The sequence below is a fragment of the Paraburkholderia sp. J94 genome, assembly GCF_905220285.1.
Classification (GTDB): Bacteria; Pseudomonadota; Gammaproteobacteria; order Burkholderiales; family Burkholderiaceae; genus Paraburkholderia; species Paraburkholderia tropica_A.
In genome coordinates this window covers 111,001-167,528 of the sequence record NZ_CAJMZH010000018.1, presented here as the reverse complement: position 1 = coordinate 167,528, position 56,528 = coordinate 111,001, and the positions used below count along the sequence as shown (strand labels likewise).

The following is a 56,528-nucleotide window of genomic DNA, read 5'->3' as shown; positions in this document are numbered from 1 at the left end:
TTGCAGCGAACCGTCGCTGCCGCTGCCCGTGCCGCTGCTGAGCGAGCCCGAACCGCCGCAGGCGGTCAGGGAAAGCAGCGTGGCGATGGTGGCAGCGACGGCAGTCAGGCGTGCCGCGTTCGCGATGGAATGGTTCTTCATGGTGTGCCCTCGTCTCTCGTATGGTGTGCGCGGTGTATGCGCTGCTCTGTCTGTGTTTTGTCGTGCTGCGCGACATACACTGCAACAGCTGTGCCAATGCGAGCGCGCACGCGAAAACGGTCTTCGCGGCGCAGACGTGCGTATCGTCTGATCAAGACGGCATGGGACTTTGCGCGAAACTTTCTTCGCAGGAATCGATGTGTGGGAATGCGCGCGTTACTGTTCCCCGCGCGTTACGTCACGTAACGGCGCGCGGGCGATGTTACGAATGCCCGGGGTAACGTGACGAAGTGCTAATCGTTTTGCATATTTTCAATTCGATGAAGCATTCGAAACAGGATCAACGACAGCTTGAAATATCGCTTGATTCACCGCGCATGAATCGTTATTTACGCATCGAAAAGTGTTTCTAGTCCTGAGTAGTTCTCGTGCGTAACGCGGTGTGTGGAAGCGCCTACCGATCGGCTCGCGGACGTTATGGTTTGCCCTGAGTGAATAAAAAAACGCCGCGTGCCGATAATGATGTTACGTAGAAACAGTGGCGTAACGGGAGATTGCGTAACGCTCACGGTTACGCTATAAAAAGCGCACTGAATAAAAATCACATACAAGCAGAGCTGAACGTGGCATACCAGGTTTGATTGGAATGCTTACGATTTGGCCGCGATGTTGGCGGACTGACATGGCAGTCCGTGGACCAGATGCATCGGCGTCGTCATTTAAAAGAAATTGCAGAGACAGCCGATGCAATGCCGCGTGAGAGCGCGAGAAAAGAGAGAGGGCCGAAATGAACAAGCTGGTAAAGCTTTTTGCGCAGTCGGAGGAGGGGGTGACGGCGCTGGAATATGGGCTCATCGCCGGGCTCATTGCCGTCGTGATTGCCGCGAGCGCGTCGAGTCTGGGTACGCAGCTCAGCAGCGTATTCACCTACATCACGAATCAGTTGACCACTTCGGTGCCATCCACGAAGACCTGAAATAGCGCGTCGTCGCGTGGCGGCCTCGTGTCGCCGCGCCCGGTTATTCAGTTAAACGTAGCAATGGATTGTCACGCGCTGGCTTGCCAGCCCGCGTGACGTCTGTGCACGCCGATTCGCGATGAATGCATCCATCATTCCCAGCTGCGTATTCGCCGCGTGGGCGCTCGCGGTCGCGATTTGCGATCTGCGTTCGCGCCGCGTGCCGAACGCGCTCGTGATTGCCGGCCTTGTTGCCGCGCTGGTGGCCGCGTGCTGGCACGCGGGACCGGCGCATCTCGGCATTGGGCGCGCGTCGATTGCGGCGGCCATCGGGCTCGCCGCGCTCATGCCGTTCTTCGTGCTCGGCATGATGGGCGGCGCCGACGTCAAGGTGTTCGCCGCGCTCGGCGCATGGTGCGGGCTGCAGCCCTTGCTCTGGGTGTGGGTGGCCGCGAGCCTCGCCGCGCTCGTGCATGCGCTCGCGGTCATCGCGATGCGCGCGCGCTCGCATGCGTCGGCGTCGCGGCGCGTGCAGATCGTGAGCGTCGGCGCGCGGCGCGGCACGCCCTACGCGACGTGTCTGACCTTGCCTGCGCTCGCGTGGCTTGCGTTGCAGTGGATGCCGGGAGCGATGCAATGAGTGCGTGCGCAGCGAATCATGCAGCGTCGATGGCGCACGGCGCGAAGCGTACGGCGCGTTCGAAGGGATGGATGCGATCGAAACGCCAGCGCGGCGCCGCCGCCGTCGAATTCGCCATCGCGTTTCCGCTGTTCTTTCTCGTGCTCTACGCGATCGTCACGTACAGCCTGATCTTTCTCGTGCAGCACAGCCTGACCGCAGCGTCGGCGGACGGCGCGCGCGCCGCGCTCGTCTTCGTCAATGCGCAGGACACCGCTTCGGCGCTCAATGGCCGCGCGCAGGCCGCCTGCACGCGCGCGCTGCAAGGCGTGACGTGGCTCGCCACCGCGCCGACCTGCACGACCGTCGTGAGCGCCCAGCCCAGCGGCTGCACGAACAACGCGGCGATGGACTGCATTCAGGTCACGCTCAGCTACCCGTGGAGCAAGAGCCCGCTCGTACCCGCGCTGCCGATGTTCAGCGCGTTGCAGCCGTCCACGCTCGCGGGCCGCGCGACGGTGCAGATCGATCCGGTGAATCTGCAATGAGCCATCCGCAACCGACCCATCGCATTCAAGGCAGCCGCTCATGGCCAATCTGACCAAAATCGCCGCAGGCTTGCTGATCGCCGCTGCGCTCCTGCTCGGCCTGTTCGCGTTCATGCTGGCGCGCCGCGCGCCGCCTGCACCGGTCGCGCCGACGCAACCGGCCGCCTCGGTGACGCAACCGCTGACGCCCGTCGTCGTGGCCGCGCGCACGCTGCCCGCAGGCCAGCTGATTCCCGCCGACGCGCTGCGCGTGCAGCCGCTGCGCACGCAGCCCGCGGGGTCCGCGAGCGACGTGCAGGTGATCGCGGGCCGCGTGCCGCTCGCCGATATCGCCGCCGATACGCCGGTGCTCGAGACGCAACTGTCGTCGAGCCTGGCGTCGTCGCTGGCGGCGGGCGAGCGCGCGGTCGCGGTGCGCGTTGACGAGAACAACGCCGTGGGCAATCAGCTGCACGCGGGCAATTACGTCGACGTGTTCTTCACGCTGCGCCGCGACGGCGCGTCGGGCGGCACGGGCAGCGCCGAAATCGATCGCACCCAGGCGCGCCTGCTGATCTCGAAGGCCCGCGTGCTGGTATTTGGGAATCCTGCTGATTCGGTGAATGGCGGCGCGGGCGGTACGCAACGCACGAACGGCTTCGGCACGCAGAACGCCACGCCGCGCACGGCGGTGCTTGCCGTGCCGCTGACCGAGGTGAACGAACTCGCGCTCGCGCAGAGCCAGGGCCAGTTGATTCTCGCGCTGCGCAATCCCACGGACAACGACGCGCTCGATCCGAACGCATTCGGGCCGCAGCAAGGCGTCCTGCGCGTGGTCGCGCACGGCACGCCGGACAATTCGACGCGCGCGGCCGCAGGCGTCGCGCTCGATCAGCTCGCGGGCGCGCAGGCGCCGCGTCAGGCCGCGCCGGTCGCGCATCGCGCGGGTGCCGGCGGCAGCGCGCGCGCGTCAGGCGGCGGGCTGGAAGTGATACGGGGAGGGCGGGCCGAAACGGTCGCCTGGTAGAGGGGGGAGCGCGGGTAGCGCGCCGGGCAAGCGTGCGTATTCGAGCTTTTTCAAGCGCATTCAAGCGTATTCAATAGCAACGACAACACGATGACGATGAAGAGGACCTTTGCCGTGGCGCTGGCCGCATCCGTTTGCGCGGGCGGTTTCGCGCTCGCGATGTTGCCCGCGCGCGCGGCGCCGCCACTGCGCGCCAGTTCCGCCGACGCGCTGCCCGGCAGCGTCGACATCACCGTGGGCGAGCAGCGCACGCTGCCCGTCACGGGCTCGCTCACGCGCGTCGCCGTGGGCGATCCGTCGGTGGCCGACGTGCTGGTGGTGCGCGGCGACCGGCGCGGCGGCCTGCTGCTGGTCGGCAAGGGCGCGGGCACGACCAGTGTGATGCTGTGGGAAGGCGGCGTGCAGCGCAGCTTCACCGTGAACGTGACGACGCGCGCCGCGCGCGCGTTGCTCGGCGACGGCACGCCGGACGTGAAGGTGCTCGGCGGCACCGCGATCATCAGCGGCAGCGCGGCGACGATGGAGCAGCATCAGCGCGCGGTCGCGGCGGCGCAGGGCTCGCTCGGCAAAGGCGCGAAGGACGCCGACGTGCTCGACACATCGAGCATCGCGACGCGCTCGGTCGTGCAGGTCGACGTGCGCGTGATCGAATTCAGCCGCTCGGTGCTCAAGCAGATCGGCTTCAACTTCTTCCGCCAGAACAACGGCTTTTCGTTCGGCTCGTTCGCGCCGACGTCGCTCACGTCCGCGTCGAACTCGAACGGCGGGACCGATATCCAGGCCGTGTCGCCGATCTCGTCGGCGTTCAATCTCGTGTTCGCCTCGGCCACGCACGGCCTGTTCGCCAACCTGAGCCTGATGGAGTCGAACAATCTCGCGCGCGTGCTCGCGGAACCGACGCTCGTCGCGCTCTCGGGACAAAGCGCGAGTTTCCTCGCGGGCGGCGAGATTCCGGTGCCGGTGCCGCAGGCGCTCGGCACCAGCTCGATCGAATACAAGCCCTATGGCATCGGTCTTTCGCTCACGCCCACGGTGCTCTCGCCGCAGCGCATCGCGCTCAAGGTCGCGCCCGAGGCGAGCCAGCTCGACTTCGCCAACGCGGTGACCATCAGCGGCGTGTCGGTGCCCGCGATCACGACGCGGCGCGCGGAAACCACCGTCGAACTCGGCGATGGCGAGAGCTTCGTGATCGGCGGACTGATCGACCGCGAGACCGCTTCGAACGTGAACAAGGTGCCGCTGCTCGGCGATCTGCCCGTGATCGGCACCTTCTTCAAGCAGTTGAACTATCAGCAGAACGAACGGGAACTGGTGATCGTCGTGACGCCGCATCTGGTGTCGCCGCTCGCGAAGGACGCGAAGCTGCCCACCGCGCCCGGCGAACTGTCCGAGCAACGCAACGGCCACGTCTGGGGCGCGCTGCTCGGCGGCGCGGCCTCGCGCGATCCCGCACCGGGTTTTTCGCCATGAATACCGCCGCCGGCAGGGCTACGCCGCGCCGCGCGCGGATTGCGCTGCGCGAGCAGCACAAGGAGAGGGCACATGAACGCGAGAACGTACTTGACGACTGAACGCACGGTCGTGGACTCGTTCGTGTTCGCATCGTCGGACGAGGCGCACGCGCGCTGGCTCGCGCGCGCGCTCGGCACGGGCGGCAAGGTCGATGCGGTCGCGCTCGATCCGGCCGCCGTCGGCCAGCGTGTCGGCCAGCAGATGCCGTCGCTGCTGATGGTCGATTTTTCGCAGGGCCGCGCGGCCTGGGCGAGCGCCGTGGTGGCCGCTGCGCACGTGTCGTTTCCCGGCTTGCCGGTGATCGCCGTGGGCACGCTCGCCGAACCCGAAAGCGCGCTCGCGGCCTTGCGCGCGGGCGTGCGCGATTTCGTCGACGTGGCGGGCAGCACCGAGGACGCGCTGAACATCGTGCGCCAGGTGCTCGAAAACCGCGTCGAAGCGCCGAGCCGTCATGGCCGTCTCACGGTGATGCTCGGCGCGCGCGCGGGCATGGGCGTGACGACGCTGGCCGCGAATCTCGGCGCGCTGCTCGCGCGCAAGGGCGCGTCGCTCAATCGCCATGCCGCGCTGCTCGATCTCGGCTTGCCCGCGGGCGACGGCGCGATGATGCTCAACGCGGGCAACGGTTTCAGTTTCGTCGATGCCGTGCGCAATCTGCGCCGCTTCGATCAGACCTTCGTGCATACCGCGCTCGCGCGCCACGAAAGCGGTCTCGCGCTGACGACATTGCCCGCCGATCTCGCCGCGCTGCGCGAGGTCTCGTATCAGTCGGCGGTGGCGCTGCTCGCGCGTCTGCGCGCGTTCTTCGACCAGCAGCTCGTCGATCTCGGCGGCTTCACGAACGCGGAGTTCATCGCCCAGGTCGCGCAGTCGGCGGACGCGGTCTGGCTCGTATGCGACCAGAGCGTGGCGTCGATCGTCGCGGCCGCGCGCCAGATCGACGCGCTGCGCGAGGGCGGCATGGAGACCGCCACGCTGCGTCTCGTCATCAATCAGTACGAGGCCGAGATCGACCTGGGCGGCGCGCAGATCGCCGAGCGCCTGGGCGTCGAGCTCGCCGCCGTGCTGCCCGCGCGCCGCGTGGCGCTGTGCCAGGCCGCCAATCGCGGCCAGTTGCTGGTCGACAGCGCGCCGCGCGATCCGTATGTGCGCGCGCTCGAAGGGCTCGCCGCGCAGATGGACGGCATCGAATCGCGCGCGCCGAAAAAACTCGACGCGCTGCGCCGGCCGCTGCGCAACTTCTTCCCTCAATCACCGAAGCGTTCGTAGATCATGGCGGATAACATCGAATTTGCCGACGACGCGCCGCTGTTCGCGCACAGCCAGCAGTTCCAGGACATCAAGAACGCGGCGCACGAACATCTGCTCACGCGCATCGAGGAGCTGGGCGCGGAGTTCGGCCGCTGGTCGCGCCACGCGATCAACCAGTTCGTCGATCTGGAGATGGACAGCTTCGTGCGGCTGCGCCATATCCCGATCAACGAGAGCGAGGTGCGCGCGATTGCCGAGGCGCTCACGAAGGAGCTTGCGGGCTTCGGGCCGATCGAAGACCTGCTCGGCGATCCGGCCGTCGAAGACATCCTGATCAACGGCTACAGCGACGTGTACGTGTCGCGGCACGGCATCCTCGCGAGGATTCCGGTGCGCTTCTCCGATAACGCGCATCTGCTGCGTATCGTGCGCCGCATTCTCGCGCCGATCGGGCGGCGTCTCGACGAATCGAATCCGATGGTCGATGCGCGCCTGCCCGACGGCGGCCGTATCAACGTGGTGATCGAACCGCTTTCACTCGCGGGCCCGATCGTCTCGATCCGCAAGTTCCGCAAGGACCCGCTGCGTCCCGACGATCTGCTCGGCAACGGCACCTTCGGCACCGAGATCGGCGCACTGTTCGAGGCGGCGGTGCAGGCGCGCTGCAATATTCTCGTGTCGGGCGGCACGAGTTCGGGCAAGACCTCGCTGCTCAACGCGCTGGCGTTCTACATTCCCGATGTCGAGCGCGTGGTGACGATCGAGGACACCGCCGAACTCTCGCTCAATCACCCGCACGTGGTGCGGCTCGAAAGCCGTCCGGGCGGCTTCGACGGCGCGGGCGTGGTGACGATCCGCGACCTGTTGCGCAACACGCTGCGCATGCGGCCGGACCGCATCATCGTCGGCGAAGTGCGCGGCGGCGAAGTGCTCGAAATGCTTCAGGCGATGAACACGGGCCACGACGGCTCGATGGCGACGGTGCACGCGTCGAGCCCGCGCGAATGTCTGTATCGACTCGAAATGCTGGCCGGTTTCGCGGGGTTTCAGGGCACGGAAAACAGCTTGCGCCGCCAGATCGCCAACGCGGTCGACTTCATCGTGCAGATCGGGCGGCTCTCGAACGGCCGCCGCCGAATTCTTTCGGTTACCGAAGTAACGGGTCTCGCGGACAACATCATCGCGACGCAGGAACTCTATCGCTACGAACCGGTGACGACGCCCGACGGCGAGGAAATCGACCGCTGGGATTCGCTCGGCATTCATCCGCATTCGCCGAAGCTCGCGCGCTTCCGCCAGGCGGTGTCGGCGTCGGCGAATTTCGGTTTCGGCGGCGGGCAGGGCGGGGGCTTCAATGTCTAGCGTCGTGGCGCTCGCTGCGGCGCTTGCGCTGCTGTTCGCCGCCGCCGGACTGATGCTCTGGCAGCGCGCGCAGCAACGCACGGCGCGCGAGCGCGTGACGCGTTTCGTCGACAGCCGCGTCGCGGCGGCGGGTTATGCGAGCGGCGCGGCGATGCCGGGCGGCGCGGGCGTGGCAGGTGCAGCAGGCGTAGCCGGTGCAACAGGCGCGGCGCGCGCGGCGGGTGTGGCGCCGATACGCGTGACGTCGGCGACGGGCGCGGCGAATGGCGCGAACGCAGGCAATCCGGCGAACGCAGCGAATACCGCCAACGCAGCGAACGCGGCCTCGCCGCTGCGCCGCTGGCAGACGCGCATCGGGCTCGCATTCGAGCATGTCATGAGCCGCGCGGGTATCGCCGACGCGCGCAAGCCCGCCTTGCTGGCCGGTTGTGCGGCGTTCGCGCTCGCGCTGTGGGCCTACGTGACGGCCGGCGTGCCCGCGATGCTCGGCGCGCTGATGGTCGTCGCGGCGGGCTCGGCCTTCGTGCTGTCGGTGCGCATCGAACGGCGCCGCCGCAAGCTCGTCGGCCAGTTGCCGTCGTTTCTCGATGGCATCGTGCGTCTCATCGTGCTCGGCAATAGCGTGCCCGCGGCGTTTCAGGCCGCGCTCGTCACGACCGAGGCGCCGCTGCGCGAATGTCTCGATCACGTCTCGCGGATGCTGCGCTCGGGCGTCGAGATCGACCGCGCGCTTTACCAGGTCGCGCAGGTTTATCGGGCGCGCGAACTCGAATTCGTGGGCTCGGTGCTGCGGCTCTCGGTGCGTTACGGCGGCCGCGCCGACGTGATGCTCGAACGCATGTCCAATTTCATGCGCGATCTCGAACAGGCGCAGCGCGAGTTGATCGCGATGTCGGCGGAAACGCGGCTCTCTGCGTGGGTGCTGGGCCTTTTGCCGGTCGGCATCGCGGGCTTTCTCGTGCTGACGAATCCGCGCTATTTCGGCTCGCTCTGGAACGACGGTTCGGGGCGCACGCTGGTCTACGTCGCGCTCGGCTTGCAGGTGGTCGGCGGCTGGCTGCTGTACCGGCTCACGCGGCTGAAGGGCGGCCTATGAACGCACAGACACTCGGCACGCTCGCGCTGCTGCTTGGCGCGCTCGGCTGCGCGCTGCTTGCCGCGCTCGTGTGTCAGCGTTGGCTGGCGTCGCGGCGCAGCGCGCGCACGCTCGCGCAGGCCATTGCGAACATGAGCGCGCAGACGGCCGCGACGGCGTCCGAGGCGCGCGGCGCGGCCTCGCTCAATGCGATGAATTCGATGAATTCGACGAACGCGGCGGGCACGATGGGCGCGATGGGCGCGATGGGCGGGGTCGGCGCGATGCGAGGCGCGGGTTCGGTATCGGCGGCGCGGGCACCTGGCGGCGTACCAGGCGGCGCATCGATGAGCGGCGCGAGTGGAGCGAGCGCGGCGGGCTCGGCAGGCTCGGCGAACGCACCAGGTGCGGCAGGCGGCAACGCGCGCGCGCCGCGTCGCAAAGGTCTGCCCGGCGTCGTCGATGCGCTGGCGAACGCGGGCGCGCGCTGGCTCGACACGCCGCTCGGCAAGCTGATGGTCGCCGACGAAGACCGCCGCCTGCTCGATCAATGCGGCTACGCCGATGCGCGCGCACGCGGGCTCTTCATCGCCGCGCGCTTCGCTTGTGCGTTCGTGCTGGCCGCCGCAGCCGGTGGCTATGCGGCGATGAGCGGCCGCAACGCCGCGATATTCGCCGTCGGCGGTCTGCTCGCGGGCTTCCTGGTGCCGAAATTTCACCTGCGCCGCCGCGCGTCCGCGCGTCTCGAAGCCGTCGCCGACGAGTTGCCGATGTTCGTCGATCTGCTGCGACTGCTGCAGGGCGTCGGGCTCTCGCTCGACCAGAGTCTGCAGGTGCTCGTCAACGAATTCCGTCCGGTGCTGCCGGTGCTCGCGAGCGAAATGGAAATCGCCCAGCGCCAGTTCGTCACCGGACGCACGCGCGAACAGTCGCTGCAACGCATGGCGACGACGTACGACAACGAGGATCTGCGCTCCGTGATCCGCCTGCTCGTGCAGGTCGACAAGCACGGCGGCGCGGTGCAGGAACCGCTCAGGCAATTCGGCGATCGGCTGCGCGAAGTGCGCCGCGCGAGGCTGCGCGAGCGCATCGGCAAGCTCACGGTGCGCATGACCGGCGTGATGGTCGTCACGCTGTTGCCCGCGCTGCTGATCGTGGCGGCGGGGCCCGGCATGATCGCCGTGATGCACTCGCTGTCGTCGATCCATCGCTAGCGGGTGCGCCATGAAACCAGGCAGAACGAACATGAAGACTTCGATCGTGATACGCGCGGCGAATGTGGCGGTGAATATGGCTGCGCTCGCGCTGCTGGCGGCGTGCTCGTCGCCGCAAGGCTATGGCGTGGGGCCGCAGGCGCAGGCCGAGATGCAGATGCGCGCCGCGACCGCGCAGGAAAGCTCGCCCGACACGCCCGGCATGTATCTCGGGCTGATTTCGCGGATGCAGTCCGAAGGTCTGTATTACGCGTCGCTCGCGCATATCGACGCCTACGAGCGACAGTACGGCGCGAGCCCGAATTCGATCGTGCTGCGCGCCGACGCCTTGCGCGCGACCGGCCAGGCGACGGCGAGCGCATCGGCCTATACGCAGTTGCTCGATACGCCGTTCGCGGCGCGCGGCCATCGCGGGCTCGGCTTGCTCGCGGGCGCGTCGGGCGACTTCCGGCGCGCGGCCCAGGAACTCGACGAAGCGTCGATGCTCGCGCCGACCGATCCGGCGACGCTCTCCGATCTCGGCTACGCACTGCTGCGCGAGGGCGACGTGAACGGTGCGCGCGTGCCGCTGCTCAAGGCATTCGAACTCGATGCGCACAATCCGAAGATCGCCGCGAACGTGGCGTTGCTGCTGAGCGCGAGCGGCGCCGATAGCGACGCGCAGGCGCTGATGAACACGCAAGGTCTGCCCGCCGAGGCGCGCGCGGCTATCGCGCGCGACGCGCAGAAAGTGAAGGACGCGAGCCGCGCGCGCGACCTCGCCGAGCAGCGCGAATCGCTGGCCGTGACGGCGCACAGGCTCGCGCAGACCGCGGCCGTGCCGCAACCGCGCACGCTTGTCAGCAACCAGGGCAGCGCGGGCAGCGCGGGCAGCGCGGGCAGTGTGGCCAGCGCGGGCGGAAGCTGGCCCGGCAACGATGCGCAGTCGCGGCTCGTGCAGCGCCTCGCGCAATAGTGGGCATTCATGCGGCGCGATATCCATCCGGGGAGACAACAATGAGAACGAACGCCTACACCGTGGCCTTGACGCGCCGTCGCGCGCCGACGCTGGCCGAGATGCTCAAGCGCTTCGGCTGGCGCCTGGCCGTTGCGCTCGCGCTGACGTCGCTTGCCGTGCCGCATCGCGCGCATGCGCAGGAGGAAGTCCAGGCCGCGCAGGAAGCGGGCGCCACTGCGCCGATGAACAGCGAAATCGGCCACGCTACCGAGTCGTGGCTCGCGCTCCAGCGTAGCAACAGCGCCGCCGCGCCCGCGCAGCCGATGCTCGGCGCGGAGGCCGGTTACGCCTACAAGCGCTACCTCAAGTCGTTCGATACCGAGATTCCGGCGACCTTCGGCTCGTCGGTGAAATCGGGCGGCGTGACGAGCGGCGGCGAGGTGGGACAGGGCGGCGGCGCGTCGGGCGGCGCGTACTGAGATGAAACGGCGCATCGGTGAGCGGCATGCGCGCCCTCGCGCGGGCGCGCGGCGGCAACGCGGCTCGATCGCGATCATCGCGGCTTTCGCGGTGATTTTCGCGGTCGCCGCGCTCGGCGTGATCGACATCGCCAACGTCTATTTCCAGAAGCGCGCGTTGCAGAACGTCGCCGATTTCGCGGCGCTCGCCGCCGCGCAGCAGATGGACGACACGTGCAGCCAGCCGCAAGCCGTCGCGACCGCGAACGCGAGCAGCAACGGCTTCACGGCGCAAGGCTCGTCGAGCACGCTGTCGGTCGTCTGCGGGCGCTGGGACCAGACCGGTCAGCAGGCTAACGGCTCGGCATCCATGAGCTTCACGCCGAACGGCAGGACGCCGTACAACGGCGTCGCGGTGACGGTCACGCAGACCGTGCCGATCTTCTTCCTCGGCATGGTGTCGCGCCAGATCACCGCGACCGCGACGGCGCAGTCGACCATCGTCGGCTCGTTCGCGCTGGCGACGACGCTCGCGCAGGTCAATCTGCTCAACGGGCTGCTCGGTTCGCTGCTCGGCGGCGCGGCCGTCAACCTGAGCGTCGCGTCGTGGAACGGCATCGCCAACGCGAACGTCAAGCTCGCCGATATCGCGGCGGCCGCCAACGTCGGCACGGTCAAGGGCCTGCTCGACGCCCAGGCGAGCGTCGCGAGTCTCGCGAACGTGCTCGCGACCGCCGTGCAGCAGGATGGCGCGCTGACCGCCGATGTGAGCGCGGCCGTCGGCGGCCTCACCGCGTTCGCGAGCGCCGCCGCCACCTCCGCCACGAAGATCGCGATCGCCAGCAATTCCGGCGGCACTGCGCTGCTGTCGCTCGGGCTCGCGGACGCGCAGTCGGCCGCCAACGTCTCGGTCAACGCGCTGCAAATGCTGATCGTGGCCGCCGAAATCGCGCAGCAGGGCAAGCCGCCGGTCGAGGTGCAACTGAATCTGAACAGCCTGCCCGTGGTCAGCTCGGTGCTGCCGGCGACGGCTTCGCTGAAGGTCAACGTGCTGTCGCCGCCGTCGATCGCCGTCGGTCAGGCCGGTCCCAATCCGGGCAATCCGCCGCCGCCGTGGCGCACCCAGGCGCACAACGCGCAGGTGACGGTGGCGCTCAATCTCGGCTTCGGCAACCAGTCCATCGCGGGCCTCGTCAGCGGGATCACGGTGAATCTGCCGCTCTACGTGGAGGTCGCGCCGGCCACCGCCGGGCTCGCGTCCGCGCAATGCTCGACCACGAAGGCGGCGAGCCGCTTCGTCGTGGAAACGCAAACGGGCATCGCGAATCTGTGCGTGGGCAATGCGCCCACGACCGCCGCGCAGCTTCAGTCCGGCTCGTGCAGCGGGCAGCCCGCCGCGCTGATCGACGTCGCCAGTCTGATCACCGTGAAAGCGGGGCTGTCGGTCGGGCTCAACTCGCCGCAAGTCTGGGATCTGACCTTCGACGGCACCGGCAAGCCGTTGTCGAGCACGACGCCCAACACGAACCAGTTGGGCGGCTCGGTGGGCAACGCGCTGAGCAGTCTGTCGACGCAGTTGATGAACCCGAACAATCTGTCCGTGAGCCTCGTGGGCTTGAACCTCGGCCTCGGCGTCGTGGTCGGGCTGGTCACGAGCCTGCTCGCCGCGCTGCTCAATCCGCTGCTGAACGCGCTCGACACGGCGCTCATCGGGCCCTTGCTCCAGCTTCTCGGCGTGCAGGTCGGCGTGGCCAACGTCACCGGCTATCCGCTCACCTGCGGCGTCGCCACACTCGTCCAATAAGAAACCACGATGAGAACCACCACCCCGATCGAGGAACTCGATCTGTATGTCTGGGAAGGCAAAGCCGATATCGTCGAGCGCGTCGCGCGCTGCATGGCGAGTCTCGACGTCGAAGTGATCCGCGCCGACGACACGGCGATCTCGGCGCAGCGCATCGCCGCGCGCCCGTCGATCGCCGTGGTCAGCGTGAGCGTGATCGACACCGGCGCGCTGATGCTGCGCGACTGGCAAGCCACGCACGGCCTGCCGGTGATCTGGGTCGGCGCCGCGCCGCGCGACAACGATCCGGCCATGTATCCGAATGAGTATTCGCACGTGCTGCCGCTCGACTTCACCTGCGCCGAGCTGCGCGGTCTGATCTCGAAGCTGATGATCCAGATGCGCGCGCACTCCGCGCAGACGGCGGGCGCCGACGTGCTCGTCGCCGAATCGGAGACCATGCGCGCGCTGCTCAAGGAAGTCGACACCTTCGCCGATTGCGACACCACCGTGCTCGTGCATGGCGAAACCGGCGTGGGCAAGGAGCGCATCGCCGAGCTGCTGCACCGCAAGCACGGCCGCTACGGCGCGGGGCCGTTCGTCGCCGTGAACTGCGGCGCGATTCCCGACGGCCTGTTCGAGTCGCTGTTCTTCGGCCACGCGAAGGGTTCGTTCACGGGCGCGGCAGTCGCGCACAAGGGCTACTTCGAGCAGGCCGACGGCGGCACGCTGTTCCTCGACGAAATCGGCGACTTGCCGCTCTATCAGCAGGTCAAGCTGCTGCGCGTGCTCGAAGACGGCTCGGTCACGCGCATCGGCTCGGCCACGCCGCTGAAGGTGGATTTCCGGCTCGTCGCGGCGACCAACCGGCAGTTGCCGCAACTCGTCAAGGACGGCACGTTTCGCGCCGATCTTTACTATCGGCTTGCAGTGATCGAATTGATCGTGCCGTCGCTCGAAGATCGCGGCGCCGTCGACAAGATCGCGCTGTTCAAGGCCTTCGTCTCGACGGTGGTGGGCGAGGAGCGGCTCGAAACGCTGCCCGAACTGCCGTACTGGCTGGCCGATTCGGTGGCCGCGATGCGCTTCGCGGGCAACGTGCGCGAGCTGCGCAACCTGGCCGAACGGGTCGGCGTGACGGTGCGTCAGATGGGCGCATGGGACGCCTCGCGGCTGCGCCGTCTGCTGGCGGGCTCAGGCGGCGCGCAGCCGACGGCCATTGTGGAGCCGGCCGCGCCGGTCGTCGATCGCAGCAAGTGGGACATGGCCGAACGCGGCCGGCTGCTGGTGGCGCTCGACGCCAACGGCTGGCGCCGCAAGGACACGGCGCAGTACCTCGGCATCAGCCGCAAAGTGTTGTGGGAAAAGATTCGTAAGTACCAAATTTTCGACGAGGAGCCCGCAACCGGTGAAAGTGAGTAATAATTGTGCCGATTTGTAAAACCTAAAAATAGAACTGTTCAAAACAGGTACTTCATGGACTACAAGTGGAGAGTTCGGCAGGTTGCATTTGCCACTCTGATGTTGATCGGGGGTTTCGAAACCGGTTGCGCCCAGACGATGCCGCAGACCGCGGCAGCGCCGGTCGCTGCGTCGCAGGACGATTCGGCCATGGCCGTGCAGGCGCAGCCCGCTGCGGCCGCCCAGCCGTTGCCGGCCAGCCAGCCTGTCGCGCTGACGCCGGATGAGGCCCAGCAGAACGCAGCCGGTAATGTGGCGGAACTGCAGCGGATGATTCGCGGCTCCGAGCTGAACGAATTGCGCACGACCTACAACGGCACGTATGGCGCCAGCTTGCTGTTCTACGGCAAGGAAATGACGTACTACGTGGCGCTGTTCCAGAACAAGACGTTCTGGCGCGTGATCAAGACGAGCGACGAGCAGCGCGCGGAAGCGATCTATCGCGATTTCGCGGCGAAGACGATCCAGCTGTCGGACGTCGAACTGCGCCGCACGCGTCTCGAAGCGCAGAAGGCCTTCACGGCGCGCATGATCGCGCTGGCGCAGGACCACGCGAACCGTCTGCAGGCCGACCTCACGGTCGCGCGCCAGCAGCAGGCGATCGTTGCGGACCAGCAGAAGCAGACGCGCGACCAGGCCAATGTGTTGCAGGCCGAGAAGTCGCAGGCGCAGGATCAACTGCGTCAGATGCAGCGTCAGGTTCGCGAACTGCAGCGTCAGGTGGAAGGCGGTTTGCCGGTGCATTGATGCACACGCCCAGAGCGCTTGCTCAGCGGGCGCTTCGGCAAACGTGAATCCGCGAAGGGATCAAAGGCGGGCGCCTCGGGCGCACCGCCTTTTTGTCGTTGGCGCGTCAGTGTCAGTGCTTGCCGTGATGGCGCGGGCTGTCGTGCTTTTTGGCCTTGTCGGCGGGCTCGGGCTTCTCGCGCGGCGGGTCGATGGAAATCGGGTCGCTGGCGGGGAAGGTTTCCTCGAGCGCTTCGTCGAGCGGATCGGGCTGGGCGGGTGGGGAAGGCGGCTTGGTGGCGGGCATGGCGTACTCCGGGGCGAGGAGAGTCGCTGTCAGAATAACGCAAAGGGCAAAACCCTGAACGCAGGTGAGTTTTTGCCGTTTTCACGCCGCTTCCGGTGCCAATTCGCGTGCCAGCGCGCTTGCCAACGTCGTGCCCCGATGCCGATGCGCCGCCCAAAAAGCAAAACGCGCGCAGGAAATGCGCGCGTTTTTGCGGGTACGTCTGTGTGGCCTGGCGGCGGCTTAGCTGTTGCCTTCGCCGCCGTTGCCGCCGTTGTTCACCGCGCCATAGAGGCGACGACGACGCGTGACGACGACCGGGCCGTCCGAACCGCCGCTGGCCGGGCGATCCGACGGTGCCGAGGGCGCCGACCACGATTCGCGGGGCTCGCGCGGTTCACGGGGTTCGCGCGGCTCGCGGGATTCACGCGGGCCATGGCCGCCGTGACTACCGTGCGGACCGCGGCTCGTGTGCTCGCCGTGCGAGGGGCGCGGCGTGCGCGGACCCGGACGCGTGCCGGTGTCGAGCTGGATGGTGGAGATGGCGCGTTTGTAGATGCCTTGCAGGCCAACGGGCGTGCGCAGCATCACCAGGTACTGATCGAACGACTCGATGCATCCGGTCAGGCGGATGCCGTTGACCAGATAGATTTCGACGCGCTTGCGCTCTTTGCGCGCGGCGTTCATGAAGTCGTTTTGCGGGTGCGATTCTGCGGAAGGCATGGACGAATTTTAGCCAGGCGGCTCAGTGCCGCAATTCATTGGAAACGTTTGCTTGCCGGGGATTCTACCCTGTGTCGGCGAAGCGCGCGTGCGGTTACCTACTTTACTGCAGAACTATACCGGGTCGCGGCCGGAGCCGCCGTTTGCCGGTGCTGCCGATAGCGGGGTCAGGCTGTCTGCGCGAGCAAGCCGTGCACGATACACGAGCGGCTTGCCCGGACTGTGACAGTACGACGCGTTCATGGTTCATACGTTCAACAGCGTAGTGCATCGCGAGCAGGGCCGCGCGACCGATTTGGCCGATTTCTCCGCAACGATAGCCGTAAAGGCAGTCGTAAGGCCAGCCGCACCAAAATTCCTGTAAAAAATCACAACAAAAATCTCAGTGAAAAGCGGCGAAAAAAGAGCCGGAAAAGGGACAAAAAAGGGACAAAAATGCGGCAAAAAAACGCAACCCAGCGCCGCGCAGACATCGCCTTCGATTCTGGTGCCGGTTCATTTTCAGGCGCGCCTCGCCCGAGAACCGTGCGGCGACGCACGTGGCGGGAATAAGCCGCCGCGCCGCGACGTTTACCGCGTATTGCAGCCTCATTGGCTGTTTCAGCAGGAGACGATCATGAAGCCGACCCTGAAGCACTTTCGCCAGTTCCTTGTCTGTTTCGTCTGCGTGACGATAGCCGCGGTCTCGGGCGCGGGACTCGCCGCGTGCAGCGACATGAACGCCGGCGGCGCGTCGAGTAGCTCGGGCAGCGGCGGATCGTCGGGCGGCTACTGAGCGGCGCGCCGTGCTGCGCCGCCCGTCGGCGGAATTCGAAGCGCAGGTCGTGGCCCAGCTCGGGGCCATGCGCCGCTATGCGCGCGCGCTCACCGGCGACGCCGCCTGGGCCGACGATCTCGTCCAGGACGCCGCCGAGCGCGCGCTTTCGAAGGCCGCGTCGTTCCGGCCCGACAGCAATTTGCGTGCGTGGCTGCTGACGATCCTGCGGCATATTTATATCGACCAGTTGCGCGGCCGCCGCGAGATCGCCGTCGACGACGAAAGCGCGCCGTGGCGCACGCTCGAAGCGCCGCACGGCGAAGTGGACGGCCTCGTGCTGCGCGATCTGCAACGCGCGCTCTACGCGCTGCCGGCGGCGCAGCGCGAAGTGCTGCTGCTCGTCTGCGTCGAGGAACTGAGCTATCAAGAGGCGGCGGCCGTGCTCGGCGTGCCGGCGGGCACGGTGATGTCGCGCCTGTCGCGAGCGCGCGAGCAACTGCGCGCGCTGCTCGATGCCGATCCGGCGCGTGATTCCGCGCGGCGCACCGCGCCGCTGCGGGTCGTGGGGACGATGCGATGAACGACGACGATCTCGAACGCGAGCGCGCCGGCGCACAATCCGACGCACACAACTCGACGCGCAACGAAGCGCATGTCGACACGCATGGCGAAGCCGGTCTCGCGGATCACGACCTCGCGGCGCTGGGCGCGTTCGTCGACGGCGAACTCGCGCCCGATGCGCAAGCGGCGCTGCTCGAACGGCTCGCCGACGATCCGGCGGCGGCACGGCGCATCGCGGCGTATCGCGCGCAGAAGGCCGCGCTGCAATCGCTCTGCAATCGCGCGTCCGGCACCGCCGATGCCACCGATGTCGCTGGCACTGCTGCCGCGCCGCCTTACCTCGTCTTGCGGCGACGCGATCCGTGGTGGCAGCGTGCCGGTCTCGCGGCGGCGTGGGCCGTCGTCGGCGCGGGGCTGGCGACGGCGGCGGCGACGTTCGTGCCGTCGTGGCTCGGCCACGGCGACGGCCGTGCGAGCGCGCTGTTCGCGAGCGAGTCGGAAGGTTTTGCGCGGCGCGCCGATGTCGCTTACGCCGTCTATTCGCCCGAAGTGCGCCATCCGGTCGAGGTCGGCGCCGCCGACGAGGCGCATCTCGTCGCGTGGCTCTCGAAACGCCTCGGCAAGCCGTTGCATATTCCCTCGCTCGGCGAGTACGGCTATACGCTCGTCGGCGGGCGGCTGCTGCCGGGCGCGGCGGGACCGGCGGCGCAGATCATGTACCAGAACGACTTCGGCGAACGGTTGACGCTCTACGTGAGCGTCTCGGGCCGCGACCGCGACGCGGTCCATCTGCTGCGCGACGGCAGCCGCCGCACGTTCTACTGGAGCACCGACAGCATGGGCTACGCGCTCTCCGGCCCGGCCAGCGAAGGGCGCTTGCGCACGATCGCCTACGACGTGTGCGGCGCGCTCGGCGGCACCGCGGCGCAATGGTGATGCGCCATGACGCGCGGCGCGCCCGTCGATGCGAAGCGAGCAGAAGCCGCGAGCGCGACCGATGCCGGAACGGAAGCCGAAAAGGAAGCCGAAAAGAAAACTGAAGCGCCGCGGCCGCCCGGCATGAGCGCCGCGCAACTGGCGCGCGCGCTCGCGGCGTTCGAGACGATCGTCGGGATACCTAATGTTTGTCGCGGCGGCGCGGCGCTCACGGCGTATCGTGATCCGTTCGCGCCGCTGTCGAATGACACCCAGTTCGCGCCGTGCGCCGCGTTGCTGCCCGCGAACGTCGACGAAATCCGCGCGATCCTGCGCGTCGCCAACGCGGCGCGCGTGCCGCTCTGGACAGTGTCCACGGGCCGCAATTTCGCCTATGGCGGCGCGGCGCCGCGCCTGGCCGGCTCGGTCGTGCTCGACTTGCAGCGGCTGAACCGCATCCTCGACGTGGACGAACGCCTCGCATGGGCACTCGTCGAGCCCGGCGTGAGCTACTTCGATCTGCATGCGCATCTGCGCGAACGCGGCCTCGCGCTGTGGGTCGATCCGCCCGCGTCGGGTTGGGGCAGCGTGATCGGCAACACGCTCGAACGCGGTTTCGGCTACACCGCGTATGGCGATCACGCGGCGTCGCAATGCGGCATGGAAGTCGTGCTCGCGAACGGCGACGTCGTGCGCACGGGCATGGGCGCGCTCGACATCGGCACCGCGTGGACGCTCTACAAACCTGGTTACGGGCCGTCGTTCGACGCGTTGTTCACGCAATCGAATTACGGCATCGTCACGAAGATGGGGCTCTGGCTGATGCCCGCGCCGAGCGCGTATGTGATCGGCGAAATCCAGTTCGCGCGCGAGGACGATCTGGGCGCGATCGTCGATACGCTGCGCGGCCTGCAACTGAGCGGCACGATTACGCAGCACGCCGTGATCGAAGGCGCGATCCGCCGCGCGGCCGGTCTCGCGCCCCGCGCGCGCTGGTACGACGGCGAGGGCGCGATGCCCGAGGCCGCCGTCACGCGCCTGCAGCGCGAGCTCGATATCGGACGCTGGAATCTGCATTACGCGCTTTACGGCGAGGCCGACGTGATCGAGTTGCAACGGCGCACGGTCGAGCGCGCGTTCGCGGCGGTGCCCGGCGCGCGCTGTGCCGCGCGTCGCTACGCGGGCAACGAGGAACCGCAAGGCGGTGGCGATCGCAACATGGCGGGCATCCCGTCGATGAGCGCGTTTCGTATGCTCGACTGGCTCGGCGGCGAGGGCGCGCACGTGGACTTCTCGCCGCTGTGTCCCGCCGACGGTCGCGACGCGCTGCGCCAGTACGCGCTCGTGAAGGCGCGCGCGGCGGAATACGGCTTCGATTATTACGGCGGCTTCACGGCGGCGGGGCGGCATTTGCATCACGTGTTCGCGGCGATCTTTCCGCGTGCGCCGCATCCGCTGGCGGCGCGCGCGGGCGACCTGCTGCGCGCGTTGATGAGCGATGCGCGCGCGGCGGGCTATGGCGTGTATCGCTCGCATCTGCTCTACATGGATTACGCGGCCGCGCAGTACAGCTTCAACGACGGTGCGCTGCTGCGCCTCGCCGAAACCGTGAAGGACGCGCTCGATCCGCAGGGCGTGCTGTCGCCGGGCAAGCAGGGCGTCTGGCCGGCGGCGTGGCGCGGGCAGCGCGGCTATACCTGACGAAGCGGGAGGGGCGATGTCGATGAATCGGCGCGAGTTTCTCGGTGTCTCGTGCGCGGCCTGCTGCGCGATGGGGTGGCGCGGATCGCAGGCGGCGTGGCAACGAAGCGCGCGAATTGCCGTGTTCGATGCGTCGCTCGCGGAAGGCGAGGTGCTGGCGCGTCATGCCGCGCACACGCATATGACGCCGTTCGCGGTCGACGACGATATCGGCGCGCTATGGCACGCGCGCATTGCGGCACGCGTCGGCGAGGGCGCGGTCGTGCTGTGCGCGCTGCGCGCATCGGATCGCTTCGTGTTCGAGCGGCTGGCGCTGTCGCGACGGTGCGTGGTGATGAACGTATCGCTCTAAAAAAGTGATACGTAACCCTAAGTAGTTTTAGATGCGCCTTCCTTCTCCAGCTTCGCGATCTCGGCCGCGCGCAATTCGCGGCGCAATATCTTGCCGATCGTGCTTTGCGGCAGCTCGTCGCGAAACTCCACCATTCTCGGCACCTTGTAGCCGGTCAGCTGCTGGCGGCAATACTGGATCAGCGCGTCCGCGGTGAGCGTGGCGTCGCGCCGGACCACGAACACCTTCACGCGCTCGCCCTGCACGGGATCGGGCACGCCGATCGCCGCCACCTCGCGCACGCCCGGATGCGTCGCGATCACGTCTTCGATTTCGTTCGGATAGACGTTGAAGCCCGAGACCAGAATCATGTCCTTCTTGCGGTCGATCAGGCGGATATAGCCGCGCGCGTCCATCACGCCGATATCGCCGGTCGTGAGCCAGCCGTCGCTCACGAATACCTTGGCCGTTTCGTCGGGACGGTTCCAGTAGCCGCGCATCACCTGCGGGCCTTTTACGCACAGCTCGCCCGGTTCGCCGATGCTCGCCCACGTGCCGTCGTCGCGGAGCAGACGCACCTGCGTGGACGGCGCGGGCAGCCCGATCGATCCTTCGAAATCCTGAAGATGCGTGAGATCGACGGGATTGAGCGTCACGATCGGCGAGCACTCGGTGAGGCCGTAGCCTTCGACGATCGGCTTGCCGGTCACGGCGCGAAAACGGTCGGCGATGGCCTTTTGCGTCGCCATGCCGCCCGCCATCGCGAGCTTGAGGCCGGAGAAGTCGCGCGCGCGGAATTCCGCGTTGTCGAGAAAGGCGTTGTAGAGCGTGTTGACCGCGCTCATGCAGCTGAACTGTTCGTGACGGATGGTTTTCATCACGCGTTTCATGTCGCGCGGATTCGCGATCAGGATGTTGCGTCCGCCGAGCAGCATGAAAATCAGCGCGTTCACCGTGAGCGAATAGATGTGATAGAGCGGCAGCGGCGTCAGCACGGTTTCGGCTTCGGCGTTCAGTTGATCGGCGATCCAGGCCTTCGCTTGCAGCACGTTCGCGAGAATCGATGCGTGCGTGAGCATCGCGCCTTTCGCCACGCCGGTCGTGCCGCCCGTGTATTGCAGGAAGGCGAGATCGTCGCGTTCGGCGGCGACCGGCGCGCGCGGCGCACGTGCGCCCTGCTCGAGCGCGTCGAGCAGCCAGACGGCGCGCGGCAGCGAGTAGGGCGGCACGACTTTCTTCACGTGACGCAGCATGAAGTTGATGAAGCGGCCCTTGAGATTGAGCCCTTCGCCGAGCAGGTCGCCGAGTTGCGTGAGCACCACGCGCTCGACGCGCGTGCCGGGCAGCGCTTCCGCGAGCGTCTTCGCGAAGCTCTCGAAGACCACGATGGTTTGCGTGCCGCTGTCGTTGAGCTGATGCTCGAGTTCGCGCGCCGTATAGAGCGGATTCACGTTGACGACGATCGCGCCCGCCTTGAGCGCGCCGAACAGCGCCACCGGATATTGCAGCGTGTTCGGCAGCATGATCGCGACGCGCTCGCCGGGCAGCACGCCTGCGCCTTGCAGCCACGAAGCGAACGCGGTGGCCTTGCGCGCGAGCGCGCCGTAGGTCATCGGCGAACCTGCGCTCACGTAGGCGACGCGCTCTCGATAGCGCGTGGTGCAGTCGTCGAAAAACTGCACGAGCGAGGTGTAGCGCGTGACGTCGACTTCATGCGGCACGCCGGCGGGATACGAGGCGTACCAGATGCCGTCGGTGTTGGGGTGATCGATCGGCGTGGTGCTCATATTCGTCATGCTATGCGTCATGCGTGGACTCCGGGCGAGACGTGGCGCTCTCATGATGCGCCGCGCGGCGCGCGAGCGGCACGCGTAGTTTCCCCTGTCGTTTCCCCATTTTTTCGGCGACTTTGCTGAAAAAGAAAAAGCCGTGCGGGCGGCAACCCGGCACGGCTCGTTCGTGTGTCGCGCGGCGCAGCGCCGCCGCGCGTTCACAAGGCGAAGGTTCGCTAACCTCAGGTGGTGGTCACCTGCTTCGCGGTCTGCGTCATGTCGATACCGCGGCGTTCGCGGCTGAACAGGATCAGCACGGAAATCACGATGGCCACGGTGCCCGCGACGATCGCCATCGCCATGCCGTAGTTCTGGTCGTGCGTTTCGGCGAGCGACGCTTGCAGCGTGGCGTTGACCGACGCGAACAGATTGCCGAGCTGATAGACGAGACCGGGGAAGGTCGCGCGCACTTCATCCGGCGAGATTTCGTTCAGATGCACCGGGATCACGCCCCACGCGCCTTGCACCGAAATCTGCATCAGGAAGGCGCCGAGCGCGAGCATCACCGGCGTGGCCGAAAACGCCCACAGCGGCAGCACCGGCAGCGCGATCAGCGCGGCGATGCAGATGGCCTTGCGGCGGCCGATTTTCTCCGAGATCGAGCCGAAGAACAGACCGCCCACGATCGCGCCGATGTTCAGCACGATGGTGATCAGCGAGACCGTATGCGGATCGAAGTGATGCTGTTCGCGCAGGAAGGTCGGATACAGATCCTGGGTGCCGTGCGAGAAGAAGTTGAACGCCGTCATCAGCACGATCGCGTAGATCGAGAGGCCGAGATTGTGCTTGAGCGTGGAGAGCAGCGTCGGACGCACGCGCTTTTCCATTTCCTTCCAGGCCGGCGACTCGGGCACGTGCGAGCGCACGTAGAGCACGAGCAGCGCGGGCAGCACGCCGACGAAGAACATGCCGCGCCAGCCGATATGCTGATACAGCACGCCGAACACCACCGAGGCGAGCAGATAACCGCTCGGATAGCCGGCCTGCAGCAGACCGGAAACAAAGCCGCGCGCCTTGGGCGGAATGGTTTCCATCGTCAGCGCGGAGCCCACGCCCCATTCGCCGCCCATCGCCACGCCGAACAGCGCGCGCAGCACGATAAAGGTGGTGAGATTCGGCGAGAAGCCGGTGAGCAATTCGAGCAGCGAATAACACGCGATGTTGACCATCAGCGTGGGGCGGCGTCCATATTTGTCGGCGAGCCGGCCGAAGATGAGCGCGCCGAGCGGGCGCATGGCCAGCGTGAGCGTAATGGCAAATGCGACAGCCGGGATTTTGGTATTGAATTCGGTAGCGATATCTTTCAGAACGAAAACCATCAGAAAGAAATCGAATGCGTCGAGCGTCCACCCCAAATACGCTGCGATCGTTACGTTTTTCTGTTCTCGCGTCCAGCTCATTTCATTGTTCTCCTGTCTTACCCGCGCCATGCCGCGTCTCCCGGGCATGGCTCATGTGGCTGTTCGCCCCGCGCTGTGAGCTTCGTACGAGTGTACGCCCGGCATTAAACATTTGCATGAATGTCCGGCGCAACCCGTACTAATCCCTGGGGTTAATCGGGAGTTCTGAAAGCTTTTCGTCTTAATAGTAATTTAAATGTAATTACATTGAAGCCGTAATTGAATGTTGAATGGATGGAGTGTGCGAGGGTATTGCGCAATTGACCGCCGGATTAATGGCGGTATGCAGCGGTCGATGATCGGGAGTGCAGATCGATTCGGGCGTCGATGCGGATCAGCGCGACGCGAGCCAGTCGATCGTGGCCTCGATCACGTTCGACCAGTCGCCCATCGTCTCTTGACGCAGCACGTGCGCGTCGCGCATCCACGGCGAGCGCGTGCCGTCCTTGCCCCAGCGCCACTCGCCGGTCGGATTGACGAGCACGGCGGTCGGTTTGCCCGTCATCGTCGCGAGATTGGCCACGCCGGCGTCCACGCTCACCACGGCGTCGAGCTGCTCGATGCAGGCCGTGGTGTCCGCGAACGTGTTGATGGCGGGCGCGAAGTGGCTGAAGTGGCCGCGCGGCGAGCCGCTCACCATTTCCACGCTCGGATGCAGCAGGCTCACGAACTGGACGTGGCCGGCGAGCGCCGCGCTGGTCGTGAGCCGTTCGAGCGCGTCGAGCGGCAGGCTGCGCAGGCGCGCCCAGTTGCGCTCCTTGCTGCGCAGTGCGCGCGAGTGGCGTTGCGCGCAGTCCCAGAACACGCCGACGAGCTTTTTGCCCGGATGCTGCGTACGCATCGCGCGTGCCCAGGTCGCGGCGGTTTCGCGCTCGGCCTCGGGCGCGCGCAGATACGCGGGGAAATACGGATCGGGACGCGGTGCATCGTGCGCGCAGAGCATCGGCAGATGCAGCAGCGTGGCCTGCATCGTCGGCGCGAACGCGTGAACCTCGGGCAGCAGCGCCGCATCGAGCGGCGCCTCGGCCGTCAGCGGGCGGTGCGCGGACACCACGCGGCAATCGGGCAGCGAGGCGGCGAGCACACCGCGAATCGGCGCATCGCAGGTCACCATGAGTTCCGCGCCGGCGGCGCGCCAGTGGCGCAGCGCGCCGTACAGCATGAACTGATCGCCGAAGCCCATCTGATGCGTCACCAGCACACGCTCGCCGCGCAGATCGCGCTGGCCGTTCCACATCGGCACGTCGGCGTGGCGCGTGTTGCCGCTGTCGCCGCGATTGCGGTAGAGCCAGTGCGCGAAGCCGCGCGGGTCGCCGAGACTCAGCAGCGCTTCGGCCAGCCATTTGCGTGCGCGCAGTTTCTCGGGATTGTCGTCGGGCACCGGGCTTTGGACCGCGCGTTCGAGCACCGCGATCGCCTGATCGGTGGCGCCGCTCAGATAGAGGTCGCGGCCCAGGCGAGCCTCGTAGAAGAGGGGCGCCCAGTTCGTGCCCGCCGCGTCGATCCACGTTTGCGCGGCCTGCGCGTGCTCGCCCAGCAGACGCAGTGCGCGCGCCCGCGCATGGATGAAGCCCGCATGGCCGGGCGCGAGCGCGAGCCCTTTGTCCGCCCACGCGAGCATGTGCTCGTCGCGCTGCACGCCGATCAGCGCGTAGCAGATATGCAGCAGCGCGTCGGGATCGTGCGGCGCGCTGGCATGGGCGGCGAAAGCCGCGACGAGTCGGTGTTCGGGATCGGTGGTCATCTTGGGGCCGTCAGTCTCAGTCTTTATGAGAAAGAGCTTAGGGACGGGCGCCGCCGCCGCACATCGGATACGTCCTAATTTGCTGAGAGCGGGCGATTCAAGGCGCATGCGTCAGGCGGCCGTAACGTTGGCAAACCTGCGTGCATTGCGCGCTTCGCCGCACGGCGCGCACAATTTCGCCGATAATGAACGACCGTGCTTTTCCTGATTGCCGCCGTCAGATGCGGTGACTAGAATCGACTCGACTTCGCGTGTTCCGTCAGGCGGAACGCAGAGGAACCTTCAGTGCAATCCGGGCCGTCCGCGGTCCAGACAGACATCAAGGAGACACAAGCATGCAGGTCAGGGAATTGTTCGAACTGGGCGGTCAGGTGGCACTCATCACGGGCGGCTCGCGCGGCCTCGGCCTGCAGATGGCCGAAGCGCTGGGCGAAATGGGCTGCCGCGTCGTGATCACGGCGCGCAAGGCCGACGAGCTCGCCGAAGCGCAGCGCCATCTCCAGGCGCGCGGCATCGAAGCGATGACGATCGTCAGCGACCTGCAGCGCCCCGAGGCGGCCACGAAGCTCGTCGACGAAACGCTCGCGGCCTGCGGCCAGATCGACATCCTCGTGAACAACGCGGGCGCGACCTGGGGCGCGCCGGCCGAGGACTATCCGGACGAGGCCTGGCACAAGGTCATGAACCTGAACGTGAACGCGCCGTTCTTCCTCGCGCGCGAAGTGGGCAAGCGCAGCATGATTGCCCGCAAGCGCGGCAAGATCATCAACATCGCTTCGATCGCCGGGCTCAAGGGCTCGCTCGGCCCGATGCAGACCATCGCCTACAACACCTCGAAAGCGGCGGCGATCAATTTCACGCGCGCGCTGGCCGCCGAGTGGGGCAAGTACGGCATCAACGTGAACGCGATCTGCCCGGGCTTTTTCCCGACCAAAATGGCGGCGGGCCTGCTCGACAAGCTCGGCCAGAGCGTGATCGACCATACGCCGCTACAGCGTCTGGGCGACGAAAGCGATCTCAAGGGCGCCGTGGTGTTTCTCGCGAGCGCCGCGTCGCGCCATGTCACCGGCCAGTATCTGGCGATCGACGGCGGCGCAAGCATCGTCTGATCAGCATCGTAGTCCGAACTACATTCACGGACGGTCCGCGGCTCGCCGCGGCCGATTGCAAGACGCGCGCGCCGCGCTCGACGGCGCGCGCTCCAGGAGACGGAACCCGCCATGTCCACATCCGCCATCGCAGCTTCGCAGGATCCCGCAGCATCGCCCGCCACGCGCAGTTCATCGCTCACTTCGCCCCACTGGCCCGCGCATCTCTCGCCGCATCTGAGCATTCCCGGCACGAACCTGTTCTATAACGCCGAGGTGTCGGCCGCACGCTTTCCCGACAAACCGTTCATCTACTTCTACGACACGCCCGTCACGTTCGCGCAGTTCAAGGACGAAGCTGAGCGCGTGGCCGGTTATCTGCAACAGCATTGCGGCGTGAAGGCGGGCGACCGCGTGCTGCTCTATGTGCAGAACAGCCCGCAATGGGTGCTCGCGTACTACGGCATTCTGCGCGCGAACGCGGTGGTGGTGCCGGTCAATCCGATGAATCTGACCGAGGAACTCGAGCACTACGTCGAGGACAGCGGCGCGACGACAGCCTTCGTCGCGCAGGAACTGTATCCGCGCATCGCGCCGCTGGCGGGCGAGGGTGAAGGCAAGCTGCAACACCTGATTGTCGCGACGTATAGCGATTATCTGAAGAACACGCCTTCGTCGCCGCCGCCTGAATTCGTGAGCGCGCCGCGCCAGGTGGAAGGGCCGGGCGTCGTGCATTGGGCCGACGTGCTCGCCGCGCAGTGCGCGCCCGGACCGCTCACCGCCGGTCCCGACGATCTCTGCGTGATGCCGTACACCTCGGGCACGACCGGCAAGCCGAAAGGCTGCATGCACACGCATCGTTCGGTGATGTGCACGGCGGTGGGCGGCTGCAACTGGTTCGGCAGCAATCAGGACGCGGTGCAGCTTTCCGTGCTGCCGTTCTTTCACGTGACCGGCATGCAGGGCGGCATGAACAGTCCGCTCTACAACGGCTCGACCATCGTGATCCTGCCGCGCTGGGATCGCGACGCCGCCGCGCGCGCGATCGAGCATTACCGCATCAACGGCTGGCAGGCGATCTCGACGATGGTGGTCGATTTCATTTCGAATCCGCGGATCGGCGAATACGATCTGTCGAGTCTCGCGTGGATGCGCGGCGGCGGCGCGACCATGCCCGATGCCGTTGTGAAGAAGCTGCGCGATCTCACCGGTCTGGAGTTCGTCGAAGGCTATGGCATGTCGGAGACGATGGCGGCCACACACATCAATCCGCCGCAGAATCCGAAGCCGCAATGTCTGGGGATTCCGGTGTTCGACGTCGATGCGCGCATCGTCGATCCGATCACGCTCGAAGATGTGCCCGAAGGCGAAGCCGGCGAGCTGATCATGAGCGCGCCGCAAGTGATGCTCGGTTATTGGGGCAACGCGAAAGCGACGGCCGAAGCGTTCATCGAGCGCGACGGCAAGCGCTTTCTGCGCACCGGCGATCTCGTGCGGCGCGACGCGCAAGGCTATTACTTCATGACCGACCGCCTCAAGCGCATGATCAACGCGTCGGGCTACAAGGTCTGGCCGGCCGAAGTCGAAGCGCTGATGTACCGCCATCCGGCGATCAAGGAGGTGTGCATCATCGGCACGCAGGACGTGAAGCGCGGCGAAACCGTGAAGGCCGTGGTCGTGCTCGATCCGAAGCAGATCGGCAGCGTGAACGAGGACGACATCATCGCGTGGGCGCACGAAAACATGGCGGCGTACAAGGCGCCGCGCATCGTGCAGTTCGTCGACACGCTGCCGAAGTCGGGCAGCGGCAAGATCCTCTGGCGCAAGCTGCAGGAGGATGAGGCGGCGGCGCGCGCCTGACGCTCACGCGTCGTTCAACGCACCATCACGCTGTTCCGCCGCGATCGAGACGCGAATCGTCTGAATGCTTGCGCATTCGCGTCTCGATGTCGGTGCTGTCGCTGCTGCTGTCTTTGCTACACCCACTCCCGCGAGCGTCAGGCGCCTGCCAGCGCAGGCAAGCCGGGCTCGCTCCAATCCCATCCGTCACGCGTGACCGCCGCCACCGGCTGATTTGGCGCGGCGCGCTGCAGCGTCGTTTCCGTGCGCCATTCGCCGGGCGCCTGCGCATTCTTGCGGCCGAGAATCGCGTCGCACAGAAACTCGATGCTGTAAGCGTTCAACAGATGCGGATGATGCGTCTGGATATAGGTCGCGAGGCGCGCCGCTTCGCCTTCGATCGCCGCGAGCGCATAGAGCGTGGCGGCGTCCCAGCGGAACCGCAAGCCCAGTTCGGCGAACGCCGAATTGAATGCGCACAGTTGCGCGTGCAGAACGGACTCTTGTTCGGTGGCGTGCGGACGGGCGGGTGAGGGGCTCATGGCTGTCTCCTGGTTCGCGAAAGGCGTGAACTCAATGTAGGAGGGCCAATGAATAAACGATAGTTAAAGTTTTTTTCGATTTATATAAGGCATCGTCTATATATGCGATCGGGATGGCAGGCTTCGCGTAAACCCCGCGTAGTGCTGTTCGTGTCACTGATATATTGTATTGGAAATATGAAATCGATGAGTTGTACCGGCTTACTCATTAGAACGCTGGAGACAAACGACCGATGTCCACCGATACCCAAGACGAAGCCGCGGCGTCCTCGCTGACCCTGACGCTCGAACCGATTCACGCCGCGCTCTCTTTGCGCGACCAGGCTTACGCGAAGCTGAAGCAGGCGATTGCAGAAACCGATATCTACCGCTCGCGAGACGAAATTCGTCTGGATGAGAAGGAACTGACCGAAAAGCTGGGCGTGAGCCGCACGCCGGTGCGCGAGGCCATGACGCTGCTCGAACAGGAAGGGTTCCTGCGTACCGTGCCACGGCGCGGTGTCTACATCCTGCGCAAGACGCGCAAGGAAATCGTCGAGATGATCTATATGTGGGCCGCGCTCGAAAGTATCGCGGCGCGCCTCGCGACCCAGCGCGCGAGCGACGAGGAGATCGCGCGCCTGCGCAGCATGTTCGCCGACTTCGACGACGCGCGGCCCGCCGAGCACATCGAGGAATACTCGGAAGCGAACATCATGTTCCATCAGTCGCTGGTCGAACTCTCGAAGTCGCCGATCATCGTCGAGACCATCAAGAACATCTTCATGCATGTGCGTGCGATACGCCGGATGACGATCGCGCAGAGCGACCGCGCGTCGAGATCGATCGTGGATCACATGCGCATCATCGAGGCGCTGGAGGCGCGCGATACCGAGCGCGTCGAGCGGCTCGTGCGGCAGCATTCGATCGACCTCGCGTTGTTCGTCGAAGCGAACTGCGACTTTCTCGACTGAGCCCGCGCACTTTTTTACGCTGGATTTGAACGCCGCGTGAGCGGCGCGCAGGCATACGCGAATCGTCTGGATACGTGTTCGGGAAGGTGTCGGCTACGTGTCGGGATGCTGTTTAAGTAGTTGGGAATCCGAAATAAATTACGCGGTTTGCAGGAGTCGAGACCGGCGAAATTTGTGTGGCGCATCAAAGCGGAAGGGCGCAAGCCCGATGTCACAAGGTCCGCAAGCTGCATTGCACTGCAACACGCCGCCACCGCGTAAAAAAACGTCTTGACTAATATTGTGTGTGGAATATTGTATATCACGGATCACACAACGCCCCGCCAAAGAGGAGACGTCATGGCAGAAGCAGGCATCAACGACGCGCAGAACAGCCCTGCGCAAGAGGCGCAAGCGACGACGGACGGTTTTCATCTCGTCATCGATGCGCTCAAGCTCAACGATATCGACACGATCTTCGGTCTCGTCGGGATTCCCATCACGGACCTCGCGCGGCTCGCGCAGGCCGAAGGCATGCGTTTCATCGGGTTCCGCCACGAGCAGAACGCCGGCAACGCGGCCGCCGTCGCGGGCTATATGACGAAGAAGCCGGGCATCTGCCTGACGGTTTCCGCGCCTGGCTTCCTCAACGGCCTCACGGCGCTGGCCAACGCCACCACGAACTGCTTCCCGATGATTCTCATCAGCGGGTCGAGCGAGCGTGAGATCGTCGACCTGCAGCAGGGCGACTACGAGGAGATGGATCAGCTCAACGCGGCCAAGCCTTATGCCAAGGCGGCCTATCGCGTTCTGCACGCGGAAGACATCGGCGTCGGCGTGGCGCGCGCGATTCGCGCAGCGGTCTCGGGCCGTCCCGGCGGCGTCTATCTCGATCTGCCCGCCAAGCTGCTCGCGCAGACCATCGACGCCGTGAAGGCCCAGCAGTCGCTGATCAAGGTCGTGGATGCGGCGCCGCGCCAGATTCCGGCGCCCGACGCGGTCAAGCGCGCACTCGATGTCATCAGGAATGCGAAGCGTCCGCTGATCCTGCTCGGCAAGGGCGCGGCCTACGCGCAAGCCGACGCGCAGATCCGCGAGCTGGTCGAAAAGAGCGGCGTGCCGTATCTGCCGATGTCGATGGCCAAGGGCCTGCTGCCCGACACGCACGAGCAGTCGGCGTCGGCGGCGCGCTCGTTCGTGCTGGCGGAAGCGGATGCGGTCGTGCTGATCGGCGCGCGCCTGAACTGGCTGCTTGCGCACGGCAAGGGCAAGACGTGGGGCGCAGCCGCCGGTCCGAAGCAGTTCGTGCAGATCGACATCGCGCCGACCGAGATCGACAGCAACGTGGCGATCGAAGCGCCCGTGATCGGCGATATCGGTTCGTGCGTGGAAGCGCTGGTCGCCGGTATGGGCGCGGATTTTCCGAAGCCTTCGGCGGAATGGCTCAACGCGGTGGCGGAGCGCAAGAACACGAACCTCGCGAAGATGGCCGCGACGCTCGACAAGAATCCCACGCCGATGAACTTCCACAGCGCGCTGCGGGCGATTCGCGACGTGCTGAAGACGCGCCCCGATATCAACGTCGTGAACGAAGGCGCGAATACGCTCGACTACGCGCGCAGCATCATCGATATGTACCAGCCGCGCAAGCGCTTCGATTCGGGCACGTGGGGAATCATGGGCATCGGCATGGGTTTCGCGATCGGCGCGGCGGTCACGAGCGGTACGCAGGTCGTGGCGATCGAGGGTGACAGCGCATTCGGCTTCAGCGGCATGGAGCTGGAAACGATCTGCCGCTACGACCTGCCGGTCTGCACGATCGTGTTCAACAACAACGGCGTGTATCGCGGCACCGATGTGAATCCGACTGGCGGCGCCGATGTCGCGCCGACCGTGTTCGTGAAGGGCGCGCGCTACGACAAGATGATCGAGGCGTTCGGTGGCGTCGGCCACCAGGCGACCACGCCGGAGGAACTCACGAAGGCGCTGCTCGAGGCGATTGCGTCCGGCAAGCCCACGCTCATCAACGCCGTGATCGACGAATCGGCCGGCACCGAGAGCGGACGCCTCACGAATCTCAATCCGCAAAGCGCGGCGATGAAGAAATAAATCCAACCGTACAGGACAGTCGTTTCAGACTACCGAGACCAGGAGATAGCAATGAGCAAACCCCTCGACGGCATCAAGATCATCGACTTCACGCACGTTCAAGCGGGACCCGCATGCACGCAAATGCTCGCATGGTTCGGCGCCGATGTGATCAAGGTCGAGCGTCCGGGCGCGGGCGACGTCACGCGCAATCAACTGCGTGACATTCCCGAAGCCGACGCGCTGTACTTCACGATGCTCAACAGCAACAAGCGCTCGCTCACGCTCGACACCAAGAAGCCCGAAGGCAAGGAAGTGCTCGAGAAGCTGATTCGCGAGTCGGACGTGATGGTCGAAAACTTCGGCCCCGGCGCGCTCGATCGCATGGGCTTCACGTGGGAACGTATCAAGGAACTGAATCCGAAGATGATCGTCGCCTCGGTGAAGGGCTTCAGCGAAGGCCATCACTACGACGACCTCAAGGTCTACGAAAACGTCGCGCAATGCGCGGGCGGCGCGGCCTCGACCACGGGCTTCTGGGACGGCCCGCCCACGGTCAGCGCGGCCGCGCTCGGCGACAGCAACACGGGCATGCACCTGGCCATCGGCATTCTCACGGCGCTGATCGGCCGCGACAAGACCGGCAAGGGGCAGAAGGTCGCCGTGTCGATGCAGGACAGCGTGATCAACCTGTGCCGCGTGAAGCTGCGCGACCAGCAGCGCCTCGACCGCGTGGGCTATCTGGAAGAGTATCCGCAGTATCCGCACGGCAGCTTCAGCGATGTCGTGCCGCGCGGCGGCAATGCGGGCGGTGGCGGCCAGCCGGGCTGGGTGCTCAAGTGCAAGGGCTGGGAAACGGACCCGAACGCGTATATCTACTTCACGGTGCAGGGCCACGCATGGGAGCCGATCTGCCACGCGCTGGGCAAGCCGGAATGGATCGAGGACCCGAACTACAACACCGCGCAAGCGCGCCAGCCGCATATCTTCGATATCTTCGCGACGATCGAAGCGTGGCTCGCCGACAAGACCAAGTACGAGGCGGTCGACATTCTGCGCAAGTTCGATATTCCGTGCGCGCCGGTGCTCAGCATGAAGGAGATCGCGAACGATCCGTCGCTGCGCGCGAGCGGCACCATCGTGGAAGTGCCGCACAAGGCGCGCGGCTCGTACCTCACGGTGGGCAGCCCGATCAAGTTCTCGGAGCTGAAGCCGGAAATCACGGGCTCGCCGCTGCTGGGCGAACATACCGATGAGGTGCTCGCCGACCTCGGCTACACGCCGCAGCAGATCGCGGCGCTGCACGAAGTGCGTGCTGTGTGACAGGACGGTCGATGTAGCGATGTTGCAGTGATGCATCGGCAGTGAGGTGCGCGGCGCGCGGGCTTCGTCCCGGCCGCGCCGCGCACCCGAATATAACCTCGCATCCCCCACGACGAACGACATGCCAGCCGCCATCGATTTCGAACAGCTTGCCGACGCTATCGGCGACGCCATCATCATCTCGGACGCCGCAGGCGATATCACTTACTGGAATCCCGCAGCCACGCGCATGTTCGGCTATACGCCGGACGAGGCGCTCGGCAAGACGCTGGATCTGATCATTCCCGAACGCTTGCGCGGTCGCCACTGGGAGGGCTATCACAAGACGATGGCCACCGGGCAGACGCGCTACGGCAACGACGTGCTGCGCGTGCCGGCCGTGGACAAGGATGGCCGCGCGCTGTCCATCGCTTTCACGGTGGCGCTGCTGCATGGCGAGCAGGACGAACTCACGGGCATCGTCGCGGTCGTGCGCGACGAGACGGCGCGCTTCCAGGAAGAACGCAATCTGCGCAAGCGTGTGACGGAGCTGGAAACCCGGCTGCAAACGCAAGATCAGCAATCCTGATCAATTCGTCTCGTCGTTCCTATCCCTTCAAGCCGCAGGTCCGCACGGAGCGCTTCGATGCATACCGAAAGACTCGGGCACTACGAGGTCGAACTCTCGGCCCGTCAAATGATTCATAACGGCGGCTGGGTCGCATTCGCCGCGATTCACTCCGCCGAGGAACAACACGCGGCTGCGCTGCTGCCCGAACAACAGGTCGCCGACGAGACCGTGTTCGCGAGCGAAGCCGCCGCCATCGAAGGCGCCCGCGCAGCGGCGCTCGCGATTCTCCAGTTGGGCCGGGCGCCGCGTTAGCGCGCCTTTACAGCACTCAAACGGTCCATCAGCATGGCGCGCCACGCGCGCCGGACGAGCCGCGGCACACACAATTCCAACATCGAGCAGGAGACGTTTCATGAAGTCGTGGCCACGTTTTCGGCGCGCCAGGTCGCTTGGCGCGCCGCCGATTCCGTTCGCCCTCAGATCCGCAACGCTCGCCCATGGAGGTGCATCATGGCGATGACGATTGCGGTTCCGCGCGAATCCCATCAAGACGAACGCCGGGTCGCGGCGACGCCCGACAGCGTCGCGCAACTCATCAAGCTCGGCTATGAAATCGAGGTCGAAACAGGCGCGGGCGAGCGCGCGTCGTACAACGACGACGCGTATCGCACAGCCGGCGCGTGCCTTGTCGACGACGGGCTCGAACTCTGGAGCAACGCCGATATCCTGCTCAAGGTGCGTCCGCCTTCGATCGACGAAGTGCAGCGGCTCAAGCCGGGCGCGACGCTGATCGGTTTCATCTGGCCCGCGCAGAACGGCGCGCTGCTCGAAGCGTGCGCGGCGCGCGGTGTGACGGTGCTCGCGATGGATTGCGTGCCGCGCCTCTCGCGCGCGCAGAAGCTCGACGCGCTGAGCTCGATGGCGAACATGGCTGGTTACCGCGCGGTGATCGAGGCGGCGCAGCATTTCGGCCGCGTCTTCACCGGGCAGATCACGGCGGCGGGCAAGATGCCGCCCGCCAAGGTGCTCGTGATCGGCGCGGGCGTGGCGGGACTCGCGGCCATCGGCGCCGCGCGCGGTCTCGGTGCGATCGTGCGGGCGTTCGATACGCGCCCGGAAGTCGGCCAGCAGGTCGAAAGCATGGGCGCGGAATTCCTGAGCGTCGATATCGACGAGGACGGCGGCGGCACGGGCGGCTACGCGAAGCAGATGAGCGCGAAGTTCATCGAAGCGGAGATGGCGCTGTTCGAGGCGCAGGCGCGCGAGGTCGACATCATCATTACGACCGCGCTGATTCCGGGCAAGCCCGCGCCGCGGCTGATCGATGCGAAGACGGCCGCGTGCATGCGCGCGGGCAGCGTGATCGTCGACATGGCGGCGGAGCAGGGCGGCAACTGCGAACTGACGCGCGCGGGCGAGGTCGTGCAGACGCATGGCGTGACCGTGATCGGCTATACCGACTTGCCGAGCCGCATGGCGAATCAGTCGAGCCAGTTGTACGCGACCAATCTGCGCCATCTGCTGACCGACCTTACGCCGCTCAAGAACGGTGAGCTGACGCTCGATATGAACGATGTCGTGCAGCGCGGCACCACCGTGATGCAGCAAGGCAATCTGTGCTGGCCGCCGCCTCCGGTGCAACCGTCTCCTGCGCAGCCGCAAGCGGCGCGGGCTGCGCAGAATGCGCCCGTGAAGGTCGTAGCGGGTGCGGGGCATGCGCAGCCGTCGGCGCAGGACGCACGCAGGCACGGTGCCTGGTCGTTAGGCATGCTGATCGTTGGTGCGTTGCTGCTGCTGGCGCTTGGCGCCGTCGCGCCGCCTGCGTTCGTCGCGCACTTCACTGTATTCGTGCTGGCGGTGTTCGTCGGCTATCAGGTGGTCTGGAACGTGACGCCCGCGCTGCACACGCCGCTCATGAGCGTGACCAATGCGATCAGCGGGATCATCGTGATCGGCGCGCTGCTGCATCCGGGCGGATCGAGCACGATCGCGAGCGTCCTCGCGGGCATCGCGCTCGTGGTGGCCACCATCAACATCGCGGGCGGGTTCCTCGTGACCCAGCGCATGTTGAACATGTTCCAACGAACCTGAGGAGGCGTCATGTTGACTGGAATCGGCAATATGGCGTGGCTCGGCGCGGCGACGCTGTTCATCCTGAGTCTGCGCGGCCTGAGTCATCCCGCGAGCGCGCGGCGCGGCAATCTCTATGGCGTCGCGGGCATGACGATCGCCGTGCTTGCCACCTTGCTCGTGACGTCGGGCGCGGGCCTGCAGATCGCGATCGTCGCGGCGGTGGTGGGCGGCGGCGTGGGCGCGGTGCTCGCGCGGCGCGTGGAGATGACGCAGATGCCGCAACTCGTGGCGGTGCTGCACAGCTTCGTCGGGCTCGCGGCCACGCTGATCGGCTTCGCGAACTTTCTTGCGCCGTCGGGGCTCGCGACGGGCGTCGAGCGCGCGATCCACGACACCGAGATTTACGTGGGCGCGTTTATCGGCACCATCACGTTCAGCGGCTCGATCGTGGCGTTCCTGAAGCTGCAGGGCACGCTCGGCGGCAAGCCGCTCGTGCTGCCCGCGCGTCATGCGATGAACGCGATCGCGCTGGCGGTGTGCGTCGTGCTCGGCTATCGCTTCGTCGCCATGCCCGATTCACCGCAGGCGCTCTATGCGCTGATCGCCATGTGCGTGATCGCGGCGGCGCTCGGCGTGCATCTGGTGATGGCGATCGGCGGCGCGGACATGCCCGTGGTGGTCTCGATGCTCAACAGCTATTCAGGCTGGGCCGCGGCGGCCACGGGCTTCATGCTCGACAACGATCTGCTCGTGACGACCGGTGCGCTCGTGGGCTCGAGCGGCGCGATTCTCAGCTACATCATGTGCCGCGCGATGAACCGCAGTTTCGTCTCGGTGATCCTCGGCGGCTTCGGCGCGGCGACGTCGACATCGAGCGCGGCGCCGCAAGGCGAGGTGGTGGCGACGTCGGTGGACGAAGTGAGCGCGCTGCTGCGCGACGCCGCCGAAGTCGTGATCGTGCCGGGCTACGGCATGGCCGTGGCGCAGGCGCAGGGCACGATCAGCGAGATCACGCGGCGGCTGCGCGCGGCGGGCGTGCGCGTGCGTTTCGGCATTCATCCGGTGGCGGGGCGCTTGCCCGGTCATATGAACGTGCTGCTCGCCGAAGCGAAGGTGCCGTACGACATCGTGCTCGAAATGGACGAGATCAACGAGGACTTCACGAGCACCGACGTCGTGCTCGTGATCGGCGCAAACGACATCGTCAACCCGGGCGCGCAGGAGGATGCGGGCAGTCCGATCGCGGGCATGCCGGTGCTCGAAGTGTGGAAGGCGCGCACGGTGGTGGTCTCGAAGCGCAGCATGGCGACCGGTTACGCGGGCGTCGACAATCCGCTCTTTTACAAGGAGAACACGCGCATGCTGTTCGGCGACGCGAAAGGCAGCGTCGATGCGCTGCTGCGGCAACTGGAGACCGCGTGAGGCAGTGCTGATGTAATCAGGACGGCGAAGTAACGTAGCGGGCCGCCGTTCGCGGCGGTCCATCAATGAATGGAGAGAGACAACGTGGCACATACCGATCGCATCGACGCCGGCTACACGGCGCGGCGGCACAACCGCTGGGTGCAGCTCGTGGCCGGCATCGCCTGCATGGGGCTCGTCGCCAATCTGCAATATGCGTGGACGCTGTTCGTCGTGCCGATGGACGCGCGGCATCATTGGGGACAAGCGGCGATCCAGCTCGCGTTCTCGATTTTCATCGTCACCGAAACATGGCTCGTGCCGGTCGAAGGCTGGCTCGTCGACCGCTTCGGCCCGCGTCCGGTCGTGATGGGCGGCGCGTGCTGTGTGGCGCTCGGCTGGGTGCTCGACGCGTGGGCGCCGGTGCTGCCGGTGCTCTACGTGGCGGCGGTGATTTCGGGCATCGGCGCGGGCTGCGTGTACGGCACCTGCGTGGGCACGGCGCTCAAATGGTTTCCCGACCGGCGCGGTCTCGCGGCGGGCATGACGGCCGCGGGCTTCGGCGCGGGCGCGGCGCTCACCGTGATTCCTATTTCACGCATGATCCAGCATTCGGGCTACGAGAGCGCCTTCGTTTTCTTCGGACTCCTGCAAGGTGCCTGCATCATGGCGCTGGCCTTGCTGATGGTGCGTCCGAAGCCGCCCGCGCATGCGGCGGGCGTCAGGCGCGTGGTCGCGACGAAAACCGACTACACGACGAAGCAGATGATCCGCGCGCCGCTGTTCTGGGTGATGTATGCAATGTTCGTGTGCGTGGCGGCGGGCGGCATCATCGCCACGGCGCAGATCGGGCCGATTGCGAAGTCGTATGGTTTCGCCTCGATGCCGGTGACGCTGCTGAGCGTGTCGCTGCCGCTGCTGACGATGACGCTGTCGGTCAACAATCTCTGCAATGGCTTCACGCGGCCGTTGTGCGGGCTGATTTCGGATCGCATCGGCCGCGAGAATACGATGTTCATCACGTTTCTCGGTGAAGGGCTCGCGCTGCTCGGTCTGCGCGAGTTCGGCCACGATCCGTATCTGTTCATGCTGTTCTCGGGGCTCGTGTTCCTGTTCTACGGCGACATCTTTTCGAATTTCCCGGCGACCTGTGCGGACACCTTCGGCGCGCGCTATGCGGCGGGCAACGCGGGCACGCTGTACACCGCGAAGGGCACGGCGGCGCTGCTGGTACCGGTGGCCACGCTGCTGGCCGTGCATGGCGGCTGGAACATGGTGTTCGACTTCGCTGCTTGCGTGGCGATGATGGCGGGCGTCTGCGCCAAGGTGGTGTTGCAGCCGATGCGGCGGCGCTGGATCTTCCAGTCGGCGGCGCCGGAGCGTGGCGCGGATCAGGCGTTCGTGGCGGCGCCGCTGGGTTCGCGGGAGTAGTGCGGGGCGTCGCGTGCGATGGCGTTCAGGCTGCCGCTTTGCCCGAACGCTGCGCACTGGCGCGAAAACGCGCTCGGCGCACGCGACGCGTATCGGTGCGGGCCTGGGCGCGGCGCGCGTCGATTTCGGATAACGGGGATGGCGCGGATGGCATCGACAGAGACGCGTAGCGTCCTTCGTGCTGGCCGCGCTCGATCCATTCGGCGGGCAGTCGGGTGGCGATCAGCCACGTCGCTGCGACGCCGAAGCTCACAGCGACTAGCGCCGCGATAACGACGAATTCCATCGGGTCTCCCTGCGTTGTTGTGCCGTGCTGTCCTGCTTCGTTTCAATGTATACCATGGAACATATCGCTGCGGCGTGCGACGTGGCGTGCGATGCGTCGTGTGAGACAGCATGTGTTGCGGCGCGTAGATCGCGAGCGAATCGCGCAGGCAGGACTGAAACGGGAAAACGAGGGAGAAGGGCGCGGAAAACAAAAAAGCCCGCATGTGCGGGCTTTTTCGATGAATCCGGGGTGCTGCTTTTACTTGAAGAGACGTGGTGCCCAGGAGAGGACTCGAACCTCCACAGTGTTGCCACCGCTAGGACCTGAACCTAGTGCGTCTACCAATTCCGCCACCTGGGCACGTCTTCAAGCTAGACCGAGATTATAACGCGTTCCCGGCGTCTGTCAACCGATGTTTTCAAGAAAATTTCAAGAAAACGGTGCTTCGAGAAACATCTGCATCTTGCCGAGGGCAGGGCGCAGTCAGTTGGACTCAAAACCGCGCTGCCGTAGCAAGCGCTGACACTAAAAGAAAAAAGCCGGCATCAGCCGGCTTTTTTCATGAATCTTGGTGCCCAAGAGAGGACTCGAACCTCCACAGTGTTGCCACCGCCAGGACCTGAACCTGGTGCGTCTACCAATTCCGCCACCTGGGCAAGGTGTCGCTTACTACTTGCTGCTGCGCTGTGTCGTGCAGCAGAGAAACGAGATTTTAGCGTGTCCGTAGAGTCTGTCAAGCGGCTTTTGAAAAAATGTTTCAAGACGTCGTGGTCGGCAGTGTCGGCGAGCCGATCGGACACTGCCTTGTGCATACATCGCGCGCAGCCGCCAGGCATCATCGTGCGCATGCGCCGGCAGCGAGTCTGCACAAGGCTGCACCGTGAATTGTCGCGTAGTGCGCGGGTGTTAGAATGCCTCGCAGCAGTCCCTGCGGAGCGGCGCGCGCGTTCGACGTTTCGACCCGGGGTCTGCGGCATCGCGCAACACTCGAACACGTAGATAGCAGCACTCGAAGACCGGGGCGCGGCACGACAGGCTCGGGCCACGCAAACTCCGACGTCCACGCAACGAGAACAACCATCGACAAGCCCTTGAGCAAATATCCGTACCCGATTCCCAGCCGCGAAGAGATCCTCGGCGTGCTGCGGACCAGCGAATCGCCCTGCACCGCGAACGATATCGCCGAGGCGCTCGCCATCAAGCGCCAGGAGCGCGAAGGGTTCTTCAGGCGGATCGCCGCGATGGAGCGCGACGGGCAGATCCGGCTCGACTCGCGCGGCCACTATCAGCTTGCGCATCCTTCCAATTTCGTCGCCGGGCGCGTGCAAGGCCATCGCGACGGCTTCGGCTTCCTCGTGCGCGACGACGGTCAGGACGATCTGTTCCTGCCGCAAGGCGAGATGCAGAAGGTCATGCACAACGACCGCGTGCTCGCGCGCATCGTCGGTTATGACCGCCGCGGCCGCCCCGAAGGGCACATCGTCGAGGTCACGGACCGCGCGAACCGCAGCGTCATCGGCCGTCTGCTCAACGAGAACGGCGCGCTGATCGTCGCGCCCGAAGACAAGCGCATCGGCCACGACATTCTGGTGACGCAGAATCCGAAGAAGGCCAAGGTCGGCCAGGTGGTCGTGGTCGAGTTGACCGACTTCCCGAGCCGCCATTCGCAGCCGCTCGGCCGCGTGGTCGAGGTGCTCGGCGACATCGACGATCCCGGCATGGAGATCGAGATCGCCGTGCGCAAGTACGGCGTGCCGCACGAGTTCAGCAAGCGCGCGCTCGACGAAGCCGCGAAGCTGCCGGATGCGGTGCGTCCGGCCGATATTCGTTACCGCGTCGATCTGCGCGATGTGCCGCTCGTCACCATCGACGGCGAAGATGCGCGCGACTTCGACGACGCGGTCTATTGCGAGCCGATGCAGGTGGGCAAGGGCGAAGGCTACCGCCTGCTGGTGGCGATCGCCGACGTCTCGCACTATGTGACCCCCAGCGGCGGTCTCGACGTCGACGCCATCGAGCGCAGCACCTCGGTGTACTTCCCGCGCCGCGTGATTCCGATGCTGCCCGAGAAGCTCTCGAACGGTCTCTGCTCGCTGAATCCGCACGTGGATCGCTGCGTGCTCGTCTGCGACATGGTGATCACCGCGCGCGGCGAGATCAAGGCGTATCAGTTCTATCCGGGCGTGATTCACTCGGCCGCGCGGCTCACGTATACCGAAGTCGCCGCGGTGCTCAAGAACACCAAAGGACCGGAAGCGACGCGCCGCGCCACGCTGCTGCCGCATCTGCAGAATCTCTATGGCGTCTACAAGTCGCTGTTCGCGGCGCGCCAGAAGCGCGGGGCGATCGACTTCGACACCACCGAGACCTATATCGTCTGCAACGCGCAGGGCAAGATCGAGCAGATCGTGCCGCGTCAGCGCAACGACGCGCACAAGCTGATCGAGGAGTGCATGCTCGCGGCCAACGTGTGCGCCGCGGACTTCATGAAGCGCAACAAGCACCCGGGCCTGTACCGCGTGCACGCGGGTCCGAGCGCCGAAAAGCTCGAAAACCTGCGCACTTTCCTGCGCGGCATGGGCCTCACGCTCGGAGGCGGCGACACGCCGCACGCGAGCGATTACGCGGCGCTGATGGCGCATATCCGCGACCGGCCCGACGCGCAGATGTTGCAGACCATGCTGCTGCGCTCGATGCAGCAGGCCGTCTACAGCCCGGACAACATCGGTCACTTCGGTCTCGCGTATGAGGCGTACGCGCACTTCACGAGCCCGATCCGCCGCTATCCCGACCTGCTCACGCACCGCGCGATCTACGCGATCCTGCAGGGCAAGAAGTACCAGCCGGCCGCGCCCGAAGGCGTCGAACTCAACACGGCGCTGTCGCCGCGCGCCCGCGCGCTGCAGGCCGAGGACGAAGAGAAGCGCGGTCCGCGCCGCAATCGCGGCGGCAACACGGCGATCTGGGAAGAACTGGGCCTGCACTGCTCGGCCAACGAGCGCCGCGCCGACGAAGCCTCGCGCGACGTCGAAGCCTGGCTCAAGTGCTATTTCATGCGCGACAAGCTCGGCGAGGAGTACGGCGGGATGGTGAGCGGCGTGACGTCGTTCGGCATCTTCGTGCAGCTCGATTCGCTGTTCATCGAAGGGCTCGTGCACGTCACCGAACTGGGCTCGGATTACTTCCAGTACGACGACATCAAGAACGAGCTGCGCGGCGAACGCACGGGCATCCGCTACCGCTTGTCGGACCGCGTGCGCGTGCAGGTGAGCCGCGTCGATCTCGACGCGCGCAAGATCGACTTCCGCCTCGTGCGCGATACGCCGATCAAGGCCGGGATGAATCGCGGCGGTCCGGCGCAGCAGCATGATCGCGGCGCGCAGGACGGCGGCCCGCGCGTGCGTTCGATGCCGCAAGGCGACGACTCGCGCCGCAAGAAAGCGGCACCTGCGCCCACGGCGGCCGTGAAGGAAGCGCGCGCGGCGCGCGGCGCGGCGAAGACCGCGAAGAAGCGTCCGGCGTCGAAGTCGGCGGCCAAGAAGGCGCCGCCGCGCAAGAAGCGTTGATATCGCGTTGAAGCGGCGCTGAAATAGCGCCGACGTAGTTCCAGCAGCACCGCGCCGGTCACGACGACCGGCGCACTTATTTTTGTTCGCGGCGCACGCAGGAAGGCGCGCCGCGGGCCGTTCATCAGGGGTTGTATCCAGTCATGTCACGTCTCAAGGTTCTTTACGGTTTTCATGCGGTGACCGCACGTATGCGGCACGACGCGTCCACGGTCGAGGATATTTATTACGACACGACGCGGCGCGACCGCCGCATGCAGGAATTCCTGCACGCCGCGAAAGAAGCGGGCGTGCGCATCATTGCCGCCGACGAGACGCGCCTCTGGGGCCTCGCGCACACCGAGCGCCATCAGGGCGTGGTGGCGCGCGTGCACGACATGCCGCTCGCGCAGAACCTCGCGGAACTGCTCGACGGCATCCAGGGCTCGCCGCTGTTGCTGGTGCTCGACGGTGTGACGGATCCGCATAACCTCGGCGCGTGTCTGCGCGTGGCCGACGCCGCCGGCGCGCACGCGGTGATCGCGCCGCGCGACCGCGCCGTGGGCCTGAACGCCACGGCCGCGAAGGTCGCGAGCGGCGCCGCCGACACGGTGCCGTACATCACCGTCACGAACCTGGCGCGCGCGCTGCGCGAACTGAAGGACGCGGGCGTGTGGATCATCGGCACGGCTGGCGACGCGCCCACGGGCCTTTACCAGACCAAGCTCGACGGTCCTGTCGCGCTGGTGATGGGCGCCGAAGGCGAGGGCATGCGCCGTCTCACGCGCGAAACCTGCGACGAAGTCATGCAGATTCCGATGGCCGGCACGGTCGAGAGCCTGAACGTCTCCGTGGCGTCGGGCGTGTGCCTGTTCGAAGCCGTGCGCCAGCGCGCGGCGGCGCGCTAAGCGGCTGGATTCTGATCGACGCAGCATGACACTTCTGGGTTTTGCCCGGCGTTGTGCCGGGCGTGCCGCGCCGCTTGCCGCGCTCGGCGCGGTGCTGGCGCTCGCCGCCTGCGCGCCTGCCACGATGATCGACCGCGGCGGTTACGTCGCGGATACGCACTATCACGCGCGCAGCGCCGACTCGCGCATCCGCTTCCTCGTGCTGCACTACACGGAAGGCGACGAAGCCGATTCGCTCGAGGAGCTCACGCGCGAGAACGTGAGCGCGCATTACCTCGTGCCCGAGCATCCGCCTTTGCGCGACGGCAAGCCTGTCGTGCTGCAACTCGTGCCCGAGACGCAGCGCGCCTGGCACGCGGGCGTGAGCGAGTGGCAGGGCACGACCGAGCTAAACGCGGCGTCGATCGGCATCGAGAACGTCAATTCGGGGCCGCACGATACGCCCGCCGGGCGCACGTGGGCGCCCTGGCCGCCCGATCAGGTGGCGGCGATCCTTTCGCTGTCGAAGGACATCGTCACGCGTTACGGCATTCCGCCGACGCGCGTCGTGGGACACAGCGACATCGCGCCCCAGCGCAAGATCGATCCGGGTCCGGCGTTTCCGTGGAAGCAGCTTTACGACGCGGGCGTGGGCGCCTGGCCCGATGACGCGACGGTGCAGGCGGACCTCGCGGGCCGCGCGCCCGATGCGCCCGCCGACGTGCGCGGTCTGCAGATGAAGCTCGCGCGCTACGGCTACGAGGTGGCCACCGACGGCGTGCTGGACGAGCGCACGCGCCGCGTGTTCGCCGCGTTCCAGATGCACTTCCGGCCGAGCGATTATTCGGGCACGCCCGACGCGCAAACCGATGCGATTGCCCAGGCGCTGCTCGACAAATACGTCGACAAAACCGCGCCCGCGCTGCCTGGCGCGACGGAAACGGCGCCCTGACGCTGGCGGCGGTTCGTTCCGCACGCCGTTCTGGCGCGCGGAACGACGGGCCGAATGTGGCGCATCTGCGCCGATCCCCGCAGGTCCCGGCCCGCAACTCCGGTAAACTATGCGTTTTCGGCGTTTTCTCTCCTCGGGCAGTCCCCCATCATGACTCAAGACGAACTCAAGCAACTGGTCGGCCAGGCCGCGGCCGACTATGTGAACGCGAACGTGCCGGAAGGCGCCATCATCGGCGTCGGCACCGGCTCGACCGCGAACTGTTTCATCGACGCACTGGCCGCCAGCAAGGGCCGCTATCGCGGCGCGGTGTCCAGCTCGGTGGCGACCACGGCGCGCCTCGAAGCGCAGGGTTTCCGCATTTTCGACCTTAACGACATCGAATCGCTGCCCGTCTACGTGGACGGCGCCGACGAAATCGACGCCTCGGGCGCGATGATCAAGGGCGGCGGCGGGGCGCTCACGCGCGAGAAGATCGTCGCGTCGGTGTCGGAAGTGTTCGTCTGTATCGCCGACGCGAGCAAGCTCGTGGACGTGCTCGGCCAGTTCCCGCTGCCGATCGAAGTCGTGCCGATGGCGCGCACGGCCATCGGCCGCCGCGTGACGGCGCTCGGCGGCGTGCCGGTGCTGCGCGTGCAGAAGGACGGCTCGCCGTTCATCACCGACAACGGCAATGAGATTCTCGACGTGAAGGGTCTGCGCATCAGCGACCCGCGCACGCTCGAAGCGCACGTCAATGCGTGGCCGGGCGTGGTGACCGTGGGTCTGTTCGCGGCGCGCGGCGCCGACCTGTGCCTGCTGGGCGGCGCGTCGGGCGTCGAGCGCATCGAGTACCGCAAGGCTTGATCGTTTAGACCGGCTGGCCGGGCGGTGGCGTGGCGCGAATCACGCCGCCGTCCGCGTGGTGTTTTTAGCGGTTAAAACGGTGCGTCTTGCGCATTGTTTTATTCGGCATCCTGATTAATGTCGCTATTGCGGATGCACGATCGTTGCGCCATCAACCTGCAGAAAATTTTTGGGGGCGGGGAAAAAGGCGAAACGCGCCGTCCCGGGCACGTTCCGCGAAGTCCTTCGGTTCACACGAGAACCGCGCGCGGCTCGCGCCGCGCGCCCCTTCATTACTCCACCGTTTCAGCCTGATGCAGACGCGGCAGCAGGCGGTCGAACTCGCGGCGCACGAGGCCGTAGCACTCGCAGGCGCGGCCTTCGAGGCCCTTGCGGTCGAGGATGCGGATGCGGCCGCGGCTATGGTGGATCAGGCCTTCGTCGTGCAGCTTGCCGGCCGCTTCCGTGATGCCTTCGCGGCGCACGCCGAGCATATCGGCGATCAGTTGCTGCGTGACCGAGAGGTCGTTCGAGGCCACGCGATCGACTTCGATCAGCAGCCAGCGGCACAGCTGTTTGCTGAGCGAGTGATGGCGATTGCAGGCGGCGGTCTGCGCGACCTGCGTGAGCAGCGCGTGCATGTAAAGCAGCATCAGGCGGCGCAGGAAGTCCGAGCGCGCGAACTGCTGCTTGAGGCTTTGCGCGCTCATGCGATAGGCGAAGCCCGCGCACTGAACCTGCACGCGGTTCGGCATGGTTTCGCCGCCCGTGAGGACGGGCACGCCGGTCATGCCTTCGCGGCCCACCGCGGCGATTTCGACGGAGCTGCCGTCTTCCATCGTCGAGAGCATCGAGATGATGGCCGTGGTCGGAAAGTAGACGTGATGGATGCGCTGGCCGGAGTCACAGAGCAATTGTTCGGTGCGCAGATGAACGAGTTCGAGATGCGGTGCGAGAGCTTGCCATTCGTGCGACGGCAGGGCGCCGAGCAGGTGATTGCCGTGCAGGTCTGATTGAAGGGTCAACATGATTTGGTCCTCGTGCGAAGCGGCTTTCGTCGCCTCATGTTTTTTCGTTCCGGCCGCCGCGCATTTTGTGTTTGCCGCTTCCCGTAGCGGCTATGCGTTCGGCTTGCCGGCCCCATAGTCCCGAGTCGTTCGCGAGATCGTTGTGTCTGCGATACGCCTGTGTGGCGCACCTCTCAAAGCAGGGTGTGTGCCAGAAGACCTCGAATCGTTCTGCCGCGTGGCTTCGCGGGCGATGCGGCGCAAGAACGGGTAAGGAAACGGGGCTTTTTGTTTCAATTCTGTACGACGCCCCTGCGCACGCCTTGCGACGTCCACGCATTTTGTGTCGATGCAAGTCATTGAATTTATTGGTGGTTTTGTGCTTTCAGATGGGGGTGCGAAAAATGACTCCATGCTGAAACATGCACGCGAGGGAAAAGGGGGCGCGGCATCCAGGCGCAGCCGAAAGCGTGAGGAATTGATTCATTCGTGTTGCACCGCGAGGGCCGTGCGAGGAAACGTTCGCTCCTGAAACATGGCCTGCGCGACCCCGCGTCACGTTACGTGGGCTGGCGCACATAAGCGCCTGGCGGGCTGCGAGAAGCTCATGGCGTCCGTCATTTTTCAGCTTCTTTCCGCCTTTTTTCGTGGGGTTTCGCCTTGATGCAAGGCGCATGGCCCGTGCGGCTTGCGTTGCACGCGCAACGGCCTTGCGTGATGGACGTCGTGCATTGCCGGTGTGCCCGCTTGCGCGCTCGCGGCGTTGCTTCGTCAGCGCGCGATCAGTGTGGGTACGCGTACAGAATCACCCCGTGCGCTTTGTTCCAATGGAGTCCGAAAACGAGGGTGCGACATGCGCCCGGAACCAGACCTATCGGAACATTCGACACAATCGGAACGGGGAGCTTCGCGCATGAACCAGATCGTGACGCCGGCCGGCGTGATTGCCGCTGCCAATGAACCCGAAGTCGCGCTCGTCGTCCAGCCCGTGGTGCTGGCGGGCGGATCGGGCACGCGGCTGTGGCCGCTTTCGCGCGAGCACTGCCCCAAGCAGCTGATCGATCTGCTCGACGGCGAGTCCTTGCTCGAAGCCACCGTGCGCCGTCTCGACGGCCTCTATGCGAGCGCCGGCAGCACGGTGCGCAAGGCCGCGCCGCTCGTGGTGAGCAGCGAGGAGCTCCGCCATATGACCGCCGACCGCCTTGGCCGCAGCGGCATGGCGGCGCGCGTCGTGTTCGAGCCGGTCGCGCGCAATACGGCGCCTGCGCTGACCGTCGCCGCGCTGGCCGCCCACGCGGCGCATGCGAGCCACACCGTTGTGGCTGGCGCTGCCGGTGATGCCGGTTCGGGCGGCACGGTCAGCGACAGCGACCCGATCCTCATCGCGATGCCCGCCGACCATCTGATCGCCGACCGCAACGCGTTCGCCGCCGCGCTCGAAGAGGCCGTGACCTACGCGGCGCGCGGCGCGATCGTCACGCTCGGCGTGCCGCCGACGCGCGCGGAAACCGGCTACGGCTATATCGGCGCGGGCGCGGCGCTCGGCGCGGGCGGCGCGCGCAAGATCGAACGCTTCGTCGAAAAGCCCAGCGCGGAGGTGGCCGAAGGCTATGTCGCGTCCGGCGACTACTGGTGGAACAGCGGCATCTTCGTCGTGCGCGCCTCGGTGTGGCTGTCGGCGATCGCGCATTGCCGTCCCGAGATCTCGGTGCATTGCGCGCAGGCCTTCGAGCGCGCGGCCGTCGATGCCGACGGCGCCGTGCATCTCGATGCCGCAACGCTCGCCGCGTGCCCGTCCGATTCGATCGACTACGCGGTGATGGAGTCCGTGGGCGCCGACGCGCGTCTCGCGGGCGTGGTCGTGCCGCTCGTCGCGGGCTGGTCGGACGTGGGCGCGTGGGACGCCGTCTGGCAGGTCTCGCAGAAGGACGCGGCGGGCAACGTCGCGCGCGGCCGCGTGCTGTTCGAGGACTCGACCGAAACCTTCGCGCATTCGGACGGCCGCCTGGTCGCCTGCGTGGGCGTGCACGGCGTGGTGGTGGTGGAGACCGCCGACGCGGTGCTCGTCGCGGCCAAGGATCGCGTGCAGAACGTCAAGGCGATCGTCGGCAAGCTCAAGGCGCAGCGCGGCGAGGAAGCGCAGCACCATCGGCGCGTGGAGCGTCCGTGGGGCTGCTACGACTCGATCGACCGGGGCGAACGCTTCCAGGTCAAGCGCATCGTCGTGAAGCCGGGCGGCGTGCTCTCGCTGCAGATGCATCACCACCGCGCCGAGCACTGGATCGTCGTGCGCGGCACGGCGCGCGTCACGCGCGGCGACGACGTGTTCCTGCTTTCGGAAAACGAATCGACCTATATCCCGCTCGGCGTGAAGCACCGCCTGGAAAATCCGGGCAAGACGCCGCTCGAAATCATCGAGGTGCAGTCGGGCGGCTATCTCGGCGAGGACGACATCGTGCGTTTCGACGATCAGTACGGCCGCGCGCCGTCGTCGGTCACGCGGAGCTGAATCCGCTGCGTAAATAAGCCTCGATGAAGTCTGCATGAAGAGGTCATGAGGACGGCGGCGGCGCTCATCGCTGCATATGCACAGACGAGCGCCGTTTCGCTAGGCCATAAAAAAGAGCCGCAAAAGAAGCGGCAAAAGAAGCAGCAAAAGAACGTAGGACGTTTAAGCCAATGCTTCATACAGAAGCCTGACAAAACGACGGCAAATAACTTCAAAACAAAACAATCGGGCAACCGAAGGGCCAATGGCAGTGTGCTTTCGAGTTCTGGATGGAGTTGGGCGTGAGTCGTGTGCTTTTCATGTCAGGAAATATCCTGGCTGGCGAAATATGCAATACGCATGGCAACGTACGCTTGAGTTCGACGAAGCTTGAGGGCCCGTGCACTAACCGGCAAACAGGGCGATAACGCCGCATCGGGGGGAGGGGTCATGGAACTGGGAAACAAAGAACGATCGCTGGTGAGCAAGGTCATGGATGGCCTGATCTCGGGCATAGTCGAGGAACGTTACGGCGCGATTCTGCCGCCGCAGGACGTGTTGTCGAAGGAGTTCGACGTCAGCCGCACCGTCATGCGCGAAGCGCTGTCGATGCTGCTCGCGCGGCACATGCTCGACGTGCGTCCGAAGATCGGCACACGCATACGGCCGATGCGCGACTGGCGCATGATCGACGAGGACGTGGTGAGCTGGCGCTTTCGCGCGAAGCCCGACAAGACGTTTCTGCGCGACGTGATCGAGTTCCGCGCGCTGATCGAGCCGGCCGCGTGCGCGCTGGCCGCCGAACGCGCGAGCGCGGCCGATCTCGCCGGCATCCGTGACGCTTACGAAGCGCTCAGCCAGACGAGTCCCGGCGACGCCGGCTGCCAGGCCGCCGACACCTTGCTGCACACGCGCATTCTCGCGGCGAGCGGCAATCAGTTTTATCAGCAGATGGCGGCGATCATTCGCGGCGCGCTGACGCTCGTGAATCCGATCGTTAGCGAACGCGACGGCGGCTGGGCCAACATCGTCGCCGGACACGGACGCGTGGTCGATGCCATCGAGCGGCGCGCGCCGCAGGAAGCGCAGGCCGCGGCCGCCGCGATGATCGAATTCACCGCCGACGAACTGAATCTCGCACTCGCCCAGGAAGCGATCGAGCAGCCGCGCTGAGCGCGGTTTTCGAACGAGACGATTCGCTTTCGTTTCACCCTGCACCCGGCCCCGTCATGCGCGGCCGGGTTTTCGCCTTGTGCGGCGCACCGCGCCAGATTGCTCTCTCGCGCGCGAGCCGGTATCGTGCTTGGCTTCGAACGCACGATACGGCGACAGAGGCAGGAGGGAGGCACATGAGCGAGATTCAGACGATCCGTTGGGGCATCGTGGGCGCGGGCCGCATTGCGCGGCGCTTCGCGCAGGGCGTGGAGCACGTGCCGGACGCGCGCGTGAGCGCGGTCTGGTCGCGGCGCGCGGCGCCCGCCGAAGCCCTGGCGCAGGAGTTCGGCGCGACGGCGTGCGAGAGCTTCGAGGCCTTGCTCGCGAGCGGCATCGACGCCGTCTATATCGCCACCATGCAGGACAGCCACGCGCACTACGCGATCGCCGCGCTCGAAGCCGGCTTGCCCGTGCTCTGCGAAAAGCCCGCCACCGTGAACGCGGCGCAGCTCGAACGCGTGCTCGACGCCGCGCGCGCCGCGCAGCGTCTGTTCATGGAAGCGATGAAGCCGCCGTTCTATCCGCTCTATCGCGCGTTGCGCGCGCATCTGGAAGCGGACCCGATCGGCCCCGTCGGCCTCGTGCGTGCGGGCTGCTCGGTCGCCAGCGTGCCCGCCGATCATCCGTCGTTGTCGTTCGAGCACGCGGGCGGCGCGCTGCTCGACATCGGCGTGTACGAGATGTTTCTGGCGGTGGACTGGCTCGGCGCGCCGCGCGAGGTGCAGACCGTCGGACGGCTCGGCGGCACGGGCGTGGACACCTTCGCGAGTCTCAATTGCCAGCACGAAAACGGCATCGCGCAGCTATTTTGCGGGCTCGATCTGCACGGCTACGGCGACGCGCTGCTGGCGGGGCCGCTCGGCAACGTGACGATCCATGCGAACTGGTGGAATCCGGTGCGCGCGACCATCCGTTACGTCGATGGCCGTGTCGCGGAGCTCGACGAGCCCTTCGACGGCGGCGGCCTCAACTACGAGACCGCGCACTTCTGTGCGCTGTTGCGCGAGGGCGCGCTGGAGAGTCCGATCATGACGCACGAGACGTCGCGGCGCATGATCGCGATGGCCGATTCGGCGCGCGCGGCGCTCGGCCTGAAGTTCGACTGCGAGTGAGGTGAATGAGGTGAAAGCGCCGCGCCGCGCGAGCTTCGTTCGCGGCGCGCGCTTCACGCAGTCTCAGTGGCGCGACGGCAGCGCGAGGCGCTTTTCGTACCAGTGCTGGACCCATTCGAGGACCTGGCACAGGATCCAGTAGACCGCGGCGGCGGCGAGATAGAGCGGCAGCGGCTGATAGGTCGAAGCGATGATTTCCTGCGCGCTGCGCAGCAGCTCGGTCACCGTGATCACCGAGACGAGTGAGGTGTCCTTGATCAGGCTGATCAGGCTGTTCGACAGGCTCGGCACGGCGATGCGCAGCGCCTGCGGCGCGATCACGTAACGCAGCGTCTGTCTGCGCGAAAGACCGAGACTGTAGGCCGCGAGCCATTGACCGTGGTGAATGCCGAGAATCGCACCGCGCATGCTCTCGGACAGATAGGCGGCCACGTTCGCGGAGAGCGCGATCACGCCGGCCGGCGTCGGGTCGAGCGAAATGCCGATGCTCGGCAATCCGTAGTAAATCACGAAGATCTGCACGAGCAGCGGGGTGCCGCGCATGATGCTCACGTACACGCGCGCGATCACGGGAAACGCGCGGTTCGTGCTGATGCCCATGAGCGCGAGCACGGCGCCGCCGATGAGGCCGAAGATCATCGACAGGATGGCGAACTTGATCGTCAGCACCGCGCCCTGCGCGAGCACCGGCAGCGACTGGATGATGAGCGTGTAAATGGGCATGTTGGAAAACGCGCGAGACGCGGGTTAGGGGCGCGGAGCGCGCCGTGAAATAACAAGGGGCGGCATCGTGCGATGCCGCCCCGCGCGAATCACCTCACGCACGGTTGCCGCGCGTTCAGCACGATGCGCACGATCCGCACGATGAGCCGGACGCGCTTACTTCGTGACCGGCTTGGTCACGTCGATGCCGAACCACTTGTCGGAGATCTTCGCGAAGGTGCCGTCGGCTTCGAGTTGCGTCATCGCGTCGTCGATGGCCTTGGCGAACTTCGGATTGCCCTTCTTGAACGGAATGCCCGACGGGTTGCCGTTACCGACGATCGAACCCGTGCGCAGCGGCAGCTGCGAGTTCTTCAGCAGGTAAGCGAGCATCAGGCGGTCGTTGAGCGCCGCGTCCAGACGGCCGGCGGCCAGGTCGCGCAGATACTCGGGCGCGCCCGGGTAGGTCTTCACGTCGATGCCAGGCACCGACTTCGCCATGTCCATGTAGTTCGTGCCCAGACCCACGCCGAGCTTCTTGCCCTTGAGGTCGTCGAGCGAGTTGAACTGACGCGTGTCGTCCTTGCGCTGGATGAGCTGCGCCGCCGAGTACGTGTACGCCGGCGAGAAGTCGAGCACGGCCTTGCGCTGATCGGTGATGCCCACCTGGTTCACGATCACGTCGAACTTGCCTGCCTGCAGACCGGCGATGATGCCGCTCCACTCGGTCGTGACGAACTCGGGCTTCAGGCCCATCTTCGCGGCCACGGCCTTGGCGATGTCGACGTCATAGCCGACCAGATCGCCGTTGGGCGCCTTCGAGTTGAACGGCGGGAAGGTGCCTTCGAGACCGATGCGCAGCGTGCCGCGTGCCTTCGCCTGGTCGAGCAGGTCCTCGGCGTGGGCGCTCGCCGCGACGAACGAAACACCGACGAGAGCGACGGCAAGGAGCTTCTTCAGCAAGGATGCTTTCATTGTTTTCCTCTTGTGTTGCTGCGATGTGGCGGCGTTCCCGGCGCTGCATGGCGCGTGCCTGGCAAGGCGTTCGGGAAGCCGCTGCTTTCAGGCCGGGCGGCGCCTCCGATGCGCCGCACATAGCCAGAAATCATAGGTCAGAAACCGTGGGGCAGAAATATAGCCTCAGGCGCGGCCCGAGGCCAGCGCCCGCGCGCATTCGGCGACGAGCGCCGGACCGCGGTAGATGAAACCGGTATAGACCTGCACGAGCGCGGCGCCCGCGGCGATCTTCGCGCGCGCGTCCTCGCCCGAGAAAATGCCGCCCACGCCGATGATCGGCACCTGCTCGCCGAGTTCGGCGCGCAGCTTGCGGATCACCTCGTTCGATGCGTCGAACACCGGACGGCCCGACAGACCGCCCGTTTCGGCCGCGTTCGGCAGCCCTTCGACGGCCGCGCGCGAGAGCGTGGTGTTGGTGGCGATCACGCCTTCGATCTTGTGGCGCAGCAGCGTGTCGGCGATTTCCTTGACCTGCTCGTCGTCGAGATCGGGAGCGATCTTGAGCGCGAGCGGCACGAGCTTGCCGTGCATGTCGGCCAGACGCTGCTGCTTGTCCTTGAGCGCCGCGAGCAGGGCGTCGAGTTCGCCGCCGCCCTGCAACTGACGCAGGTTCTTCGTATTCGGCGACGAGATGTTGATCGTCACGTAGCTCGCGAACGGATAGACGCGCTCGAGACAGAACAGATAGTCGTCGGCGGCGCGCTCGATCGGCGTATCGGCGTTCTTGCCGATGTTCAGGCCGAGAATGCCGCGATAACGCGCGGCCTGCACGTTCTTCACGAACTGCTCGACGCCGTGGTTGTTGAAACCCATCCGGTTGATGATGCCGCCCGCCTCGGGCAGACGGAAAATGCGCGGACGCGGATTGCCCGGCTGCGGACGCGGCGTGACCGTCCCCACCTCGATGAAGCCGAAGCCCAGCGCGGCGAATCCGTCGATGGCGGCGCCTTCCTTGTCGAGACCCGCGGCAAGACCCACCGGGTTGCGGAACGTGAGGCCCATCACGGTGCGCGGCGCATCGGGCACGCGCGGCGCGAGCAGGCCGGCGAGGCCGGAGCGGCCCGCCGCGCCGATCATGCGCAGCGAGAGATGGTGGGCGTCTTCGGCGTCCATGCGAAAGAGCTGGTCGCGGACGAACGGATAAAGGGTACTGAACACGGGAGGAAGGCGCGCGCGCCGGAAAATGGGAACCCGCTATTTTAGCGAGAAAGCCGGGCGAGGGAGACGGCCGAACGGGCGCGGGGCGCGCGCGGCGCCGAAAAACCCGCGCGCCGTAGCGTCTTCTAGACGCCGGGCACCGGTTCGAGCGCGCGCCAGACGCCGTCGAAGAGGCCTTCGAGCGGCTGAAAGCGCGCCTTGTACGCCATCTTGGGACTTTCGCGAATCCAGTAGCCGAGATAGACATACGGCAGTTGAAGGCTGCGCGCCTGCTCGATCTGCCAGAGGATGTTATAGGTGCCGTAGCTCGCGTGCGGATCGTCGGGCTCGAAGAACGTATAGACCGACGAGAGCCCGTCGCCGAGGATGTCGATCATGCTGACCATGCGCAGCGTGCCGGGCTCGTCGGGCTGCTCCGGGTCAGGCTCGCGGAACTCCACGAGGCGCGAGTTGATGCGGCTTTGCAGCAGGAATTGCTCGTACTGGTCGCGGCTGTCGCGGTCCATGCCGCCGCCCGCGTGACGCGCCGACTGATAGCGCATGTAGAGCGCGTAATGCGCTTCGTCGTAATGCAGCGGCGCAACGGTCGCGACGAGCGCGCCATGCTGTTTCCAGGTGCGCCGCTGCGTGCGCCGCGGCGTGAAGCGCTCGACCGGCACGCGCACCGGCACGCAGGCGCGGCAGCCGTCGCAATAGGGGCGGTAGGTGAAGACGCCCGAGCGGCGAAAGCCCGCTTTCACGAGATCGGTGTAGACGTCGGAGTTGATCAGATGGCTGGGCGTTGCGACCTGCGAGCGCGCGATGCGCCCCTCCAGATAGCTGCAGGGGTAGGGCGCCGTTGCATAGAATTGCAGCGCGGAAAGCGGTGAAAGCGGCAGCTCGTTGGGATGCGTCACGTTGGCAGCTCTCGTAGCGGTTCGGATCGTCGCGGATCGGCGTGATCGCCGCGCGCGTGGGCGCAAGCGGTGGCGCAGGACGCCGGATCGCCGTGCCGGGCGCGCCGCAAAGCCGCGCAGTGTCTCGCTCTGCGGGCCGCGAATGCGACGTGTTCTGCTTGCATACTAACATCGACGCCAGGCCGGAATCCATCGAATTGCACGCGGCTGCGTGAAGCCGGCCGCGTGTCCGGTCCGCGAAACTGCCCGCACGAACAGGCGGCGCGGCGGCGTCTCAGACGGCCGGAACGGCGGACTCCGGCGCGCTGCGATGGCCGGTCCAGTCGGCGAGCACCTGCTTGTCGAAACGCCAGCCGATGGACGGCGCCGCCACGGTCTCGCGCACGTGCGCGATGAAACTTTTGCGCGCGATTTCGTGGCCGCCGAGCGAGGCGAGATGCGCGGTGTTCTGCTGGCAGTCGATCAGCGCGACGCCGTTGCGACGCAGATGCGCGACGAGCGCCGCGAGCGCGATTTTGGAGGCGTCGGTCATGGCGGCGAACATCGACTCGCCGAAGAACATCGTGCCGAGCGACACGCCATAAAGACCGCCCACGCGCCGGCCCTCGAACCAGGCCTCCACGCTATGGGCTTCGCCGATGCGATGCAGCGTGGAGTAGGCGTCGATCACGTCGTTGGTGATCCAGGTGCCGCGCTGGCCGCGGCGCGGTGCGTTCGCGCAGGCGCGCATGACAGCAGCGAAATCGTCGTCGACGCGGATTTCCCAGGCGGGATCGCGCAGCACGCGCTTGAGCGTTTTCTTGAACGACGGCGAGACCTTGAAGTCGTCCGGGCGCAGAATCATGCGCGGGTCCGGGCTCCACCAGAGCACTGGCTGGCCGTCGGAGTACCACGGAAAAATGCCGTGCCGATAGGCGTTGACGAGCCGCGAGGGCAGCAAGTCGGCGCTCGCGGCGAGCAGGCCCGGCGCGCCGCTCGTCGCGCCCAGGGCGCGCTCGACGGGCGGGAACGGTTCATCGGGCGAAAGCCAGGGCACCATGGCCGCGCCGACTCAGCCGTCGCGCAGCGAGCGCAGGACGTCGCCGGTATGCAGGCCGTAGCTGCCCGACTGGCGATCGGCGAAGAAAAAGCGCAGGGTCTGGCCGACCGTGGGGAAGGCAATATCGTCCCAGGGGATTTCGTGTTCTTCGAAAAGCCGCACTTCGAGGCTTTCCTCGCCCGCCGCGATGTCGAGATCGAGCAGACGTGCGAGATAGAACAGATGCACCTGATGCACGCGCGGCACGTTCAGCAGCGAAAAGAGGCTCTGCACCTCGACGCGCGCGCCGGCTTCCTCGAGTGTTTCGCGCGAAGCGGCCTCGGCGGTGGTTTCGCCCATCTCCATGAAGCCCGCGGGCAGCGTCCAGTAGCCGTAACGCGGCTCGATCGCGCGGCGGCACAGCAGCACCTTGTCTTCCCAGACGGGCACGGTGCCGACCACGTTGCGCGGATTCTGATAGTGGATAGTGCCGCAATGCGAGCAGACGTAGCGTTCGCGGTTGTCGCCGGGCGGAACGAGCAGGCTGACCGCCTGACCGCAAGTCGAGCAGAATTTCATGGGCACGATAGGGGGATGGGTGATGCGAGTGTATCACCGCGGCGCGGGGTGACGGTGACCGGGGCGGCTCGTCCCTTTCCAGGGCTTTGTCTCGCTGCCGGATGCGCGAAGCTGGAAAGCCTTGCCGTCGAACGCATAGAAATACGTGCCATGTTCGGCGTGCTCATTACGGCTGCCGCGCACGATCAGCAGGCAACTATCGACGCGGAAACCGAGCGGCTCGGTAACGTCGAGCGGCCAGTCCGAGACGCTGAACGGCAGCGACGTCACCCGGCCGCTTCGGGTATCGAC

The 56,528-nt window shown here is 66.2% G+C and carries 52 protein-coding genes and 2 tRNA genes (2 of these 54 only partly in view); 36 read left to right on the top strand and 18 right to left on the bottom strand.

What is annotated here, in order from left to right:
- A protein-coding gene (locus U4Y88_RS31675; protein WP_321788730.1) for a collagen-like triple helix repeat-containing protein crosses the window boundary here: on the bottom strand, positions 1-141 show its 5' portion. Its footprint begins 1,449 nt before the window's first position; the window shows 141 of its 1,590 coding nt (coding positions 1-141); its start codon is at positions 139-141; the stop codon falls past the left edge of the window.
- Between the two features lie 787 nt (positions 142-928).
- Between U4Y88_RS31675 and U4Y88_RS31670 the strand changes: the two genes are divergently transcribed.
- The 14 genes from U4Y88_RS31670 (at position 929) to U4Y88_RS31605 (ending at position 15,072) form a co-directional block, all read left to right on the top strand.
- Complete coding sequence (locus U4Y88_RS31670; protein WP_310630948.1) at positions 929-1,117, top strand: Flp family type IVb pilin; 189 nt, start codon at positions 929-931, stop codon at positions 1,115-1,117.
- Positions 1,118-1,238: 121 nt separating this feature from the next.
- Positions 1,239-1,739, top strand: a complete 501-nt coding sequence (locus tag U4Y88_RS31665; RefSeq protein ID WP_224006838.1) for a prepilin peptidase — start codon at positions 1,239-1,241, stop codon at positions 1,737-1,739.
- Between the two features lie 71 nt (positions 1,740-1,810).
- Positions 1,811-2,266 (top strand): TadE family protein, encoded by a 456-nt coding sequence (locus U4Y88_RS31660; protein WP_321788728.1) that lies wholly within the window; start codon positions 1,811-1,813, stop codon positions 2,264-2,266.
- Positions 2,267-2,306: 40 nt separating this feature from the next.
- Positions 2,307-3,272, top strand: a complete 966-nt coding sequence (gene cpaB, locus U4Y88_RS31655; RefSeq protein ID WP_321788726.1) for a Flp pilus assembly protein CpaB — start codon at positions 2,307-2,309, stop codon at positions 3,270-3,272.
- 159 nt (positions 3,273-3,431) lie between these two features.
- On the top strand, positions 3,432-4,742 hold the full coding sequence (locus U4Y88_RS31650; protein ID WP_321788742.1) for a type II and III secretion system protein family protein: 1,311 nt from the start codon (positions 3,432-3,434) through the stop codon (positions 4,740-4,742).
- A 72-nt stretch (positions 4,743-4,814) separates the two neighbouring features.
- On the top strand, positions 4,815-6,053 hold the full coding sequence (locus tag U4Y88_RS31645; protein WP_321788724.1) for a fimbrial protein: 1,239 nt from the start codon (positions 4,815-4,817) through the stop codon (positions 6,051-6,053).
- A 3-nt stretch (positions 6,054-6,056) separates the two neighbouring features.
- Entirely contained in the window at positions 6,057-7,397 is a 1,341-nt protein-coding gene (locus tag U4Y88_RS31640; RefSeq protein ID WP_224006850.1) for a CpaF family protein, read from the top strand.
- On the top strand, positions 7,390-8,493 hold the full coding sequence (locus tag U4Y88_RS31635; RefSeq protein ID WP_321788722.1) for a type II secretion system F family protein: 1,104 nt from the start codon (positions 7,390-7,392) through the stop codon (positions 8,491-8,493). The genes U4Y88_RS31640 and U4Y88_RS31635 overlap by 8 nt, the downstream gene beginning before the upstream one ends.
- Positions 8,490-9,686 carry a type II secretion system F family protein gene (locus U4Y88_RS31630; protein WP_321788720.1) on the top strand — a complete coding sequence of 399 codons (1,197 nt, stop codon included), beginning with the start codon at positions 8,490-8,492 and terminating at the stop codon, positions 9,684-9,686. Before U4Y88_RS31635 ends, U4Y88_RS31630 begins: the two co-directional genes overlap by 4 nt.
- Before the next feature lie 31 nt (positions 9,687-9,717).
- On the top strand, positions 9,718-10,641 hold the full coding sequence (locus tag U4Y88_RS31625; protein ID WP_321788718.1) for a pilus assembly protein: 924 nt from the start codon (positions 9,718-9,720) through the stop codon (positions 10,639-10,641).
- 41 nt (positions 10,642-10,682) lie between these two features.
- Positions 10,683-11,102 (top strand): DUF3613 domain-containing protein, encoded by a 420-nt coding sequence (locus tag U4Y88_RS31620; protein WP_321788716.1) that lies wholly within the window; start codon positions 10,683-10,685, stop codon positions 11,100-11,102.
- A gap of 1 nt (position 11,103) precedes the next feature.
- Positions 11,104-12,885, top strand: coding sequence for a TadG family pilus assembly protein (locus U4Y88_RS31615; protein ID WP_321788714.1), 1,782 nt, complete (start codon positions 11,104-11,106; stop codon positions 12,883-12,885).
- 9 nt (positions 12,886-12,894) lie between these two features.
- Complete coding sequence (locus U4Y88_RS31610) at positions 12,895-14,286, top strand: sigma-54 dependent transcriptional regulator (RefSeq protein WP_310630100.1); 1,392 nt, start codon at positions 12,895-12,897, stop codon at positions 14,284-14,286.
- 54 nt (positions 14,287-14,340) lie between these two features.
- The gene (locus U4Y88_RS31605; RefSeq protein WP_224006867.1) at positions 14,341-15,072 is read left to right on the top strand and encodes a DUF2968 domain-containing protein; all 732 of its coding nucleotides are present in this window, start codon (positions 14,341-14,343) and stop codon (positions 15,070-15,072) included.
- A 112-nt stretch (positions 15,073-15,184) separates the two neighbouring features.
- Here the strand turns inward: U4Y88_RS31605 and U4Y88_RS31600 are convergent, their stop codons facing one another.
- A complete protein-coding gene (locus tag U4Y88_RS31600; RefSeq protein WP_321788712.1) occupies positions 15,185-15,358 on the bottom strand; it encodes a hypothetical protein in 174 nt (57 codons plus the stop codon).
- A 222-nt stretch (positions 15,359-15,580) separates the two neighbouring features.
- Positions 15,581-16,060, bottom strand: coding sequence for an RNA chaperone Hfq (hfq, locus tag U4Y88_RS31595; protein ID WP_224006873.1), 480 nt, complete (start codon positions 16,058-16,060; stop codon positions 15,581-15,583).
- A 616-nt stretch (positions 16,061-16,676) separates the two neighbouring features.
- Here hfq and U4Y88_RS31590 point away from each other — a divergent pair.
- The 5 genes from U4Y88_RS31590 to U4Y88_RS31570 all read left to right on the top strand — a co-directional run bounded on the left by U4Y88_RS31590 (position 16,677) and on the right by U4Y88_RS31570 (position 20,346).
- Positions 16,677-16,835: a hypothetical protein gene (locus U4Y88_RS31590; protein ID WP_224006876.1), complete on the top strand. Its 159-nt coding sequence runs from the start codon at positions 16,677-16,679 to the stop codon at positions 16,833-16,835.
- Positions 16,836-16,845: 10 nt separating this feature from the next.
- Positions 16,846-17,397 carry a sigma-70 family RNA polymerase sigma factor gene (locus tag U4Y88_RS31585; RefSeq protein WP_310632605.1) on the top strand — a complete coding sequence of 184 codons (552 nt, stop codon included), beginning with the start codon at positions 16,846-16,848 and terminating at the stop codon, positions 17,395-17,397.
- Complete coding sequence (locus U4Y88_RS31580; RefSeq protein ID WP_321788710.1) at positions 17,394-18,314, top strand: anti-sigma factor; 921 nt, start codon at positions 17,394-17,396, stop codon at positions 18,312-18,314. Before U4Y88_RS31585 ends, U4Y88_RS31580 begins: the two co-directional genes overlap by 4 nt.
- 123 nt (positions 18,315-18,437) lie before the next feature.
- The gene (locus tag U4Y88_RS31575) at positions 18,438-19,994 is read left to right on the top strand and encodes an FAD-binding oxidoreductase (protein WP_321788740.1); all 1,557 of its coding nucleotides are present in this window, start codon (positions 18,438-18,440) and stop codon (positions 19,992-19,994) included.
- 16 nt (positions 19,995-20,010) lie between these two features.
- Complete coding sequence (locus U4Y88_RS31570) at positions 20,011-20,346, top strand: twin-arginine translocation signal domain-containing protein (RefSeq protein WP_321788708.1); 336 nt, start codon at positions 20,011-20,013, stop codon at positions 20,344-20,346.
- A 17-nt stretch (positions 20,347-20,363) separates the two neighbouring features.
- On the opposite strand, the gene U4Y88_RS31565 is transcribed toward U4Y88_RS31570, so the two are convergent.
- From U4Y88_RS31565 to U4Y88_RS31555, 3 genes are all read right to left on the bottom strand, one after another.
- Positions 20,364-22,133, bottom strand: a complete 1,770-nt coding sequence (locus tag U4Y88_RS31565; protein ID WP_321788706.1) for an AMP-binding protein — start codon at positions 22,131-22,133, stop codon at positions 20,364-20,366.
- A 206-nt stretch (positions 22,134-22,339) separates the two neighbouring features.
- Positions 22,340-23,557, bottom strand: a complete 1,218-nt coding sequence (locus U4Y88_RS31560) for an MFS transporter (protein ID WP_224006886.1) — start codon at positions 23,555-23,557, stop codon at positions 22,340-22,342.
- Positions 23,558-23,891: 334 nt separating this feature from the next.
- Positions 23,892-25,301: a hypothetical protein gene (locus U4Y88_RS31555; RefSeq protein ID WP_321788704.1), complete on the bottom strand. Its 1,410-nt coding sequence runs from the start codon at positions 25,299-25,301 to the stop codon at positions 23,892-23,894.
- Between the two features lie 335 nt (positions 25,302-25,636).
- On the opposite strand from U4Y88_RS31555, the gene U4Y88_RS31550 reads away from it, so the two are divergent.
- The gene (locus tag U4Y88_RS31550; RefSeq protein ID WP_074984291.1) at positions 25,637-26,410 is read left to right on the top strand and encodes an SDR family oxidoreductase; all 774 of its coding nucleotides are present in this window, start codon (positions 25,637-25,639) and stop codon (positions 26,408-26,410) included.
- 111 nt (positions 26,411-26,521) lie between these two features.
- Positions 26,522-28,249, top strand: a complete 1,728-nt coding sequence (locus U4Y88_RS31545; protein WP_321788702.1) for a long-chain fatty acid--CoA ligase — start codon at positions 26,522-26,524, stop codon at positions 28,247-28,249.
- Between the two features lie 137 nt (positions 28,250-28,386).
- On the opposite strand, the gene U4Y88_RS31540 is transcribed toward U4Y88_RS31545, so the two are convergent.
- Complete coding sequence (locus tag U4Y88_RS31540; RefSeq protein ID WP_321788700.1) at positions 28,387-28,770, bottom strand: hypothetical protein; 384 nt, start codon at positions 28,768-28,770, stop codon at positions 28,387-28,389.
- A 233-nt stretch (positions 28,771-29,003) separates the two neighbouring features.
- On the opposite strand from U4Y88_RS31540, the gene U4Y88_RS31535 reads away from it, so the two are divergent.
- The 8 genes from U4Y88_RS31535 (at position 29,004) to oxlT (ending at position 38,568) form a co-directional block, all read left to right on the top strand.
- Positions 29,004-29,723: a GntR family transcriptional regulator gene (locus tag U4Y88_RS31535; protein ID WP_224006900.1), complete on the top strand. Its 720-nt coding sequence runs from the start codon at positions 29,004-29,006 to the stop codon at positions 29,721-29,723.
- Positions 29,724-30,062: 339 nt separating this feature from the next.
- Entirely contained in the window at positions 30,063-31,811 is a 1,749-nt protein-coding gene (gene oxc / locus U4Y88_RS31530) for an oxalyl-CoA decarboxylase (RefSeq protein WP_224006903.1), read from the top strand.
- Between the two features lie 51 nt (positions 31,812-31,862).
- On the top strand, positions 31,863-33,113 hold the full coding sequence (gene frc / locus U4Y88_RS31525; RefSeq protein ID WP_224006906.1) for a formyl-CoA transferase: 1,251 nt from the start codon (positions 31,863-31,865) through the stop codon (positions 33,111-33,113).
- Between the two features lie 121 nt (positions 33,114-33,234).
- The gene (locus U4Y88_RS31520; protein WP_224006909.1) at positions 33,235-33,681 is read left to right on the top strand and encodes a PAS domain-containing protein; all 447 of its coding nucleotides are present in this window, start codon (positions 33,235-33,237) and stop codon (positions 33,679-33,681) included.
- Positions 33,682-33,738: 57 nt separating this feature from the next.
- The gene (locus tag U4Y88_RS31515) at positions 33,739-33,975 is read left to right on the top strand and encodes a hypothetical protein (protein ID WP_224006912.1); all 237 of its coding nucleotides are present in this window, start codon (positions 33,739-33,741) and stop codon (positions 33,973-33,975) included.
- 198 nt (positions 33,976-34,173) lie between these two features.
- Complete coding sequence (locus tag U4Y88_RS31510) at positions 34,174-35,754, top strand: Re/Si-specific NAD(P)(+) transhydrogenase subunit alpha (protein WP_321788698.1); 1,581 nt, start codon at positions 34,174-34,176, stop codon at positions 35,752-35,754.
- A 9-nt stretch (positions 35,755-35,763) separates the two neighbouring features.
- Positions 35,764-37,158: an NAD(P)(+) transhydrogenase (Re/Si-specific) subunit beta gene (locus tag U4Y88_RS31505; RefSeq protein WP_321788697.1), complete on the top strand. Its 1,395-nt coding sequence runs from the start codon at positions 35,764-35,766 to the stop codon at positions 37,156-37,158.
- Between the two features lie 69 nt (positions 37,159-37,227).
- Positions 37,228-38,568, top strand: coding sequence for an oxalate/formate MFS antiporter (gene oxlT / locus U4Y88_RS31500; protein ID WP_415774523.1), 1,341 nt, complete (start codon positions 37,228-37,230; stop codon positions 38,566-38,568).
- Between the two features lie 25 nt (positions 38,569-38,593).
- On the opposite strand, the gene U4Y88_RS31495 is transcribed toward oxlT, so the two are convergent.
- The 3 genes from U4Y88_RS31495 to U4Y88_RS31485 form a co-directional block, all read right to left on the bottom strand.
- On the bottom strand, positions 38,594-38,854 hold the full coding sequence (locus tag U4Y88_RS31495; RefSeq protein WP_321788693.1) for a hypothetical protein: 261 nt from the start codon (positions 38,852-38,854) through the stop codon (positions 38,594-38,596).
- Between the two features lie 255 nt (positions 38,855-39,109).
- Positions 39,110-39,196 (bottom strand) — tRNA-Leu (locus tag U4Y88_RS31490).
- Between the two features lie 209 nt (positions 39,197-39,405).
- Positions 39,406-39,492, bottom strand: a tRNA-Leu gene (locus U4Y88_RS31485).
- A 435-nt stretch (positions 39,493-39,927) separates the two neighbouring features.
- Between U4Y88_RS31485 and rnr the strand changes: the two genes are divergently transcribed.
- From rnr to rpiA, 4 genes are all read left to right on the top strand, one after another.
- Positions 39,928-42,402, top strand: a complete 2,475-nt coding sequence (gene rnr / locus U4Y88_RS31480) for a ribonuclease R (RefSeq protein WP_224006927.1) — start codon at positions 39,928-39,930, stop codon at positions 42,400-42,402.
- Between the two features lie 143 nt (positions 42,403-42,545).
- Positions 42,546-43,289: a 23S rRNA (guanosine(2251)-2'-O)-methyltransferase RlmB gene (gene rlmB / locus U4Y88_RS31475; protein WP_224006930.1), complete on the top strand. Its 744-nt coding sequence runs from the start codon at positions 42,546-42,548 to the stop codon at positions 43,287-43,289.
- A gap of 25 nt (positions 43,290-43,314) precedes the next feature.
- On the top strand, positions 43,315-44,220 hold the full coding sequence (locus U4Y88_RS31470; RefSeq protein ID WP_321788691.1) for an N-acetylmuramoyl-L-alanine amidase: 906 nt from the start codon (positions 43,315-43,317) through the stop codon (positions 44,218-44,220).
- A gap of 150 nt (positions 44,221-44,370) precedes the next feature.
- Positions 44,371-45,066, top strand: coding sequence for a ribose-5-phosphate isomerase RpiA (gene rpiA / locus U4Y88_RS31465; protein WP_224006936.1), 696 nt, complete (start codon positions 44,371-44,373; stop codon positions 45,064-45,066).
- Positions 45,067-45,338: 272 nt separating this feature from the next.
- Here rpiA and U4Y88_RS31460 read toward each other — a convergent pair whose 3' ends face one another.
- Entirely contained in the window at positions 45,339-46,073 is a 735-nt protein-coding gene (locus tag U4Y88_RS31460) for a Crp/Fnr family transcriptional regulator (RefSeq protein WP_065063228.1), read from the bottom strand.
- 892 nt (positions 46,074-46,965) lie between these two features.
- On the opposite strand from U4Y88_RS31460, the gene U4Y88_RS31455 reads away from it, so the two are divergent.
- From U4Y88_RS31455 to U4Y88_RS31445, 3 genes are all read left to right on the top strand, one after another.
- Positions 46,966-48,561, top strand: coding sequence for a mannose-1-phosphate guanylyltransferase/mannose-6-phosphate isomerase (locus U4Y88_RS31455; RefSeq protein ID WP_321788690.1), 1,596 nt, complete (start codon positions 46,966-46,968; stop codon positions 48,559-48,561).
- 429 nt (positions 48,562-48,990) lie between these two features.
- The gene (locus U4Y88_RS31450; protein WP_224006942.1) at positions 48,991-49,713 is read left to right on the top strand and encodes a FadR/GntR family transcriptional regulator; all 723 of its coding nucleotides are present in this window, start codon (positions 48,991-48,993) and stop codon (positions 49,711-49,713) included.
- 176 nt (positions 49,714-49,889) lie between these two features.
- Complete coding sequence (locus U4Y88_RS31445) at positions 49,890-50,867, top strand: Gfo/Idh/MocA family protein (RefSeq protein WP_224006957.1); 978 nt, start codon at positions 49,890-49,892, stop codon at positions 50,865-50,867.
- Between the two features lie 63 nt (positions 50,868-50,930).
- Here the strand turns inward: U4Y88_RS31445 and U4Y88_RS31440 are convergent, their stop codons facing one another.
- The 7 genes from U4Y88_RS31440 to U4Y88_RS31410 all read right to left on the bottom strand — a co-directional run.
- Entirely contained in the window at positions 50,931-51,590 is a 660-nt protein-coding gene (locus U4Y88_RS31440) for an amino acid ABC transporter permease (RefSeq protein ID WP_224006960.1), read from the bottom strand.
- A gap of 156 nt (positions 51,591-51,746) precedes the next feature.
- Positions 51,747-52,544, bottom strand: a complete 798-nt coding sequence (locus tag U4Y88_RS31435; protein WP_224006963.1) for a cystine ABC transporter substrate-binding protein — start codon at positions 52,542-52,544, stop codon at positions 51,747-51,749.
- Positions 52,545-52,709: 165 nt separating this feature from the next.
- Positions 52,710-53,744, bottom strand: a complete 1,035-nt coding sequence (locus U4Y88_RS31430) for a quinone-dependent dihydroorotate dehydrogenase (RefSeq protein ID WP_224006966.1) — start codon at positions 53,742-53,744, stop codon at positions 52,710-52,712.
- Between the two features lie 125 nt (positions 53,745-53,869).
- Entirely contained in the window at positions 53,870-54,640 is a 771-nt protein-coding gene (locus tag U4Y88_RS31425) for an arginyltransferase (protein WP_224006968.1), read from the bottom strand.
- Between the two features lie 274 nt (positions 54,641-54,914).
- Positions 54,915-55,679 (bottom strand): leucyl/phenylalanyl-tRNA--protein transferase, encoded by a 765-nt coding sequence (gene aat / locus U4Y88_RS31420; protein ID WP_310630363.1) that lies wholly within the window; start codon positions 55,677-55,679, stop codon positions 54,915-54,917.
- A gap of 12 nt (positions 55,680-55,691) precedes the next feature.
- A complete protein-coding gene (locus U4Y88_RS31415) occupies positions 55,692-56,237 on the bottom strand; it encodes an NUDIX hydrolase (protein WP_065063246.1) in 546 nt (181 codons plus the stop codon).
- A 33-nt stretch (positions 56,238-56,270) separates the two neighbouring features.
- A protein-coding gene (locus U4Y88_RS31410) for a hypothetical protein (RefSeq protein WP_321788688.1) crosses the window boundary here: on the bottom strand, positions 56,271-56,528 show its 3' portion. 240 nt of this gene lie beyond the right edge of the window; the window shows 258 of its 498 coding nt (coding positions 241-498); its start codon lies beyond the right edge, outside the window; its stop codon occupies positions 56,271-56,273.

Bases quoted from the DNA above. Each gene is read 5' to 3' on its own strand.
- U4Y88_RS31670 (WP_310630948.1), top strand. From the start codon at position 929: ATGAACAAGCTGGTAAAGCTTTTTGCGCAGTCGGAGGAGGGGGTGACG.
- U4Y88_RS31665 (WP_224006838.1), top strand. From the start codon at position 1,239: ATGAATGCATCCATCATTCCCAGCTGCGTATTCGCCGCGTGGGCGCTC.
- U4Y88_RS31660 (WP_321788728.1), top strand. From the start codon at position 1,811: ATGCGATCGAAACGCCAGCGCGGCGCCGCCGCCGTCGAATTCGCCATC.
- cpaB (WP_321788726.1), top strand. From the start codon at position 2,307: ATGGCCAATCTGACCAAAATCGCCGCAGGCTTGCTGATCGCCGCTGCG.
- U4Y88_RS31650 (WP_321788742.1), top strand. From the start codon at position 3,432: ATGTTGCCCGCGCGCGCGGCGCCGCCACTGCGCGCCAGTTCCGCCGAC.
- U4Y88_RS31645 (WP_321788724.1), top strand. From the start codon at position 4,815: ATGAACGCGAGAACGTACTTGACGACTGAACGCACGGTCGTGGACTCG.
- U4Y88_RS31640 (WP_224006850.1), top strand. From the start codon at position 6,057: ATGGCGGATAACATCGAATTTGCCGACGACGCGCCGCTGTTCGCGCAC.
- U4Y88_RS31635 (WP_321788722.1), top strand. From the start codon at position 7,390: ATGTCTAGCGTCGTGGCGCTCGCTGCGGCGCTTGCGCTGCTGTTCGCC.
- U4Y88_RS31630 (WP_321788720.1), top strand. From the start codon at position 8,490: ATGAACGCACAGACACTCGGCACGCTCGCGCTGCTGCTTGGCGCGCTC.
- U4Y88_RS31625 (WP_321788718.1), top strand. From the start codon at position 9,718: ATGAAGACTTCGATCGTGATACGCGCGGCGAATGTGGCGGTGAATATG.
- U4Y88_RS31620 (WP_321788716.1), top strand. From the start codon at position 10,683: ATGAGAACGAACGCCTACACCGTGGCCTTGACGCGCCGTCGCGCGCCG.
- U4Y88_RS31615 (WP_321788714.1), top strand. From the start codon at position 11,104: ATGAAACGGCGCATCGGTGAGCGGCATGCGCGCCCTCGCGCGGGCGCG.
- U4Y88_RS31610 (WP_310630100.1), top strand. From the start codon at position 12,895: ATGAGAACCACCACCCCGATCGAGGAACTCGATCTGTATGTCTGGGAA.
- U4Y88_RS31605 (WP_224006867.1), top strand. From the start codon at position 14,341: ATGGACTACAAGTGGAGAGTTCGGCAGGTTGCATTTGCCACTCTGATG.
- U4Y88_RS31600 (WP_321788712.1), bottom strand. From the start codon at position 15,358: ATGCCCGCCACCAAGCCGCCTTCCCCACCCGCCCAGCCCGATCCGCTC.
- hfq (WP_224006873.1), bottom strand. From the start codon at position 16,060: ATGCCTTCCGCAGAATCGCACCCGCAAAACGACTTCATGAACGCCGCG.
- U4Y88_RS31590 (WP_224006876.1), top strand. From the start codon at position 16,677: ATGAAGCCGACCCTGAAGCACTTTCGCCAGTTCCTTGTCTGTTTCGTC.
- U4Y88_RS31580 (WP_321788710.1), top strand. From the start codon at position 17,394: ATGAACGACGACGATCTCGAACGCGAGCGCGCCGGCGCACAATCCGAC.
- U4Y88_RS31575 (WP_321788740.1), top strand. From the start codon at position 18,438: ATGAGCGCCGCGCAACTGGCGCGCGCGCTCGCGGCGTTCGAGACGATC.
- U4Y88_RS31570 (WP_321788708.1), top strand. From the start codon at position 20,011: ATGTCGATGAATCGGCGCGAGTTTCTCGGTGTCTCGTGCGCGGCCTGC.
- U4Y88_RS31565 (WP_321788706.1), bottom strand. From the start codon at position 22,133: ATGACGCATAGCATGACGAATATGAGCACCACGCCGATCGATCACCCC.
- U4Y88_RS31560 (WP_224006886.1), bottom strand. From the start codon at position 23,557: ATGAGCTGGACGCGAGAACAGAAAAACGTAACGATCGCAGCGTATTTG.
- U4Y88_RS31555 (WP_321788704.1), bottom strand. From the start codon at position 25,301: ATGACCACCGATCCCGAACACCGACTCGTCGCGGCTTTCGCCGCCCAT.
- U4Y88_RS31550 (WP_074984291.1), top strand. From the start codon at position 25,637: ATGCAGGTCAGGGAATTGTTCGAACTGGGCGGTCAGGTGGCACTCATC.
- U4Y88_RS31545 (WP_321788702.1), top strand. From the start codon at position 26,522: ATGTCCACATCCGCCATCGCAGCTTCGCAGGATCCCGCAGCATCGCCC.
- U4Y88_RS31540 (WP_321788700.1), bottom strand. From the start codon at position 28,770: ATGAGCCCCTCACCCGCCCGTCCGCACGCCACCGAACAAGAGTCCGTT.
- U4Y88_RS31535 (WP_224006900.1), top strand. From the start codon at position 29,004: ATGTCCACCGATACCCAAGACGAAGCCGCGGCGTCCTCGCTGACCCTG.
- oxc (WP_224006903.1), top strand. From the start codon at position 30,063: ATGGCAGAAGCAGGCATCAACGACGCGCAGAACAGCCCTGCGCAAGAG.
- frc (WP_224006906.1), top strand. From the start codon at position 31,863: ATGAGCAAACCCCTCGACGGCATCAAGATCATCGACTTCACGCACGTT.
- U4Y88_RS31520 (WP_224006909.1), top strand. From the start codon at position 33,235: ATGCCAGCCGCCATCGATTTCGAACAGCTTGCCGACGCTATCGGCGAC.
- U4Y88_RS31515 (WP_224006912.1), top strand. From the start codon at position 33,739: ATGCATACCGAAAGACTCGGGCACTACGAGGTCGAACTCTCGGCCCGT.
- U4Y88_RS31510 (WP_321788698.1), top strand. From the start codon at position 34,174: ATGGCGATGACGATTGCGGTTCCGCGCGAATCCCATCAAGACGAACGC.
- U4Y88_RS31505 (WP_321788697.1), top strand. From the start codon at position 35,764: ATGTTGACTGGAATCGGCAATATGGCGTGGCTCGGCGCGGCGACGCTG.
- oxlT (WP_415774523.1), top strand. From the start codon at position 37,228: ATGGAGAGAGACAACGTGGCACATACCGATCGCATCGACGCCGGCTAC.
- U4Y88_RS31495 (WP_321788693.1), bottom strand. From the start codon at position 38,854: ATGGAATTCGTCGTTATCGCGGCGCTAGTCGCTGTGAGCTTCGGCGTC.
- rlmB (WP_224006930.1), top strand. From the start codon at position 42,546: ATGTCACGTCTCAAGGTTCTTTACGGTTTTCATGCGGTGACCGCACGT.
- U4Y88_RS31470 (WP_321788691.1), top strand. From the start codon at position 43,315: ATGACACTTCTGGGTTTTGCCCGGCGTTGTGCCGGGCGTGCCGCGCCG.
- rpiA (WP_224006936.1), top strand. From the start codon at position 44,371: ATGACTCAAGACGAACTCAAGCAACTGGTCGGCCAGGCCGCGGCCGAC.
- U4Y88_RS31460 (WP_065063228.1), bottom strand. From the start codon at position 46,073: ATGTTGACCCTTCAATCAGACCTGCACGGCAATCACCTGCTCGGCGCC.
- U4Y88_RS31455 (WP_321788690.1), top strand. From the start codon at position 46,966: ATGAACCAGATCGTGACGCCGGCCGGCGTGATTGCCGCTGCCAATGAA.
- U4Y88_RS31450 (WP_224006942.1), top strand. From the start codon at position 48,991: ATGGAACTGGGAAACAAAGAACGATCGCTGGTGAGCAAGGTCATGGAT.
- U4Y88_RS31445 (WP_224006957.1), top strand. From the start codon at position 49,890: ATGAGCGAGATTCAGACGATCCGTTGGGGCATCGTGGGCGCGGGCCGC.
- U4Y88_RS31440 (WP_224006960.1), bottom strand. From the start codon at position 51,590: ATGCCCATTTACACGCTCATCATCCAGTCGCTGCCGGTGCTCGCGCAG.
- U4Y88_RS31435 (WP_224006963.1), bottom strand. From the start codon at position 52,544: ATGAAAGCATCCTTGCTGAAGAAGCTCCTTGCCGTCGCTCTCGTCGGT.
- aat (WP_310630363.1), bottom strand. From the start codon at position 55,679: ATGGTGCCCTGGCTTTCGCCCGATGAACCGTTCCCGCCCGTCGAGCGC.
- U4Y88_RS31415 (WP_065063246.1), bottom strand. From the start codon at position 56,237: ATGAAATTCTGCTCGACTTGCGGTCAGGCGGTCAGCCTGCTCGTTCCG.